This is a genomic window from Bartonella sp. MM97QHHN, from assembly GCF_042194285.1.
Lineage (GTDB): Bacteria > Pseudomonadota > Alphaproteobacteria > Rhizobiales > Rhizobiaceae > Bartonella.
Genome location: NZ_JBHIMS010000022.1, coordinates 1 through 57,671, shown reverse-complemented (window position 1 = coordinate 57,671; position 57,671 = coordinate 1). Strand labels below are relative to the sequence as shown.

The 57,671-nt window shown below is 37.9% G+C and carries 46 protein-coding genes, 2 tRNA genes and 1 pseudogene; 13 read left to right on the top strand and 36 right to left on the bottom strand.

The features are described 5' to 3' along the window. Positions 1 to 13: 13 nt before the first annotated feature. A tRNA-Arg gene (locus tag ACFIJW_RS00670) sits at positions 14 to 90 on the bottom strand. A 263-nt stretch (positions 91 to 353) separates the two neighbouring features. On the opposite strand from ACFIJW_RS00670, the gene ACFIJW_RS00665 reads away from it, so the two are divergent. Further along, positions 354 to 1,127 carry an NAD kinase gene (locus ACFIJW_RS00665; RefSeq protein WP_375632808.1) on the top strand — a complete coding sequence of 258 codons (774 nt, stop codon included), beginning with the start codon at positions 354 to 356 and terminating at the stop codon, positions 1,125 to 1,127. A 146-nt stretch (positions 1,128 to 1,273) separates the two neighbouring features. Further along, positions 1,274 to 2,677 carry a DEAD/DEAH box helicase gene (locus tag ACFIJW_RS00660; protein WP_375632806.1) on the top strand — a complete coding sequence of 468 codons (1,404 nt, stop codon included), beginning with the start codon at positions 1,274 to 1,276 and terminating at the stop codon, positions 2,675 to 2,677. 60 nt (positions 2,678 to 2,737) lie between these two features. Here the strand turns inward: ACFIJW_RS00660 and gltX (ACFIJW_RS00655) are convergent, their stop codons facing one another. The 7 genes from gltX (ACFIJW_RS00655) to ACFIJW_RS00625 all read right to left on the bottom strand — a co-directional run bounded on the left by gltX (ACFIJW_RS00655) (position 2,738) and on the right by ACFIJW_RS00625 (position 13,068). Continuing rightward, positions 2,738 to 4,111, bottom strand: coding sequence for a glutamate--tRNA ligase (gene gltX / locus ACFIJW_RS00655; protein WP_375632804.1), 1,374 nt, complete (start codon positions 4,109 to 4,111; stop codon positions 2,738 to 2,740). Between the two features lie 10 nt (positions 4,112 to 4,121). Then, positions 4,122 to 5,783 carry an NAD+ synthase gene (locus tag ACFIJW_RS00650; RefSeq protein WP_375632802.1) on the bottom strand — a complete coding sequence of 554 codons (1,662 nt, stop codon included), beginning with the start codon at positions 5,781 to 5,783 and terminating at the stop codon, positions 4,122 to 4,124. A 120-nt stretch (positions 5,784 to 5,903) separates the two neighbouring features. Continuing rightward, complete coding sequence (locus tag ACFIJW_RS00645) at positions 5,904 to 7,283, bottom strand: class II 3-deoxy-7-phosphoheptulonate synthase (RefSeq protein ID WP_375618353.1); 1,380 nt, start codon at positions 7,281 to 7,283, stop codon at positions 5,904 to 5,906. Between the two features lie 68 nt (positions 7,284 to 7,351). Then, entirely contained in the window at positions 7,352 to 8,743 is a 1,392-nt protein-coding gene (gene gor, locus ACFIJW_RS00640) for a glutathione-disulfide reductase (protein WP_375632800.1), read from the bottom strand. 204 nt (positions 8,744 to 8,947) lie between these two features. Beyond that, entirely contained in the window at positions 8,948 to 9,517 is a 570-nt protein-coding gene (locus ACFIJW_RS00635) for a DUF2059 domain-containing protein (RefSeq protein WP_375632798.1), read from the bottom strand. 78 nt (positions 9,518 to 9,595) lie between these two features. Further along, positions 9,596 to 10,327 carry a ribose-5-phosphate isomerase RpiA gene (gene rpiA, locus ACFIJW_RS00630; RefSeq protein WP_375618356.1) on the bottom strand — a complete coding sequence of 244 codons (732 nt, stop codon included), beginning with the start codon at positions 10,325 to 10,327 and terminating at the stop codon, positions 9,596 to 9,598. Between the two features lie 482 nt (positions 10,328 to 10,809). Next, complete coding sequence (locus tag ACFIJW_RS00625; RefSeq protein ID WP_375632796.1) at positions 10,810 to 13,068, bottom strand: ComEC/Rec2 family competence protein; 2,259 nt, start codon at positions 13,066 to 13,068, stop codon at positions 10,810 to 10,812. A 111-nt stretch (positions 13,069 to 13,179) separates the two neighbouring features. Here ACFIJW_RS00625 and gltX (ACFIJW_RS00620) point away from each other — a divergent pair, with 111 nt between their 5' ends. The 7 genes from gltX (ACFIJW_RS00620) to ACFIJW_RS00590 all read left to right on the top strand — a co-directional run bounded on the left by gltX (ACFIJW_RS00620) (position 13,180) and on the right by ACFIJW_RS00590 (position 21,201). Then, complete coding sequence (gltX, locus tag ACFIJW_RS00620; RefSeq protein ID WP_375632794.1) at positions 13,180 to 14,610, top strand: glutamate--tRNA ligase; 1,431 nt, start codon at positions 13,180 to 13,182, stop codon at positions 14,608 to 14,610. Between the two features lie 261 nt (positions 14,611 to 14,871). Then, on the top strand, positions 14,872 to 16,167 hold the full coding sequence (gene gltA, locus ACFIJW_RS00615) for a citrate synthase (protein ID WP_375618359.1): 1,296 nt from the start codon (positions 14,872 to 14,874) through the stop codon (positions 16,165 to 16,167). Between the two features lie 706 nt (positions 16,168 to 16,873). Next, the gene (locus tag ACFIJW_RS00610) at positions 16,874 to 17,626 is read left to right on the top strand and encodes a transporter substrate-binding domain-containing protein (RefSeq protein WP_375618360.1); all 753 of its coding nucleotides are present in this window, start codon (positions 16,874 to 16,876) and stop codon (positions 17,624 to 17,626) included. 464 nt (positions 17,627 to 18,090) lie between these two features. Then, a complete protein-coding gene (locus ACFIJW_RS00605) occupies positions 18,091 to 18,843 on the top strand; it encodes a transporter substrate-binding domain-containing protein (RefSeq protein WP_375632791.1) in 753 nt (250 codons plus the stop codon). Positions 18,844 to 18,921: 78 nt separating this feature from the next. Then, positions 18,922 to 19,644, top strand: coding sequence for an ABC transporter permease (locus ACFIJW_RS00600; RefSeq protein WP_375632790.1), 723 nt, complete (start codon positions 18,922 to 18,924; stop codon positions 19,642 to 19,644). Beyond that, the gene (locus ACFIJW_RS00595) at positions 19,641 to 20,348 is read left to right on the top strand and encodes an ABC transporter permease (protein WP_375632788.1); all 708 of its coding nucleotides are present in this window, start codon (positions 19,641 to 19,643) and stop codon (positions 20,346 to 20,348) included. The genes ACFIJW_RS00600 and ACFIJW_RS00595 overlap by 4 nt, the downstream gene beginning before the upstream one ends. A gap of 79 nt (positions 20,349 to 20,427) precedes the next feature. Further along, positions 20,428 to 21,201: an amino acid ABC transporter ATP-binding protein gene (locus tag ACFIJW_RS00590; RefSeq protein ID WP_375632786.1), complete on the top strand. Its 774-nt coding sequence runs from the start codon at positions 20,428 to 20,430 to the stop codon at positions 21,199 to 21,201. A 20-nt stretch (positions 21,202 to 21,221) separates the two neighbouring features. Here the strand turns inward: ACFIJW_RS00590 and lpxB are convergent, their stop codons facing one another. The 13 genes from lpxB to ACFIJW_RS00525 all read right to left on the bottom strand — a co-directional run bounded on the left by lpxB (position 21,222) and on the right by ACFIJW_RS00525 (position 35,313). After that, positions 21,222 to 22,418 carry a lipid-A-disaccharide synthase gene (gene lpxB, locus ACFIJW_RS00585; protein WP_375632784.1) on the bottom strand — a complete coding sequence of 399 codons (1,197 nt, stop codon included), beginning with the start codon at positions 22,416 to 22,418 and terminating at the stop codon, positions 21,222 to 21,224. Then, entirely contained in the window at positions 22,411 to 23,283 is an 873-nt protein-coding gene (locus ACFIJW_RS00580; protein WP_375632782.1) for an LpxI family protein, read from the bottom strand. The genes lpxB and ACFIJW_RS00580 overlap by 8 nt, the downstream gene beginning before the upstream one ends. A gap of 2 nt (positions 23,284 to 23,285) precedes the next feature. Further along, positions 23,286 to 24,110 (bottom strand): acyl-ACP--UDP-N-acetylglucosamine O-acyltransferase, encoded by an 825-nt coding sequence (gene lpxA / locus ACFIJW_RS00575; protein WP_375609506.1) that lies wholly within the window; start codon positions 24,108 to 24,110, stop codon positions 23,286 to 23,288. Between the two features lie 24 nt (positions 24,111 to 24,134). After that, entirely contained in the window at positions 24,135 to 24,602 is a 468-nt protein-coding gene (fabZ, locus tag ACFIJW_RS00570; RefSeq protein WP_375618367.1) for a 3-hydroxyacyl-ACP dehydratase FabZ, read from the bottom strand. Position 24,603: 1 nt separating this feature from the next. Beyond that, positions 24,604 to 25,650 carry a UDP-3-O-(3-hydroxymyristoyl)glucosamine N-acyltransferase gene (lpxD, locus tag ACFIJW_RS00565; protein ID WP_375612127.1) on the bottom strand — a complete coding sequence of 349 codons (1,047 nt, stop codon included), beginning with the start codon at positions 25,648 to 25,650 and terminating at the stop codon, positions 24,604 to 24,606. Between the two features lie 65 nt (positions 25,651 to 25,715). Next, positions 25,716 to 28,112, bottom strand: a complete 2,397-nt coding sequence (gene bamA / locus ACFIJW_RS00560; protein WP_375632780.1) for an outer membrane protein assembly factor BamA — start codon at positions 28,110 to 28,112, stop codon at positions 25,716 to 25,718. Positions 28,113 to 28,315: 203 nt separating this feature from the next. Further along, a complete protein-coding gene (locus tag ACFIJW_RS00555) occupies positions 28,316 to 29,464 on the bottom strand; it encodes an RIP metalloprotease (RefSeq protein WP_375632778.1) in 1,149 nt (382 codons plus the stop codon). Between the two features lie 15 nt (positions 29,465 to 29,479). Then, entirely contained in the window at positions 29,480 to 30,295 is an 816-nt protein-coding gene (locus ACFIJW_RS00550; protein WP_375632776.1) for a phosphatidate cytidylyltransferase, read from the bottom strand. A gap of 733 nt (positions 30,296 to 31,028) precedes the next feature. Continuing rightward, entirely contained in the window at positions 31,029 to 31,589 is a 561-nt protein-coding gene (gene frr, locus ACFIJW_RS00545; RefSeq protein WP_375632774.1) for a ribosome recycling factor, read from the bottom strand. Positions 31,590 to 31,626: 37 nt separating this feature from the next. After that, the gene (gene pyrH / locus ACFIJW_RS00540) at positions 31,627 to 32,346 is read right to left on the bottom strand and encodes a UMP kinase (protein ID WP_273790666.1); all 720 of its coding nucleotides are present in this window, start codon (positions 32,344 to 32,346) and stop codon (positions 31,627 to 31,629) included. Between the two features lie 157 nt (positions 32,347 to 32,503). Then, a complete protein-coding gene (gene tsf / locus ACFIJW_RS00535) occupies positions 32,504 to 33,427 on the bottom strand; it encodes a translation elongation factor Ts (protein WP_375632772.1) in 924 nt (307 codons plus the stop codon). A 102-nt stretch (positions 33,428 to 33,529) separates the two neighbouring features. Next, entirely contained in the window at positions 33,530 to 34,309 is a 780-nt protein-coding gene (gene rpsB, locus ACFIJW_RS00530) for a 30S ribosomal protein S2 (protein WP_273788135.1), read from the bottom strand. 167 nt (positions 34,310 to 34,476) lie between these two features. After that, positions 34,477 to 35,313: a cell envelope integrity EipB family protein gene (locus tag ACFIJW_RS00525; protein ID WP_375632770.1), complete on the bottom strand. Its 837-nt coding sequence runs from the start codon at positions 35,311 to 35,313 to the stop codon at positions 34,477 to 34,479. Positions 35,314 to 35,458: 145 nt separating this feature from the next. Here ACFIJW_RS00525 and ACFIJW_RS00520 point away from each other — a divergent pair, with 145 nt between their 5' ends. Further along, positions 35,459 to 35,920, top strand: a complete 462-nt coding sequence (locus tag ACFIJW_RS00520; RefSeq protein WP_375607219.1) for a RidA family protein — start codon at positions 35,459 to 35,461, stop codon at positions 35,918 to 35,920. A 134-nt stretch (positions 35,921 to 36,054) separates the two neighbouring features. Further along, positions 36,055 to 36,477 (top strand): HIT family protein, encoded by a 423-nt coding sequence (locus ACFIJW_RS00515; RefSeq protein ID WP_375632769.1) that lies wholly within the window; start codon positions 36,055 to 36,057, stop codon positions 36,475 to 36,477. Between the two features lie 7 nt (positions 36,478 to 36,484). Here the strand turns inward: ACFIJW_RS00515 and clpA are convergent, their stop codons facing one another. Continuing rightward, positions 36,485 to 38,836: an ATP-dependent Clp protease ATP-binding subunit ClpA gene (gene clpA, locus ACFIJW_RS00510; RefSeq protein WP_375632768.1), complete on the bottom strand. Its 2,352-nt coding sequence runs from the start codon at positions 38,834 to 38,836 to the stop codon at positions 36,485 to 36,487. 6 nt (positions 38,837 to 38,842) lie between these two features. Then, a complete protein-coding gene (gene clpS, locus ACFIJW_RS00505; protein WP_273790742.1) occupies positions 38,843 to 39,214 on the bottom strand; it encodes an ATP-dependent Clp protease adapter ClpS in 372 nt (123 codons plus the stop codon). A gap of 235 nt (positions 39,215 to 39,449) precedes the next feature. Between clpS and ACFIJW_RS00500 the strand changes: the two genes are divergently transcribed. Together ACFIJW_RS00500 and ACFIJW_RS00495 are read left to right on the top strand one after the other, a co-directional pair. Next, entirely contained in the window at positions 39,450 to 40,799 is a 1,350-nt protein-coding gene (locus ACFIJW_RS00500; RefSeq protein WP_375632766.1) for a D-alanyl-D-alanine carboxypeptidase, read from the top strand. A 32-nt stretch (positions 40,800 to 40,831) separates the two neighbouring features. Next, entirely contained in the window at positions 40,832 to 41,110 is a 279-nt protein-coding gene (locus tag ACFIJW_RS00495) for a hypothetical protein (protein WP_375618379.1), read from the top strand. A 405-nt stretch (positions 41,111 to 41,515) separates the two neighbouring features. Here the strand turns inward: ACFIJW_RS00495 and ACFIJW_RS00490 are convergent, their stop codons facing one another. The 13 genes and pseudogenes from ACFIJW_RS00490 to ACFIJW_RS00430 all read right to left on the bottom strand — a co-directional run. Further along, a complete protein-coding gene (locus tag ACFIJW_RS00490) occupies positions 41,516 to 42,907 on the bottom strand; it encodes an L-serine ammonia-lyase (RefSeq protein WP_375632764.1) in 1,392 nt (463 codons plus the stop codon). Between the two features lie 340 nt (positions 42,908 to 43,247). Next, positions 43,248 to 43,937, bottom strand: coding sequence for a nitroreductase (locus tag ACFIJW_RS00485; protein ID WP_375618388.1), 690 nt, complete (start codon positions 43,935 to 43,937; stop codon positions 43,248 to 43,250). Positions 43,938 to 44,142: 205 nt separating this feature from the next. Beyond that, entirely contained in the window at positions 44,143 to 44,346 is a 204-nt protein-coding gene (locus tag ACFIJW_RS00480; RefSeq protein ID WP_375618381.1) for a hypothetical protein, read from the bottom strand. A 716-nt stretch (positions 44,347 to 45,062) separates the two neighbouring features. After that, the gene (gene rpoC / locus ACFIJW_RS00475; protein WP_375632761.1) at positions 45,063 to 49,274 is read right to left on the bottom strand and encodes a DNA-directed RNA polymerase subunit beta'; all 4,212 of its coding nucleotides are present in this window, start codon (positions 49,272 to 49,274) and stop codon (positions 45,063 to 45,065) included. Between the two features lie 171 nt (positions 49,275 to 49,445). Continuing rightward, positions 49,446 to 53,594 carry a DNA-directed RNA polymerase subunit beta gene (rpoB, locus tag ACFIJW_RS00470; RefSeq protein WP_375632759.1) on the bottom strand — a complete coding sequence of 1,383 codons (4,149 nt, stop codon included), beginning with the start codon at positions 53,592 to 53,594 and terminating at the stop codon, positions 49,446 to 49,448. Between the two features lie 290 nt (positions 53,595 to 53,884). Next, positions 53,885 to 54,256 (bottom strand): 50S ribosomal protein L7/L12, encoded by a 372-nt coding sequence (gene rplL, locus ACFIJW_RS00465; RefSeq protein WP_273790654.1) that lies wholly within the window; start codon positions 54,254 to 54,256, stop codon positions 53,885 to 53,887. Positions 54,257 to 54,357: 101 nt separating this feature from the next. Beyond that, positions 54,358 to 54,876 (bottom strand): 50S ribosomal protein L10, encoded by a 519-nt coding sequence (gene rplJ, locus ACFIJW_RS00460; RefSeq protein WP_375632757.1) that lies wholly within the window; start codon positions 54,874 to 54,876, stop codon positions 54,358 to 54,360. 355 nt (positions 54,877 to 55,231) lie between these two features. Beyond that, a complete protein-coding gene (gene rplA, locus ACFIJW_RS00455; RefSeq protein ID WP_375613460.1) occupies positions 55,232 to 55,936 on the bottom strand; it encodes a 50S ribosomal protein L1 in 705 nt (234 codons plus the stop codon). 4 nt (positions 55,937 to 55,940) lie between these two features. Further along, positions 55,941 to 56,369: a 50S ribosomal protein L11 gene (gene rplK / locus ACFIJW_RS00450; RefSeq protein ID WP_273723157.1), complete on the bottom strand. Its 429-nt coding sequence runs from the start codon at positions 56,367 to 56,369 to the stop codon at positions 55,941 to 55,943. A 150-nt stretch (positions 56,370 to 56,519) separates the two neighbouring features. Beyond that, positions 56,520 to 57,050 carry a transcription termination/antitermination protein NusG gene (gene nusG, locus ACFIJW_RS00445; RefSeq protein WP_375632755.1) on the bottom strand — a complete coding sequence of 177 codons (531 nt, stop codon included), beginning with the start codon at positions 57,048 to 57,050 and terminating at the stop codon, positions 56,520 to 56,522. Between the two features lie 20 nt (positions 57,051 to 57,070). Then, a complete protein-coding gene (gene secE, locus ACFIJW_RS00440) occupies positions 57,071 to 57,283 on the bottom strand; it encodes a preprotein translocase subunit SecE (protein ID WP_375632753.1) in 213 nt (70 codons plus the stop codon). A 196-nt stretch (positions 57,284 to 57,479) separates the two neighbouring features. After that, a tRNA-Trp gene (locus tag ACFIJW_RS00435) sits at positions 57,480 to 57,555 on the bottom strand. A gap of 47 nt (positions 57,556 to 57,602) precedes the next feature. Next, a pseudogene (locus ACFIJW_RS00430) lies at positions 57,603 to 57,671 on the bottom strand (elongation factor Tu); the annotation flags it as partial.

The window sequence follows — 57,671 nt, the reverse complement described above, 5'->3', positions numbered from 1 at the left end:
AAGTTGAAGAATTTGGTGCACCCGACAGAATTCGAATCTGTGACCTCTGCCTTCGGAGGGCAGCGCTCTATCCAGCTGAGCTACGGGTGCTCCACACTAATTATTAAAATCAGTTATGGTCTTTTAACTAATCATACTCTTAACTTCAATGCTAAATTATCATTCTAATAAAAAAATTACTTGTTTGTGATTTATCTAACGACGCATTCCTTTTACTTTTTAATGATACTTTACCTTGAAATAACTTCTCTTTATTCAATGCTCTTTTTATTATAAAAAGAGCATTTATTACAACTTCAAAACTCTCATAAATAAGTTACAACATAAATTATAAGTATCAGGATAATTTTTAAATGGCTACATTACCAAGTCGCTTTCATTTTATTTCCGCAGAAACTGAGGAGGCTATCAAAGCTACCCATAAATTAATTTCCGTTTATGGTCATTCTTCTCTGGAAGAAACTGATATTGTTGTTGCAATCGGTGGTGATGGGACAATGTTACAAACCGTACGAGATGTCATGAACACAGGCAAACCTATTTATGGCATGAATCAAGGTTCTGTAGGATTTCTTATGAATGAATTTCATGAAAAAAAATTGCCCAATCGTATTGCTGTCGCACATAAAAAAGAAATCCATCCCCTGCGCATGATTGCAAAATCTGAATGTCAAGATTCTATCGAGGCGCTTGCAATTAATGAAGTATCCCTCTTTCGGCAATCTTATCAAGCGGCAAAAATTCGCATCACCATTGATAACAACGTACGAATGGAACAATTAAGTTGTGATGGTGTCCTCGTCGCTACACCAGCTGGATCAACCGCCTATAATTTATCAGCACAAGGACCTATCTTACCTCTTATGGCTCCCCTTATGGCCCTCACTCCCGTTAGCCCTTTTCGCCCTCGGCGTTGGCATGGAGCTTTGCTTCCCAATACAGTAACAGTGCGCTTTGATATGCTTGAACCTGACAAACGCCCTGTAAACGCTGCTGCAGATAATATTGAAGTTAAATCTGTCCATTCAGTTACTATTTCAATGGCAACAGAAGTAACAGCTTCAATCCTTTTTGACTCAAATCATTCATGGGATGAGCGCATTTTATCAGAACAATTTCGCTATTAATGATTGTATTATGCGTTTTATATGTATATGATTGTTATAGTTAGTTTTTTTGTGAAAACATCTTAACACTTTTAAAGAGTGTAGAATATTGGTTATAATCATCATTTAGATAGCGCAGTTAAAATCACAGAGCAGTTGATAAAAAAATGATACCATCTTTAAACAGTTTTGATGATTTAGGTCTTTCCGCAAAGGTTATTAATGCGGTGAAATCAGCGGGGTATACATCTCCGACACCTATTCAAAGTGAAACAATTCCGCATGTCCTTCAAAGAAAAGACGTTTTAGGAATCGCCCAAACGGGAACAGGTAAAACCGCCTCTTTCGTATTGCCTATGCTCACTCTCCTTGAAAAAGGTCGTGCAAGAGCACGCATGCCCCGTACGCTTATCTTAGAACCAACAAGAGAAATTGCAGCTCAAGTTGAAGAAAATTTCGATAAATACGGCATAAATCATCGTTTAAATGTTGCTCTTTTGATTGGTGGCGTTTCTTTTGAACTCCAAGATCGCAAACTTGAACGGGGAGCTGATGTTCTTATAGCAACACCAGGGCGCCTTCTTGATCATTGCGAGCGCGGTAAACTGCTCCTGATGGGCGTTGAAATCCTTGTGATTGATGAAGCTGATCGCATGTTGGATATGGGCTTTATTCCTGATATTGAACGCATCTGTAAACTAACCCCTTTTACGCGTCAAACTTTGTTCTTTTCTGCAACAATGGCGCCAGAAATTACAAAGCTAACGAAACAATTTTTACATTCTCCTGTATCTGTTGAAGTTACAAAAGCTTCCTCAACAGCTACCACAATTACACAACGGCTTGTCAAATCTGGAAATAAATCATGGGATAAAAGAGCGGTTTTACGAGAGCTGATCCAAAATGAAGGTGCAGAGCTTCAAAATGCAATCATTTTCTGTAATCGAAAGAGAGATATCTCTGAACTTTTTAGATCGCTCATCAAACATAACTTTAATGTAGGGGCACTTCATGGAGATATGGACCAATATTCGCGCATGAACACCCTAGCTGATTTTAAAAATAATAAACTTACACTTCTTGTTGCTTCTGATGTTGCTGCCCGCGGTCTCGATATTCCAGCTGTAAGTCATGTATTTAACTATGATGTTCCTACACATGCTGAAGACTATATCCATCGAATTGGTCGTACAGGGCGTGCAAATCGCAGCGGAAAAGCCTTTACAATCGTTACAAAAGCTGATCAAAAATATATCAATGCCATCGAGGAAATGAGTAATGAAAAAATTGAATGGCTCAATGGAGATCTTTCAACTTTAATAGCCGATGCTCAAACAGAAGATATTGTTGTAAAGAAAAAATCTTCAAAATCATCAAAGAAAACTGCTCCAAAAGAGCCTGTTGCTCACACTAAAAAATCTGTAGAAGAGAATAAAACAGAATATATCAAAAATGCAAATAATAAGGAGAAGCCATCTGAGCAACAACGCTCACGAAAAAATAAGAATTACACGCCCCTTGGATTTGGTGATGATATTCCTGCATTCATGCTCATAAAGACGCGTAGATAGACTCGTCCTTTACTCTCTGTAAGCATAAAGTAAATAAAAGATGCCTTTTAAAAGTTTCTCTTATTTCTTAGAGAGTCTTTCTATTACCTTTTCACGCCCTAAAAGCTGCAAAAGCTTTCCCATTTCAGGTCCATGATCCATGCCCGTAAGTGCTTGACGTAATGGCATAAATAAGAACTTTCCTTTCCGACCTGTTTTTTCTTTTAATGCTGTTGTCCAAATTTTCCAACTTTCCTCATTCAAAGCACCTTCAGGTAAGAAATCGAGTGATTGACGCACAAATACACGATCCTCTAGTGCCACTGTATCAAAATTCTGTTCATCATGAATGATTTTCCACCACAAAACAGCATCATTGACTTTATCAATATTGCGTCTTATCGCGTTCCAGAAATATTCCGCCTTATCTCCCTCAATAGAAAGTTTTTTAAGGCGCATTTTAACGTCCTCATAACTTAGTTCATGGACAAGATGACTATTCAAAGAAAGAAGATCAGCAATATCAAATTTTGCAACCGATTTTGATGTATCTTGTAAATTAAAATGCTCTAAAAGCGCTGCTTGATGGGGATAGGGATGTACATTTTGTGATGTCCCAATCAAAACGGCAAGGCATTGAACAGCTATAGATTCAAATCCTTTTTCCCGTAGAGAACGAATAGAAAGATCATTATTACGTTTTGAAAATCCTTTTCCTAAAACTGTCGCCAATAAATTGGTATGAGCAAAAACCGGTAATTCTGCATTAAGAGCTTTAAAAAGAGCAATTTGAGCGCCTGTATTTGTAATATGATCATCCCCACGAATAATATGCGTAATAGCCATATCTACATCATCAACAATAGACGGCAATGTATAAAGATAGCTTCCATCTTCACGAATAAGAACAGGATCTGAAAGAGAAGCCAAATCAATCGTCTGCTTTCCCTTTATTGCATCATTCCAGCAAACTTCTGTTCGCTTTGTTTGTAAAGGATCACTTTCAAAATTAGGAAGAAGAAAACGCCAATGGGGTTTACGACCTTGAGATTCAAAGTTTTTTTTCTCTTCTGCTGTCAATTTTAATGCTGCACGGTTATAAATAGGAGGCAATTTGCGTGAAAGCTGGATTTTACGACGCCGCTCTAATTCTTCTGCAGTCTCATAACAGGGATAAAGAAGCCCGCGTTGTTTGAGAATTTCTGCAACTTCATCATATCGATTAAATCGCTTAGATTGGTAATAAATTGAATCTGGTTGAATACCAAACCATTCAAGATCAACAGCAATAGCATCAATATATTCTTGTTTAGAACGTTCAACATCTGTATCATCATAGCGCAAAATAAATTCTCCTTTATGCGCTTGCGCATAAAGCCAATTGAAAAGTGCAATACGGATATTGCCAATATGAATATAACCTGTTGGAGAGGGAGCAAAACGAACTTTAACCATAACATAATACTCAATTTTTATCGCGAAAATGATTGACTATAGGATAGCGACGATCGCGTCCGAAATTCTTGTAACTGATTTTTACACCGGGTGCAGATTGTCGCCTTTTATATTCAGCACTATAAAGAAGCTGTTCAATTTTCTCAACAATTTCCCGTGAATACCCACGTTGAACAATATCACCAATACTCATGTCATTTTCTACAAGAGATTGCAAAATATCATCTAGAATAGGATAAGGTGGAAGTGAATCTTCATCTTTTTGATTTTCCCGCAGCTCTGCAGAAGGCGCTTTTTCTATAATATTGGATGGAATGACAATTCCTTCTGGTCCTCTCAAATTGTGCAAGTGATTTTTATTGCGCCACTCAGCTAATGCATAAACCTGCATTTTATAAATATCTTTAAGAGGATTAAACCCGCCATTCATATCCCCATACAATGTTGCATATCCCACAGCCATTTCTGACTTATTGCCTGTCGTTACCACCATTGAGCCGAATTTATTTGAAAGCGCCATTAAAAGTGTACCGCGTATACGACTTTGAAGATTTTCTTCTGTGACGTCAGAGGATAACCCTGAAAAAACAGGTGCCATTGTCTTTAAAAAAGCCTCAACAGGTTGTGCAATCGGTATGATTTCATAACAACATCCCAAAAGATCAGCACATTCTTTGGCATCTTTTAATGATTCTTGCGAAGTATAATGATAGGGCATCATAATGGTGCGAACCCTCTCAGCACCAAGAGCATCCACCGCCATTGCTGTACACAGGGCTGAATCAATTCCTCCTGAAAGACCAAGAATAACATCCTTAAAGCCGTTTTTATTAACGTAATCTTTCAACCCTAAAACACAAGCTTGATAATCGGCCGCTAATCCATTGAGAAGACTTTCTTTAGGACCTGAAATACAGTGCCATCCCGTCGTTGTTTTTTGCCAATGGCTTAAAGCAATATGGCTATCAAAGTGTTTCATTTGAAATATCTTTTTGCCTTGTCCATTCAAGGCAAAAGACCCGCCATCAAAAACGAGCTCATCTTGACCACCAACTTGATTAGCATAAATAATTGGCACCCCAGATCGTAGGGCTTGCGTATGAACAACATCTATACGTTTTAAGGTTTTATTACGATAGTAGGGAGATCCGTTAAGGACAAGAATAATTTCCGCTCCTTTATTACCAAGCTCCGCACAAAGTGAAGAATCATTCCAAATATCTTCACAAATCACTATTCCTAGTCCTACCCCACGATAGATAAGAGGCTTAGGTCGTGGTCCTGAAGAAAATAAACGCTTTTCATCAAATTCAGCATAATTAGGTAAATCAAACTTCAAACTTTCGGCAATGACTCGCCCTTCATCAAGAAGCATGACACCGTTGTAAATATTGCCATTGCGTCTTAATGGAAGTCCAATGACAATTCCTGGTCCGCCTACGGTTATCTTTGCTAATTTCTCAACAGTCTCTTCACATGTTTTTGTAAAAGCAGGTTTTAGAACAAGATCTTCCGGCGAATAAGCGCTTATAAAAAGTTCCGTGAATAAAACAAGATCTGCCCCCTCTTCTTTGGCCTTTTGATGCGCCATGACAGCTAAAGAAAAATTCCCCTCAATATCACCGACAATAGGATTTAATTGAGCAATTGATACCCGAAAATCATTTTTCATAAGCCTTTGTATCATTTCATCAGTTTAGTAACCACAACTTTATTCTTCATCATCGGAAATATCATTTTTAAAAATTCTCTTCTGCCATAATGACCTAAAAAAATATTAGGCAAATTTTTGCTACCCCCCAGCAGCAATTGCTAACGAGTCAGTCACGCGATTTTTTTTAAGGAGTTCAGCAACAAGAAAAGCCAATTCTAACGCTTGATCTGCATTTAACCGTGGATCACATTGCGTATGATAACGATCAGATAAATCGTCCACAGAAATGGCATGTGCCCCTCCTGTACATTCAGTAACATCACGACCTGTCATCTCAATATGAATGCCTCCTGGATAAGTTCCCTCTCCACGATGCACTGCAAAAAAATTCTCTACTTCTTTTAAAACATAATCAAAGGGACGCGTCTTATAACCATTGGCAGTAATTGTATTGCCATGCATTGGATCACATGACCATATAACCGCACGCTTCTCGCGTTCAACGGCACGGATGAGTTTAGGCAGATAACTTTCAACTTTATCATAACCAAAGCGCGTAATGAGAGTAAGCCGCCCCAGCTCGTTTTCAGGATTTAAAATATCAATTAATTTTAAAAGCTCATCAGACTCAATGGAAGGACCACATTTTAATCCTATAGGATTCTTAATGCCGCGACAATATTCAACGTGAGCATGGTCAATCTGACGCGTACGGTCACCAATCCATAACATATGACCAGATGTTGCATACCAATTTCCTGAAGTTGAATCAATCCGAGTCAAAGCCTCTTCATAACCAAGCAACAGTGCTTCATGACTGGTATAAAAAGATGTTTCACGCAATGAAGAATGTGTTTTGGATGTAATCCCTATAGAACGCATAAAATCAATTGCTTCAGAAATACGCTCTGCCAATAATTCATAACGTTCTCCCTGCGGACTGTTAGAAACAAAACTCAACATCCATGTGTGAACATTTTCTAAATTAGCATAGCCACCTTGTGAAAAAGCACGCAATAGATTAAGTGTTGCCGCAGATTGGCGATAAGCCATAGACATCCGTTGCGGATCTGGAATACGAGAACCTGCTTCAAATTCAATGCCATTAATAATATCCCCACGATAAGCAGGAAATTCAACTCCCTCTTTTCTTTCAATATCAGAAGAGCGAGGCTTTGCAAATTGACCAGCAATACGACCAATTTTAACAACCGGTTTAGAACTACCAAAGGTCAAAACAATCGCCATTTGCAAAAATACACGAAAAAAATCACGGATATTATCAGCTTCATGTTCTGCAAAGCTTTCGGCACAATCACCACCTTGCAATAAAAAAGCTTGTCCTTTTGCAACAGCTGCTAATTCATTTTTTAAATCACGTGCTTCACCGGCAAAAACTAAAGGAGGGTAACTTCTCAGTTTTCGTTCAACATCTTCTAACATAGACTTATCCGGATAAGTCGGAACTTGTTTAATTGGCCTTGTTCTCCAAGAGTCAGGTGCCCATTCTTTTATCATTACACTCTCTCTAAAGATTAATCTTACAGATTGGCATATCAAAAGCTTTTTACCGCAATATATGCTGTTTAACTTTCTATTTTCTTCCCATTTTCATATATATAACTTGGTTTATACATCGTTACCAATTCTTCTGCCATCGTTGGATGCACTGCCATCGTTTCATCAAAGATATCCTTCGTCAGCTTTCCTTTGAGAGCTATCCCAATAAGCTGTGCCATCTCACCAGCGTTTTCCCCTAAAATATGAGCGCCCACAACAATACGGCTTTCACCATCAACAATGAGTTTCATAAGCATTTTCTCTGAACTACCAGAAAGAACATTACGCATAGGACGAAAAACTGTACGATAAATTTCAAGACGCTTATAACGCTTTACCGCCTCCTCTTCTGAAAGACCAACCGTTCCAATCTCTGGCTGTGAAAAAACTGCTGTTGTAATTAAATCATAATCAGGTGTTGTTGGAATATTCTCAAATGCTGTCTTAACAAAACACATTGCATCATGAATCGCAACAGGTGTTAATTGAATATGACCTGTTACATCACCAACAGCCCAAATATGGGGGATATTTGTTGTCATTTTCTCATCAACAACAACTGCACCAAATTCATTCACCTTAACACCTGCCCGCTCAAGTCTTAAACCCATTGTATTTGGTACACGCCCCGTAGCCAACATAATCTGATCGGCTCTGATTATTTTCCCATTTGATAAAATAACTTCATAACAATTTTCTGCAGCCTGCACTTTAGAAATTGTTACACCATAGAGAATAGAAATCCCTTTTTCAGTCATTTCATCGCTGAGCAATTGCCGCAAATCATGATCAAAACCACGAAGGATTAAATCACCACGATGGAGCAGCGTTGTTTTTACACCTAATTCATGAAAAATATTAGCAAATTCAACACCAATATACCCTCCACCAACAATGACTATTGATTTTGGGAGTTGATCAAGGTCAAAAATCTCATTAGAAGTGAGGCAAAATCCACCGCCTTCTATGGAAGTATTTGGTGCAACTTTTGCCCCTGTTGCAATCAAAATTTTTTCTGCACTGACCCGCTCACCCGTGGCAGAAAGCTCTAATGTGTGATCATCTACAAAAGTAGCACGACTTTCATAAATATGCACATTGTTATTCTCTAATCCCTTACGATACAGCCCTTCTAACCTTGATATTTCTTTATTTTTAGCTGCAACCAACTTTTCCCAACTAAAAATTGGATCCGCATATTTCCACCCAAAACCAACACTTTTCTTAAATTCTTTTACATATTGTGATGCATAAACATAAAGTTTTTTGGGAACACAGCCACGAATAACACAAGTGCCCCCTATACGATATTCCTCTGCTATAGCGACCCGCTTGCCAAGACCTCCAGCAAGCCGTGCTGCACGCACTCCACCAGAACCACTTCCAATAACAAATAAATCAAAGTCAAAAGAGCCCACGAATTATTCCTTCTTATACATCTGCAAGAGTAGGCTAAGATCTTTTATTATCAAATGAAAGTCTTTTTTTCTTTTGAAGAAGCCTTTTTTATAAAGCAGCATTCTAAAAGGACTTATTCTCATTAAAATATTTAAAACGGCGGGAAAACCGCCGCTATTTTAAAAATCAGAAATTGCCCATTGGTTGTCATGATATCAATCAAGCTATTTTTTATTTCCTGAAGATTCTGATTTTATAGGCACATTTGTAGGCATCGTAGAATTATTCAAATTAAGTGTTTCAGACATCTCTTTTCTCACATTTTCTACAAGATCCTGCATAAAAGCAGTACGCCATATATCAAATGCTGAGTAAGAATCACGTGCGATATTGGGAACTTCTGTCAAAAACTTTTTACCGGTATCAGAATTATAAAATGTTGTTATTGCATCAAGCTCTTTTTGAGTAAAATATTTTGCATATACATGAGCAATCTCTTTTTCTAGATCAGAGCGCCTTTTAATTAAAGCAAGCGCCTGCTTATCAACAATATCAGAAATATCCGCTGCCAAGTTTGGATCATCCCTCATCAGTACAGTTTTAAGATCTTCTACCGCATTTGGTAAAAAACTATCAAACTGATCCGTTGCGTGAATGGCACTTATAGCTTTTCTAGCTGAATCTAAATGTTGATCGCTCACACCTTGTGCATAAGCCATTCCAATATTCACAACAAAAACGACAACTACACCCAAATATACGACAAAACGCTGAAAAGAAAATATTATTTTCATTTAATGATTACCCCGATCGCTAATTATAATTTTAATTCGTTATTCTACCTAAAATCTTTAAGACCCTTTTTTACTGTGCTAACATATCGTCATGAAACTGTCTTCTCTAAAATCAAAAGATTCTAAAATTTTTGTTTGACCATCAGCCATAGCGACAATTGCACGTGAAGCCAACCCCAAAAAAAGTCCATGCTCAACAACACCAGGAATAGCAAGAAGTGCATCCGATAATGGTTTTGGTTGCAAAATGCAGCCCCAAAATGCATCAAGAATAAAATGGCCACCATCTGTTTCAAAAGGATTTTTTCCATTCATTCGCAATGCAATTTTTCCAGAAAGCCCTAAATCATCAGCAACTTTTTCAATGGCTCTGCATGTTGTGTGGATACCAAATGGATTAACTTCAATTGGTAGTGCAAAAGCACCAAGTCTTTTTACCACCTTTGTTTCATCCGCAATGACAAGCATTGCACGAGATGCCGACGCTACAATTTTTTCATACAACAATGCTCCCCCTCCCCCTTTAATGAGCATCATCTCAGGACCAATTTCATCTGCTCCGTCAATATCAAGATCCAGCTCAGGTATTTGTTCTAAAGTGCTAACAGGCACTCCAAACTTATGACAGAGTTGTTCAGAATATTTTGAAGTAGCAACACCAGTCACCCGCAAACCATCCGCAACACGCTCACCTAGAAGACGAATAAATTCATTGACTGTCGAACCAGATCCGATTCCAAGCCGCATACCATCTTCCACAAACTCAAGCGCTTTAATAGCTGCCATTTTTTTTAACTGCTGAACATTCATGAATGACTTTGCCTTCTATCCGTATAAGCAGCATTAATCACCCCTATTACCACCGATAATAATGATAATAAAAGATAACCTCTTGACGCAATCTATTTAAATTGACCATCATCTTTTGCTTGAAGAGATGTTACTCGTTATAGAAATATTTGATAAGAATAAAATAGAATAATCAACAATTATCTTTTTTATTTCTTTGAGAATATTTGTTAGCATTTTTCTCATTCAATAAGAATTTTTGATTTATTTTGTGCTATCAATAGGATGCACAAAAATGCACATATCAATTTTTTTGAAAAAATTAAAATGATCAGATATAAAAAATCATCTATTTCTAGAAAACTGTAGATTATTATCTCATTTCAATGACGTTGATAAACTTACCAATTTAAATACCGTAAAATATTATGAGAAAAGTCTTCTGTTATTTTTTGTTTTGTCATTATCCAAATGTGAAGCAAAATATGACTGATTATATGTTTTTATGAACGCTGTCTGTGCATATTCCATGGTCTATGAAACCCTAGCGAAGACCAAATAATATCTCCACCTTTGGTCATCATAACGCTTCCTCGTGATAACAATTGTTGAGGTATAAATATTGTTTTTGCCTTCTTGTAACAAGTTGGATTATGCATCACAAATGTCTGAATGAGAATATCTGCCTCTACACATTGACCTGTTTCTCTCTGTAAAACGATCACTTTTAATCCATTATCCAATAAAGATGTACATACATGATAATCACAAATAAATTGTCCGTGCAACGAAGGACCATATTTTGTTGGTTTAATCGTTTCCTTCACACGAAATGACTTTTTCCATATGGATGTCGTGAACTTAGAAATATGGTAACGATCAATATATAACTTTTTATCATGGATAACGCCCACGAGACGCATATTATCTGCTATAATCAGTTGTACAGGTGAATGCATTACACAAATAGAAATACCTGCCAAAATAAACAAACTAAAAAAGAGCCGGATGGGTGTTTTGCAAAAAGTCAGTCCAACCAAGCCTATACTCAATAAAACTAACGCTGATAACGGCATAAAACCAGGATTCAAATCAGGAGAAATAGCCTTGATAGCATGTGCAATCTTTATTACAAGATCAACTCCAAAACCCATAATTTGAAGAGGAAGCCATTCGAATCCTCCTAACATTGCAAGAACTGCGATTAATCCAAAGGGAATGACAAAAATTGAGATGACAGGCAAAGCAAAAGCATTACTGATAATGCTCAACGATGCCATATTAGAAAAATGATAAGCAGCATAAATTCCACTTGCACTCCCTGCAACAAAGGAAGAAGCACATGTTGAAAGCATCGATAAGAAAACAAAATTTATCACTCCTCCTCCAACATAAGAGGGAGTTGTTTTTCTTTTACGAAAAAATGACCTTCCACTCCACCAATCAAAAAAAGCGATCAAAGCAGCAGTCGCAGAAAAGGACATTTGAAAGCTAGGACCTAATATTTCATGGGGTGTCATCGCTAGAGTTATCAACCCTGCAATGGAAAAATTACGCATTGTTATAGCAGAGCGATTACACAATATAGCAACCAACATAACAGCAATCATCACAAAACTTCTTTGCGCTGATATTGCTAAGCCCGACAATAACAAATAAAAAGCTGTTATCATAAAAGCAACGATAGCAGCAAATTTTTTACTGGAATAATAGGAAGAAAAAACTGGAAAAAATGCTAAAAAACTACGGATACTCAAAAGAACTATGCAGCTTAACAACGCCATATGTAAACCTGATATTGATAAAATATGAGCTAATCCAGCTGTACGTAATGCTTCATTTGTCTCATTTGAAATACCAGCACGCTGCCCTGTTATGAGGGCAGCTGCAACACTCCCCTTTTCTCCTTCAAGGGCTATACGGATTCTTTGTGTCATCTTCGTGCGTAAATTTTCAATTTTCTGTAGAATGATAGCGAATATTCCATCAGGCTGCGAAACGGATATTTTTCTTGGTTTTCCTAAATAAACGCCTTGTGCTCCAATTCTTTTAAAATAATTATGAAAACTAAAATCGTAGCCTCCTGGACGCACCGGCCCAGAGAATGCACGAATCTTAACTTTTCCATGCAATCCATCACCAATCGCTAAGCCAGATGGCAAATATCTTGCCGATAAACGAACACGATGAAGACTATGGCGTAATACGGGATTTTCTGTATTCAAAATATCCAAAACTAAACGAAATCCTCCTTTGGCACCTGACTCAATAGAAACAATTCTTCCCGTCAATGTAGTGACAATGTCACTGCTTAGCATGGGTGTTGCAATACGCCACGTTTCTATTTTTGCCGCTAAAACACCCAATATAATACAAAACAGAAACCCCACGGGAATCCATATTTTTCGATAAAAACGTGCAACATAGAATATTCCCAGAAAAATACTGACCAACGCCCCCAATTGTCCCCAACTTGGTTCCCACTCTAAATGAAAATAGAAAATGATTCCTAGGGCAAAAAAGACTAAAATCAGCGAAAAAAGGATACCAAAAGAAACTTCTTTATTAATACAATCTTCTAACCATTTGCGAAAAAAAATGATTACTTCTTTTAAGAGTGTCAATAAAAAAAGTTTTTGTTGATTATAGCTACCGTTCTTTGCATCATCATACCTAGAAAAAACACTCTGCCCTATCTGACATGGCTTTTTTCTTTCTGTAACAGATTTTTCGGATAAACCCTCTTTACTTTTATAAAACATCAGTCCCCCACTTTAACTCGCAATACGGCTATTGCACGCCCCATCACTTATGCTAACATGACTTTTCTATAAAATTCCATAAGTAATATCTTAGTTTAAAGGAAAATATTCGTGTCTGTTATTACTCGTTTTGCCCCTTCACCCACTGGCTTCCTTCACATTGGTGGTGCTCGTACTGCTCTTTTTAATTGGCTTTATGCAAAACATACCGGTGGAAAAATGCTTTTACGAATTGAAGATACAGACCGAGAGCGTTCAACAGAAGCAGCTGTAAAAGCCATTATAGATGGCTTGCACTGGATGGGTCTTAGTTATGATGGCGCCCCTATTTCGCAATTCGAACGTGCAGAACGTCACCGCCAAATCGCTGAACAGTTGGTCAAGAATGGCAAAGCATATTATTGTTATGCTTCACCTGAGGAGTTAGCTGAAATGCGTGAAAAAGCCCGTACAGAAAGGCGCCCACCCCGTTATGATGGACGTTGGCGGGACCGTGATAGTTCTGAAGCTCCTAAAGGTGTTAAGCCTGTTATTCGCATCAAAGCCCCTCAAGATGGAGAAACGATCATACATGACCGTGTTCAAGGTGATGTCCGTTTTCCTAATAAAGATCTCGATGACTTTATTATTTTACGTTCTGATGGTTCGCCTACCTATATGCATGCTGTTGTCGTTGATGATCATGATATGGGCATCACACATATTATACGTGGTGACGATCATCTTACCAACGCAGCCCGACAAACGATTATCTTTAAAGCAATGGGATGGGACATTCCTGTTATGGCCCATATTCCTCTTATCCATGGTGAAAACGGTGCAAAATTATCAAAGCGACATGGTGCGCTCGGTGTTGATGCCTACCGAACAATGGGATATCTTCCTGCTGCTTTGCGCAATTACCTTGTCCGTTTAGGTTGGAGTCATGGTGATGACGAACTGATGTCACTTAAAGATATGATTTCTTGGTTTGATATTGAGGATATTAACAAAGGTGCTGCTCGTTTTGATCTCAAAAAACTCGATTCCATCAACGGACACTATATGCGTATGAGTAATGATCAAGAACTTTTTGATGCCGCTCTTAATATTCTACCAGAAACCGATAGGGGAGCACAAATTATTGAAAGACTTGATGAAAAACGCCGTGTTCAATTTTTAAAAGCAATCCCGCATTTGAAAGAACGTTCAAAAACACTGTGCGAACTGATTGACAATGCCTCCTTCATTTTTACGCAACGACCTTTACAACTTAATGAAAAAGCTCAAATACTCTTAGATAAAAATGGACGAACCATTTTAAACGATCTTTATCTTGCTCTGAAAGCTTGCCCCTCTTGGGATACAAAAACTCTAGATGAAACACTTCGCTCTTGTGTACAAACACAGAATCTCAAATTTGGATCTATCGCCCAACCACTTCGCGCAGCTCTTACAGGATGTGCAACATCACCAGGTGTTTTGGATGTTCTTATTTTATTAGGACGCGATGAATCCCTTCATCGCATCAAGGACCAACTTATCACAACAATATGCCCATGATGGACACTGAGTATATTTCCTCAAATAAGGATCTATACAGATATCTCAACGTGCCCTAAAAGAGTTTTTTATGTTATATCATTGAAATACATTTCTTATTGAGTAATAATGATCAATAAGGAAATATTTTTAGATTGCATGTACTCACTTTTAGAGGCAATCTACCCTTAAATAAGTAAGAAAAGCTTCAGTTATACATCCCCCACTCTGATGAAGCAGAGTCTTAATTTTTAGAAGTGAAGGATCTGAAAGGAATACCGAATGTCTGAGAATAACGCATATATTATTGTGAATGATAAAAAAGTAGAGCTTCCCTTGCGTAAAGGCACGAGTGGACCTGAAGTCATTGAAATTGCTTCTCTCTATAAAAAAACCGATATTTTTACTTATGATCCTGGTTTTACTTCAACAGCTTCTTGTGAATCAAAAATTACTTATATCGATGGTGATAAAGGCATATTGCTTTATCGTGGTTATCCTATTGATCAATTGGCTGAAAAAGGAGACTTTCTCGAAAGTTGTTATCTTTTACTTTATGGTGAACTCCCAACACAGCAAGAAAAAAATGAATTTGATCGATGTATTATGCAGCATACCATGGTCCACGAACAATTTGCACGCTTCTTCCATGGCTTCCGTCGTGATTCTCATCCTATGGCCGTCATGGTTGCCTGCCTTGGCGCTATGTCTGCGTTCTATCACGACTCTATTGATATTACAGATCCTCACCAGAGAATGATTGCTTCTGTTCGTCTTATCTCAAAAGTTCCAACGCTTGCTGCTATGGCCTATAAATACAGTATTGGACAAGCATTTGTTTATCCACGTAATGATCTTAGTTATGCTGCAAATTTCCTCCATATGTGCTTTGCTGTTCCTTGTGAAGAATATAAAACAAACCCTGTGCTTGCTCGGGCGATGGATCAAATCTTTACCCTTCATGCAGATCATGAACAAAATGCTTCTACATCTACGGTACGTCTTGCTGGATCCTCAGGTGCTAATCCGTTTGCCTGTATTGCAGCAGGTGTTGCATGCCTTTGGGGACCAGCACATGGTGGTGCCAATGAAGCATGCCTAAAAATGCTACAAGAAATAGGTTCTATTAAAAGAATTCCTGAATTTATTGCACGTGCAAAAGATAAAAATGATCCTTTCCGCCTTATGGGCTTTGGGCACCGTGTCTATAAAAATTATGATCCACGTGCAAAAATCATGCAAAAAACCTGTCATGAAGTTTTAAAAGAACTCAACATTCAAGATGACCCTCTTCTTGATATTGCAATAGAGCTTGAAAAAATTGCCTTAAGTGATGAATATTTTATTGAGAAAAAGCTTTATCCCAATGTTGATTTCTATTCCGGCATTACATTAAAAGCTCTAGGTTTTCCAACTGAAATGTTTACTGTCCTTTTTGCATTGGCGCGCAGTGTCGGGTGGGTGGCACAATGGAAAGAAATGATTGAAGACCCTGCACAAAAAATTGGTCGTCCTCGACAACTCTACACAGGCTATGCTATGCGTGACTATGTTCCTATAGATGAACGTGCAAATTAAAAAAAGAAATCAATAAAGCTTCAATTTACTGAAGCTTTATTGAGAGTAATCAAAAAACATCCTTTAAGAATTTTTATAAAACGTGATTTTAAAACTCTTTCTACAGAGATAACATCATCATAAAAATTTACTAAAAAATTCTAAGTTTTAGCTCTGTAAAGAAATTGAGAATACTCTTCTGCGAATTAGCCAAACATTTAGCAAAAAGAAATTGAAAATTTTACCTTATAATCCTTATTATCTTTAATGGAAATGTATTCCCTATTATTCCCCCATGTTTAAAAGCCTTATTACATATTAAAATCTAGCAATGTCAGAATTTTTCTTTCTATCTTCTTCAGATAAAATTGCAAAAAGCTTACATTAAGTGCTTCTCTAGTTAGAATAAAAACACTTTACATTTTGTCCTGTTAAAAGCTGAAATTTTCTTTGTATTTAAGTTAATAGTTTTTCTTTTAAAGATAAATTATTGATTTTTAAATAAAATTATTAAAAATCACCCTATAATCAATAAGAGGTGACCTTCTTTCCTGTGTTTTTTATTCCCATACTTGATAAAAAGAAATTATTTTTTTTATAATGATATTCAGCATAATGATAGCAAAATGAACACAGATAAATTTTTTACATTGCTCCAAAAGAGCTTACAGATTATAAAAATTCATGATGGTTTCATATTTGCCAGCTTATCTAATAGGAGAACATAATGAAATTATTAGCAGGAGCTCTTATAATAAGCGCGACACTGTTTACCCTATCGGCCAATTCTCAAACGCTGAAAATTGCAAGCGATGCTTCTTATCCGCCATTTAGTTATATTGACTCAAATAACAAACTGCAAGGGTTTGATATTGATATATCTTATGCGCTTTGTAAAAAAATGAATGTTGAATGTACTATTGTCACACAAGACTTTGAAGGGATGATTCCCGGTCTTCTTGCCAAAAAATATGATGCTATCGTTTCTTCCCTTTCTCCTACAAAAGAGCGCTTACAAAAAATTGATTTTACAGATCCTTACTACAACACAGCACTCGCTGTTATCGTTACCAAAAATTCGGAAATTAAAGAAATCTCAACACAAGCCTTTAGAGGTAAAAACCTTGGTGTACAATCAAATACAACACAAGCTGCATATGCGGAAGATCATTATGCCTCTGAAGGAGTTAATATCAAACTTTATCCTACAGCAACAGAAGTTAATCGTGATCTTTTAAGCCATCGGCTTGATATCATCATCTTTGATAAATTAAAAGCATTAAATTGGCTTGAAAATGAAGGAAAAGACTGCTGTCTCCTCTTGGGAACTCTAAAAGAAACAAATTTTCCTATTGCAATTGCACTCCGTCAAAATAATAATGATCTTAAAAACAGTTTTAATAAAGCAATAGAAGAAATCCGCGCCGATGGAACCTATGAGAAAATTATGAGAAAATATTTTACTTTCGATATCAATTAGATAGTACTATGAATTAAAACTCAATCTGTATATTTAAGGAGTATTTTTTAAATCTTTATTGGACATGCAGGTATAATTAGAAATTCGGCATTTTTATAAGAAAATTTACATTTATCAAAATAACTTTAATTGCTCCTTGAGAGCTAAACATTTTGTAGAATCTAATGACAACAATAAGGTTGTATTTTTATCGTATTAAAATCTAATTTTTTTATGTTCAAATTTAATAGCCTTATTTTCAAGAAAAATCCTCAGTTTTTACTCATGAAATGATTCAAATCAAAAATTTCGTGAAAATTAAGCTATCATACAAGCAATAAGATATTTATTCTTTTTTTATCAATAATGCCCAACATAATGATCTAAAATAAACATCAATAAATTTTTGAATTGCTCCCAAAAAGCTTACGGATTATAAAAACATAATGATTTCATATTGCCCGCTTATCCAATAGGAGAACATCATGAAACTATTAGCAGGAGCTCTTATAATAAGCGCCGCACTATTCACCCAATTGGCTGATGCGAAAACATTAAAAATTGCGAGTGAAGGCACCTATCCTCCCTTCAGTTATATTGACTCAAATAATAAATTGCAGGGACTTGATATTGATATATCTTATGCACTCTGTAAAAAAATGAATGTTGATTGTACTATTGTTACACAAGACTTCGAGGGAATGATCCCTGGACTTATTGCAAAAAAATATGATGCTATCATCGCTTCCCTCTCTCTCACACAAGAGCGTTTACAAAAAATTGACTTTACAGATCCTTACTACGATACAGCACTGGCTGTTATTGTTACCAAAGCTTCGGGAATTAAAGAAATCTCGACAAAAGACTTTAGAGGTAAAAATCTTGGTGTGCAATCAAATACAACACAAGCTTTCTATGCAGAAGATCATTTTGCCTCTGAAGAGGTGAAAATAAAACTCTATCCTTCCACAATAGAAGTGAATCGTGATCTTTTAAATCATCGACTTGATGTGATTATTGTTGATAAATTACAAGCATTAAATTGGCTTAAAAATGAAGGAAAAGATTGTTGTCTCCTCTTGGGAACTCTAGAAGAAACAAGATTTCCTGTTGCAATTGCAGTCCGTCAAAATAATAATGATCTTAAAAATAAGTTCAATGAAGCAATAAAAGAAATCCGTTTGGATGGAACTTATGAAAAAATTATGAGAAAATATTTTACAAGTGATGTTTATTAAATATCAATATGATATTTAATAAAACCCGTTGGTTATTGCTAAAAAATATTATCTAACTCTTTCATGAGGAATACAAGAATGATTGAAAATTTAGCATTGCTATCATTTAGCAATGGTGGATGGGGAGCAGTTATACTTTCCAGTGCAGGAATGACTTTGTCATTGGCATTATGTTGTGGACTTCTAGGATTTCCTCTAGGACTTCTCAATGCAGTGATGATTCGATCCAATATTAAGATGGCCAAAGCTATGGCACGCCTCTTTTCAACGATATTTCGTGGGCTACCAGAGCTTTTAACTTTGTTTTTAGTTTACTACGGATTACAAAGCCTTATTCAAAATTTATTTGACTATTTTAGTTTTGAAATCATGTTCAGTATCAATGCTTTTGTTGCTGGTGTTCTTGCCCTTAGTATGGTTCTTGCAGCTTTTTCTTGTGAAGTTTGGCTTGGAGCATTTAATATTTTTGATAAAGGTCAATATGAAGCAGCTAAAGCTTTAGGGCTTTCACGGTCAACCACATTTTTTCGTATTGTCTTCCCTCAGCTCATCCGAAATGCCTTGCCAGGACTTTCTAATAATTGGCTTACTTTACTGAAAGATACATCCCTTGTTTCTACCATCGCGCTTGTTGACCTCATGCGACAAACGAATCTAGCTGTCGCTGCTACCAATAAACCCATGCTATTTTATTTTGTAGCATGCTTACTCTATTTGTTATTTTCAGCGGTTTTTACTGCAATCTTACGCTATTTGGAAACATACACTCAAATAGGCTATAAAAAGGTGCTAGGTCAATGATTCCTGAGTGGCTTTATTTTCTTTTTAATCCTGATCTTTTAAGTCATTATGGACCAAAATTTATTAATGGCTTTATTGTTACTGTTGAACTTGTTTCTATTTCTTGTTCTCTAGGACTTTTTCTTGGTATGCTTATCGCTTTTGCACGTCTATCAGAGAATACATTTTTACAATATTTTGCAAATGCTTATGTCTATTTTTTCCGTGGCTCTCCTTTATTAGCTCAACTCTTTCTTTTTTATTATGGGCTTGGTTCAATGAACAGTTTTTGGCAACAAGTGGGGCTATGGTGGTTTTTTCAAAACGCGTGGTATTGTTGTCTTTTTATTTTTACACTCAATTCTGCTGCCTATCAATCTGAGATCTTTAAAGGAAGTTTTCTATCCGTAACAACTGGACAACGCGAAGCATCAAAAGCTTTAGGTTTAAGCAACTCTGTCACATTTTTTAGAGTTATTCTTCCACAAGCAATGATTGTAGCATTACGCCCCCTAGGAAATGAGTTGATTTTAATGATTAAATCCAGTGCTGTTGCCTCACTTATTACTGTTTATGATTTAATGGGGGTTGCTAAACTCGCTTATTCACGGACTTTCGATTTTCAAGTTTACGTTTGGGCTGCTCTTATCTATCTCTTTATCGTTGAACTCATTCATCGTTTTATTGTTTTTATCGAGCAGCGCCTCACTCGATATTTACGGTAAATAAAATGATCATAAAAAACTTTACCAAACCAAAATGTTGAATTAATCAAGTTCTTCATCAATGAAAGAATAAAATAAGATGAATTTGAAAAATAATAAATCGATCTCTCCCAGTAAAAAACCAGTGATCTCTATTCGAAATCTAAATAAATGGTATGGAAACTTTCAGGTCCTACATGATATCAACTTTAATGTTCAAGCTGGTGAACATATCGTTATTTGTGGACCATCCGGATCAGGAAAATCAACGTTAATTCGTTGTATTAATCAATTAGAACAAGCACAAAAAGGTTCAATCTGTATCCATAACGTTGATATCCATACTGCACCTATACAACAGCAAAAAAATGTTCTTCGTAAGATAGGAATGGTCTTTCAGAACTTTAATTTATTTCCCCACATGAGCGTTATACAAAATTGTATTTTAGCACCTATGACAGTTCAGGGACTTTCCAAACAACAAGCAAAAGAACGGGCAATTCGTTACTTAACACATGTTGGTATTGAAAAACACTGTGAAAAATATCCTTTACAACTTTCTGGTGGGCAACAACAACGTGTTGCGATTGCCCGTGCACTTTGTATGGAACCTGAAGTCATGCTTTTTGATGAACCAACCTCTGCTCTTGATCCAGAAAGTGTGAGAGAAGTTTTGGAAGTGATGGCTCGATTGGCCGATACAGGGATCACAATGCTTTGTGTTACCCATGAAATGGGCTTCGCACGTAAAGTCTCAGAAAGAATACTCTTTCTAGAAAATGGAAAAATTGTTGAAGATGCAGCCTCTGAAGAATTTTTTACCAATCCTAAAAGCCAACGTGCTTGTAATTTTCTTGCTAAAATTAAATATTAATCATTAAAATATTGCTTTATTTATACAATTTTATTCCTGCTTTTTAAAATAGTGATAATTGTTTGTGCGCCAACAACCCCCGATGGTACTTCAGTTTTCATTTTCTGTTCTACCATCTCAAAGGAATCAAGTTGTGCCTGTCGCAATAAAGGATTAGCCAAAAGTTGTTCTACCTGTCTTGCTAACATGCCAGGACGGATTAATTCATTCAAATATTCCGAAACAATAGGCTTATCAGCAATAATATTTGGAAGAGCAGCACTCCATAACATCATTTTAGGAAAAATAAATAATTTAGAAAAGAAATCAAGTTTATAGCAAAGAACCATAGGAACTTTTGCTAAGGCTAATTCAAGTGAAACAGTTCCATGTGCAGCAAGAGCAACATCTGCTTGTGCAAAAGCACGCCATTTTTCATCTTCACCAACTACAATTTCTATCTTGCTTTTCCAGCCCTGCACAAAGTCCCGGATTCTATCTACCAAATGAGGTAAGGTTGGTAAAATAATACGTAAATGAGGAATATGTTGTACAAGAATCTCTACTGTTTCTCGAAAAATAGGCATTAAGGAACGAATTTCTGAATTGCGTGATCCTGGCAAAATAACTAATGTAGGCGATAATGTTTGTGTATCGATCAAATTTCTTTGTTCTAATTGGCTTTTTTTTTCTGACTGAATTCTCAAAAGGGGAGGATATGTCAAAAGACGATGTCCAACATAAGTCGTGGCAGGGCCTCCCAAATCTTGCATAATCTTTTCTTCAAAAGGAAAAACCGCTAAAACATGATCAACAAATCCACACATAGCTTTTGCACGCTCTGGCCTCCATGCCCAAACGGTTGGTGCAATATATTTAATGATAGGAATAGAAGGCGCTAAAGCACGTACCTTTTTTGCAATACGATGCGTGAAATCAGGACTATCAATAATAATTAAACAATCAGGTTGTTCTTGTGCAATAAATTTGGATAAATTGCGAATATGTAGCAACAACAATGGTAGTTTTTTCAACACCTCCTTTAAACCTATTAAAGCAATATCATGGGAATCAAAAAAGCTTTTTAAGCCTAATGCCTTTAAATGGCTCCCCCCAACACCAATCAAATGAATATTGCATCCTATCTGTTGTAATAAACAAGAAATTAGATCGGCCCCAAGTAAATCACCAGATTCCTCACCTGAAACCACTGCAATCTTTAAGAAACAATTATTCATGACCAAACTTTTCAAATGTCTCTATAAATAAAGAATATTTGTTGGCTTTTTCTATTGTTGTTTTCACCGATAATATTAGACTTCTATTTGCCTCCACCGCAACACCAGATAAACCACTCTTTGCAATATTCATTATTGTCGCGGGCCCAATTGATGGCAAATCAACGCGATTATCCTGTTGTGGTTTTGCGCATTTTACAAGAATGCCACCTTTAAGGGGAATTTGCCCTCTTTCTCGCATTTCACAAATACGCCACAACATATTATCAGTTCCCTCAGCGCCCTCTAGAGCAACCACCCTTCCTTGAACAACGACAACGGCTTGCCCGATATCTAATTGACCTAAAAGCTTTGCTGCTTCTACTGCTAAAAAAATATCTTTTTTCTCTTTTGGAGTAGCGCGCCGTACTGTTAAATTAAATTCTATGGGAGCTAAAAGATCTGGGACTATTTCGTGAGCACCGATAACACAAAAACCGTGTGCTTCAATAACCCGTATAAAAGCTTTTAATAACGCATCGTCTCCCCTCTTCAAAGCTCCGATTAAATTAGGAAGAGCTAAAAATGTTGTCCAGTCCAGTCGCAATTGTTTAAGAAGTGGACGCTTTTTCACACCACCTGCCAAAACAACATTATATACACCAGCCTCTTTTAAAATTTTAACGAGTCGTGCTAACTCTACAATTGATAGCTCGCAATGCTCATAGCGATAAAGAACAGAATCTGCCTCACCATGCAAAAGCACAAGAAAAGGATTTTCTCCATTCTTCTCAAGAGTCTGCGCAACAGTAATCGGTAGAACACCATTTCCTGCTATAATAGCAGTACGGCCGGAAAGAAAACTTCTGGCTCCCCAAATAGGCATTTTTAATCCTTATGTTCTTTTATTCTAACACCTTCAAATTTTGGTGTACAATAAAAACGCTTTCCTTCTTCTTTAATAAAATTAACAACTTCAGAAACAGACTGAGAAGAAGAATAGAAAGAAGCAACATCACTGACACGCTCTTTAAATGGTTTGCTATGATCAAAAAGCATAGCAACCGCATGACGGAGTGCATGAATATCTTGACGCTCAAGTCCTGCACGCTTCATACCAATAATATTGAGTCCAGCAAGTTTTGCCTGCACACCAACAGCTGTTCCATAAGGTATCAGATCACCAACCAGTGCAGATACGCCGCCGATAAATGCATGATGTCCAACACGAACAAATTGATGAACAGCAGCACCACCACCAATAATCACATAATCACCAATAGTAACATGACCAGCAATCATTGCGTTATTGGCAAATGTTACATGATTGCCTACATAACAATCGTGAGCGATATGCGCATAACAAAAAAATTGGCAATTATCACCAACAACTGTCATTCCTACACTCGAATCGGAGCCCCTATGCATTGTTACACCTTCACGAATCGTACAATTCTTACCAATAAAAAGAGTTGTAGCCCCTCCTTTATGTTTATTATTTTGCGGATCTGCCCCCAAAACGGCATGAGAAAATACTTTACTCTTGGCTCCTAACGTTGTCTTTCCCATTATTACAACATGACTTGTCAAACTACATTCATCACCAATAACAGCCTCTGAACTAATATGGCAAAATGGTCCAACGCGTACATTCTCACCAAGCTGCGCTCCCTTCTCCACAAGAGCAGTTGGATGGATTTTCGTACCGGACATTTTTAAATTCCCATCAAATATCGTTTATTCTTCTTCGACAATCATCGCAGCAATTTCTGCTTCAGCGACACGGACATCTTCTACTTTTGCAACACATGAAAAACGTCTCATACCAGATCTTTTTTTCAAAAGCTGAACATGAATCTTGAGCTGATCACCAGGCATAACCGGCTTACGAAATTTCGCATTATCAACCGTCATAAGGTAAACTAAATTTGTTTGCTTATTGCCTAAATTTAAAAGCGCTATTGCTCCTGCCGTTTGTGCCATAGCTTCTAAAATCAAAACTCCAGGCATAACAGGCTTTGAGGGAAAATGTCCCATAAAATGTGGCTCGTTAATCGTTATATTTTTAATACCAATCGCTTCTTGTTCACCATCAATATCAATTATACGATCAATTAATAAAAATGGATAACGGTGCGGTAATATTGATAATAGTTTTTCAATATCGACAGTCTCTAAGTTTTTAGTTTTTTCACTGCTGATCATATCAGCGTTTCTCCTTTTTAACTTTTCCCATACTGCGCAAGGCCGCTACTTCACGAAACCATTGTTTAAATGGTCGCGCTGGACTACCTCCCCATTTTTCGCCATCCGGAATGTCATTCATAACACCACTACGAGCAGCAATCTGAACAGATTTACCTATTATGATGTGATCAGCTACTCCCACACTTCCGCCAAGCTGAGACATATCCCCTATAGATGTACTTCCCGCAATGCCACATTGAGCGGCAATAAGACAATAGCGGCCAATTTTTACATTGTGGGCAATTTGTACAAGATTATCAATCTTGCTTCCTTCACCAATAACAGTATCTTGAAATGTCCCACGATCAATTGTCGTGTTCGCACCAACTTCTACACCATCCTCAATAATAACGCGACCAAGCTGTGGAATTTTCTCGATTCCAGAAACGCCCCCAACATAACCAAAACCATCTTGCCCAATGCAAACACCAGGATAAAGCTGAACCTTATCACCTATTATAGAACACTGAACTGTTACCTTAGGAGCAATATAGCAGTCACATCCAATACGGCAATTTTCACCGATAACAGCTGTGGATGAAATAAGAGTTCCTGCTCCAATCTCAACATTTTTACCAATAACAGCTCCCGCTTCAATACACACATCATGTGCCAACTTAGCCGTTGGATGAATATGCGCATGCGATGAAATCCCCTTCTGCCCCAACCAAGGCATTGGCTTGACAGAATCTGGAAACAAAATACGACCAATCTGAGCAAAGTCACGCTGTGGTGTGGATGTCACCAAAATTGCCATAGTCTCGGGAACTTTAAAAACAATCTCATTCGTACACAAAACAGCAACAGCAGAACTGTCCAGTAAAGCATCAGAAAACTTCCGATGCTCTACAAAAACAAGCGAACCTTCCACAGCACTCTCAAGTGAAGAAAGAGTATTGATAACTTTATGAGAAAACTCTGGATTAAGAAGCTTTGCACCCGTCAACTCAGCAGCATTTGCAACTGTCAATCGTCGGGACGGCGTAAAAAAAAATGTATCCGCCATCAAAACACTTTCTCTCCCAGCTTAAGCTATTCTCTTCAAGTTTTTCCTTCTTAAAATCGCTCAAATCAGAACTTCGTAGAAATACCAAAGTTCAATTGTTGCAAACGATCACCTTCCTGCTTCGTTATTGGCCAAGCATAATCAAAACGCAAAGGACCAAACGGAGAATCCCACATCAAACTCACACCTGCAGATGAACGCCAAGCACTTTTTGTATTGGTAACAGACGGTTCACCCTTAAAAACGGCTTTATAATTATTGCCATAAAGCGTGGCAATATCCGCAAATAAAGCACCGCGCAACCCAAATCCTTCAGGCACGACAGGGATAGGGAACTGTACTTCAGCAGTCGCATTCATATATGTCGTTCCCCCCAAGAAATAAACCTCACCCTTACTGGAAACCTGACGCGGACCTATTCCATTATATTTGAACCCTCGAATCATATCAGAATTTACTTTAAACATATCGAAAATACGAACACCATCTCGGCCCATTCCGTGGATATAACCACCCCCAAAGGAAAGCAAACCAACGATATCCTTCTGGTCAGAAAGAGTCTTGTACATCATCGCCTTACCCGTGGTCTTCAAGAACTTTGCACTCCCACCAAGCCCTGCATATTCCTGAAGCAGATGCACGTACCACCCATCATGAGGGGATCTCACATCATCAATCGTATTATAGGTGAAACCATAACTAATTGATGAACGTTTCCAAGGGCTGTGTTTTGCAGCTTGAACAATCGCACCAGAATATTTCCCATATAATTCTATTATGTCACTCTCTTTGTCAAAATCATACTCTCCGCCAAAATCATATTCTTCCTGCACATAAGAATAAGCTACATTAGCAGATAATTGATTATTAATAGGTAACGAAAACCGCAGCGACCCACCTGTCTGCCGTACATCATAGGCTTTATCAGCACGATAAGTACTACGAAAAACATCAACGCCAGCAGATAAACGATACCCTAAGAAATAAGGATCAACAAATGATAAATTATAATTACGAGATTTTTCTTGCCCCGCACCTAATCCTAAACGAACATATTGACCACGTCCCCCAAGATTACGTTCAGTAACAGAAACTTCAAGTGACATACCAGGACTTGTTCCCCCTGTTGTATACCCTCCAGAAAGAGAGAGATCTCCTGTTGAAGCTTCAACGACATCTATTACCAAAACAACTTGGTCAGATTGATCTGTAGGAACCATTGAAATATTAACGGCTTTGAAGAAACCTAAACTTTCTAGACGACGTTTTGCCCGCTGTAATAAAGTTTGATTGTAAGCATCTCCTTCGTTTAAATCAATCTCACGGCGAATGACGTAATCACGCGTTTTCTCATTGCCACGTATATCAATACGTTGAATATAAGCACGTGTACCCTGTTCAATATTATATAAAATTGAAATTGTATGATTTGCTAAATTACGATTTCCCCGCGGTTCAACTTTAGCAAAAGCATATCCCGAATCAGCAACTTTGTTATTAATAGTTGCAACAGACTGTTCAATATCTTCTGCACTATAAACATTACCTGGCTGGGTTTTAAGTATCCTTTTCACAGATTGAACGTCAATTCCATCAACATCACTTTCAACCTGAATATCGCTAATTTTATAGAGTGCACCCTCATCAAGAACGAAAGAAATTTTATACGTATTGCTTGCTGCATCAAAAGTTGCTTTAGAAGAGACTACACGAAAATCTGCATAACCACGGTTATAATAAAAGCGACGTAAAGCTTCTTCATCAACAGCGAGGCGCTCTTCACTGTAAACATCACCTCCCAACAACTTCGAAAAAATTCCTGAAGTTTTTGTTGAAATCACATCACGCAAACGGCGACTTCCAAAGACACTATTGCCCTTAAAAGTGATATCACCAATCTTTGTTTTTTTCCCTTCAACGACATTAAATACCACATTAACCCGCCCTTTTCCAAGGTTAATCGTTTGAACGTTAACAGTGATATTATTACGACCAAGAGTTTTATAAGCCTCACGAATTGTATTTATATCAGCAGAAAGCTTCGCAGAATTAAAAGGCTCATTCGGTTTTAAAGAAATAAACCGCTTAAGATCTGGGTCTTTAAAAGATTTATTTCCTTGAAACAATATTTGATTGACAACCTCATATTCTTTTACGAATACAACCAATTTATCACCCACCGGATTTATTTTAACATCATAAAATAAACCCAATTCGAAAAGGTTCTTCACAGCACTATCAACATCACCACTGGAAACACCTTGCCCAACCTTAATCCCCATATTGTCTCGAATCGCCTGAGAACTTACAAACTTATTCCCACGAACCTCAATAGAGCGGACTACAGACGCTTGTATTTCTCCGACCGCAGCAATTGACATAAAAACCGTTGCTGGGGCAATCATCCCCATCTTTAACACCAATACAGATGCTGCATTTAAAAACTTTGAATTCGTAGTCATTGGCTTTTTTACCTTACTCTCGTTCCTTAGACATGATGCCTTAAAAAGCTAACTGCCATAACAACCTTTTTACAGCGAGACTTTTCATTCCTTAATTACTCATTATAATGTACAATGCCACAACATTTTGTAGACATGGTAAACAACCTTCAATTTGTTTTTGCTATTATTACTTAATTTATAAAGCGTTTTCCATAATTTAATTAGCTAAACCAACAAAAATAATCATTAAAAAAGACAAAGATCATAAAAAGGAAAAGAATGGAAAAACCTAAACGAAAAACGATTCCCTGAATTTTAGCAGATATTTTCCTCCCAGTAATGACCTCAATGACATGCAATAAAAGATGCCCACCGTCAAGCGGTAGAATCGGAAAAAGGTTAATAAGCCCAACACTTATTGAAAGAAAAGCTGCTAAATTCAATAAAGAGATAAAACCTGTCTCGCTCACTTTCCAAGCAATTTTAACGGTTTTAGAAGGTCCACTTAGCCGACAACGATCCTCTTTGCCTCCTATTAAACGACTCATAAAAAGAACGGTTTGAGTGGCGATAAACACAGTACGGTCTGACGCTTTTCTTACAGCTGTTACAAAACCATAGCGAATATGTTTTATATAAGTTGGATCTAAACGTGCAGGATTATTTAAATCAACAGGAACACCTACACCTATCATAGCACTTCGTGTTCGATTACCAAATCCATCATCTCGCTCAACGACTTTCGGGGTAATCATCGTTGTAAAGAATCGCCCCATGCGTTCTATTTTAAACTCTATGGGTTCTCTTCCGTGAAAAGCTACATAATTCATCAAATCTTCAAAGCTTTCAACCCGTCGCCCATCCATTTCAACAAAACGATCACCTAATTCCAAACCGGATTGAAGAGCAGGGCTATCTTTTACCAAAGAACCAACAACGGGCTCAATGGCTACACGACCATAGATAAAGAAAAAAAATGTTAGAATAACAACAGTAAAAAGGGCATTGAAGAAAGGACCGGCAAAAACAGTTGCTGCTTTTTTCCAAGCATGCGCACTAGCAAATGAACCATCAACAATCAGAGATGATTGGGATGATTCCGTATCGATTTTTTCCTCATCCCCAACAAATTTTACATAACCTCCTAAGGGGATAAGTGCTAAACGCCACTTCGTGCCATGCTTATCTGTATAACTCGCTATTTCTGGTCCAAATCCAAGCGAAAAAATTAACGCCTTAATACCACACCACCGACCAATGAGATAGTGCCCAAATTCGTGCACAAAAATGATAATCATAATGATGAAAAGAATACTCAAACTTCTTAAAAGAAAATCACCCATAGTGACGATATGATTTAAAAGTTCCAAACTATCTTCTCCCAATTAGATCATACTAAAAAGATTAAAAGGCGCATCCATATCAGACATAAATGAACCAATTAAATAAAGAAGAAAAGCTGCCCCTACCAATCCATCTATACGATCCATAAAACCACCATGTCCAGGCAATAAAGAACTAGAATCTTTAACAGAAAACCGTCTTTTGAGCCATGATTGCCCTAAATCACTCAATTGTGAAACAATTGACAAAACAAGTGTAAGGAGTGGCACAAAAAAACTGGCTAAATTTATATCAAAAAATCCAAAAGCAACCCATATACCACCGAAAACTCCGATAAATGTACCACCAAGTGCTCCTGACCATGTTTTATTAGGAGAAAATTGTGGTGCTAATTTAGGGCCCCCTAATGCACGTCCGATAAAATAACCACCAATATCTGTTCCCCACACTATCGTAAATAAGAAAATAACAACTTGGAACCCCAACATTTCATGATCCCGTAGAAAGCATAAAGCAACAACAGGAAAAGATGCATATAAAAAACCACAAAAAACCCAACCACTCTTTTTTATAGATATAATAGCTAATACTGTAGCTAAAACGATTAAAACACAAAAAATCAATGAAGCAGATACACTCAACACTAAAAAAAAGCCAAAGATTAAATAAAAGATACTTGCTAATATTTTTTGTAAAATACACCATTTCTCTTTAGTAATACTCATCCACTCATAAAGAACAAAACCGCCAATACACCATACAAATAAAAAAAAGAAGTTTCCTCCCAACCATGTTAGATACAACGCAATAATGCCAAAAACAAAAGCTGTCAGAATACGATAAACCAAATTAGACAAAACAACATCCAAACAATAAAAATAGAAAATACAAGCTCTAAAATTAACGCAAGAAAAACTCCCCTACGCAGTATTTTTATCTCATACCTGTATAATTTCTCTTATAATTTATCATAAATAATTCAGTCTACTAAGATAGCGCTTATGAAACTAATAATCAATGAAAACAGCTTCAAAAATCTCCGTCAAAATTATAAAATATTTTTTTTAATATTTTCTCAAATATAAAATGAAAAAGCAGTTACCTCTGCCCCATACAAATTAACTAATATAGGTTTCGTATAAAAACACTTTTCTATCAACTATTCGTCATTAAAAAACGAATTACGCCACATAACATCTGCTTGATCAATTATACTCACATGTTTTATAATGAGAAATAAGAGAAAGGTTAGGCTTGTTTTTTGCATTATATTCTTTCCCCAACCTTCATCTTAGAATATTTGAATAATTTCTAATAATGCTTTCATTATGCATTTTAACAAAGACGTGCTCAACTAAAAAACGGCACCATGCTGTTAAATAGTGTCTCCCAGCAAAGGGCATGATTTATCACGCAGACTAAAAAATAAAAACATCTGCCCTTTCAAATCAGTCTCTCCCATATCAAAATGATAGAATACCTTCCTGCATCACACCTTGCTACCACAGAGCACACCACGCCCTACAATTATCCCTAGAAACAATTTACAGGCTGGGAGTATAACATCCTTTTTCTAGCGACAAAATCGTCTTAAACGTGCATAATCTCAGATTCTTTTACGACTAAAATTTTATCAATATCAGCAATAGTTTCATCTGTGAGTTTTTGAACTTTTTCAGACAAACTATGGGCTTCATCTTGTCCAATTTCACCATCTTTTTCTAACTTTTTCAAATTGTCCAGACCATCCCGACGAACATGACGTGTAGCAACACGCGCTTGCTCTGCATAGTGATGCGCAATTTTTACAAGTTCTTTACGGCGCTCTTCATTCAACTCAGGCAAAGGAATACGTAAATTCGTACCATCAGTTATGGGATTTAAACCAAGACCAGAATCGCGAATAGCGCGCTCTACAGCTCCGACCATCGTTTTATCCCATACAGAAACAGAAAGCATGCGAGGTTCAGGAACAGAAATATTAGCAACCTGATTTATATGAACAACAGAACCATAAGATTCAACGGTCAACGGTTCTAATAAACTGGCCGATGCACGTCCAGTCCGCAAACCACCTAACTCATGTTTAAAAGCCGTAATGGCACCATCCATGCGACGTTTCAGATCATCCATAATTGATGTAACATTCATATTTCTGTCTCCTTCAATTGTCCTTTGAAGCTTACCCTTATTCCGATACTATTGTAAAGCGTCCTGTTCCATTCAAGACCTTAGCCAAACCGCCTTTTTCATGAATGGAGTACACAATAATCGGTACATTGTTCTCACGTGCTAAAGTGACCGCCGTTGAATCCATAACAGATAATCCCCATTGCAAAACTTCAACATGTGTTAATTGGTCAAAACGCTTAGCCGTAGGGTCTATTTTTGGATCTGCTGAATAAATACCATCAACTTGTGTTCCTTTAAGAAGGACATCCGCACCAATTTCTGCTGCACGTAAAGTAGCAGCAGAATCAGTGGTAAAAAATGGATTTCCTGTACCACCTGCAAAAATAACAACTTTTCCCTGATTCATATAAGCTATTGCTTTACGTTGCGAGAAACTTTCACAAATTTGTGGCATAGCAATCGCAGAGAGTACAACAGTTTCAACCCCTAATTTTGTCAAAGATGTTCGCAATGCTAAAGAGTTAATAGCAGTTGCAAGCATTCCCATATGATCACCTGTCACTCGGTCCCCACCATGCGAAGCAACAGCAACGCCACGAAAAATATTTCCCCCACCGATAACAACCGCAACTTCTATCCCCATTGTGCGCACTTCTGCAATATCAGCGGCAATACGGTCTACAACAGAAACATCAATGCCAAAATTCTGCCCTCCCATAAGAGCTTCACCAGAAGCCTTTAAAAGAATACGTTTATACGGAAGTGCTAATGCCATTAATAATCTCCCCAAAAGCCCATTTACTTTTTGCTTTTGACATCACGAAGGGCACCACTTTTTTCACGTGACGCCCTCTCAACAATTACATTTTTCCCCTCAGAGATTCTACAACCAATGATATGACTTTAAATCTCTGATCAAGAGTTTGCAATAACTAGCCTTTTACAGCAGCAGCAACCTCTGCTGCAAAATCAGACTCCTCTTTTTCCACACCTTCACCTAATGCAAAACGAATAAAGCCTATAATTTTTGCTGGAGCACCTATTGATTTCTCAGCATCCTTTAAAGCAGCCTCAACAGTTATATCAGGATTCATAACAAAAGCTTGAGAAAGCAAAACAACCTCTTCAAAAAACTTACGCATACGCCCTTCTACCATTTTTTCAATGATATTTTCAGGTTTTCCAGACTGACGCGCTTGATCTGAAAAAATTGCTTTTTCTCGCTCAACAGCAGCAGCATCAACATCTTGTGCTGTAAGTGCTAATGGATTGGTTGCCGCAATATGCATCGCGACCTGCCGACCAAAAGCAAGAGCAGCCTCTTTATTTCCTGTTGTTTCAATCGCAACCAAAACACCAAGTTTTCCAAGCCCATCAGCCACACTATTGTGTATATAAGTCGCAACAACACCATTCTCAACGGACAATTTAGCGGAACGACGAAATGTTATATTTTCGCCAATTGTACCAATTGCATCTTTAATTGTAAGCTCTACAGTCTTCTCAGAACCTGGATAAAGAGAAACAGAAACAGATTCAACATCCCCTGACGTATCTAAGGCAGCAGTTGCTACTTTACGCACGATGTCTTGGAATCCATCATTGCGTGCAACAAAATCTGTTTCAGAATTAATCTCAACCAAAACTGCATGTGAATCTTTTGATACGACTCCGATTAATCCCTCAGCTGCTGTACGACCAGCCTTTTTATCTGCTTTAGCTATTCCTTTTTTACGAAGCCAATCAACAGCAGCTTCCATATCACCATTGGTCTCTGCTAGGGCGGCTTTACAGTCCATCATACCAGCGCCAGATAGTTCTCGAAGTTCTTTTACTTGTGCAGCAGTAATGCTCATATTTGCCTCTTTATTTTGTAACAGTGAAAGCGTGCAAAATCCCTCTGCACGCCTATAACTTCTTCTTTAGACAATAAAAGTACCTTAATTAGGCATTTTATATTATTCAGAAACTTCTGAAACTGCATTTTCTTCCAAAATAGGCTCCACAGGTGCATCAACTTGAGCTCCTAAATCGATACCCATTGCTCCTTGCTGGCGTGCAATACCATCAAGAGCAGCACGGGCAAAAAGATCGCAATAAAGAGAAATTGCACGTGAAGCATCGTCATTACCTGGTATTGGATGTGTTACGTCATCGGGATCACAATTGGTATCAATAATAGCAATCACTGGAATACCTAAACGTTTTGCTTCTTGGAGTGCAATATTTTCTTTATTCGTATCGATAACAAAGATAAGATCTGGAACAGAACCCATATCTTTAATACCACCAAGCGCACGATTAAGCTTTTCACGATCACGTTCAAGATTTAAACGTTCCTTTTTAGTAAAGCCTTGCGCTTCAGCAGCAAGAATTTTATCAAGCTTCCGCAAACGATGGATCGAATTGGAAATCGTTTTCCAGTTTGTGAGCATGCCGCCAAGCCAACGTGCATTAACGTAATACTGAGCGGAACGATTCGCCGCATCTGCGATAATGTCAGATGCTTGCCGTTTCGTACCAACAAAGAGAATACGACCACCACGCGCTACAGTATCTGAAACAAGTTTAAGTGCTTGGTGTAAAAGTGGAACGGTCTGAGCAAGGTCAATAATATGGATATTATTACGCTGACCATAAATATAGGGAGTCATTTTGGGATTCCAGCGATGAGTCTGGTGACCAAAATGCACACCAGCTTCTAAAAGCTGGTGCATAGTAAAATCGGGTAGTGCCATAAATCTTATCCTTTCCGGTTCAACCTCCGCGGAAAAAGCAGGAAGACCTGCTACCGGCGGATGCTTGCTAGAAGTTTCTCACAGATCATTTGCAAACACCCAGACTCCGCGTGTGGAATAGCGCAAACATACTAATATTTGATTCTTTTTCAAGTTATTTTCTTTAATCATTTAATATTTGCATTTTCACATTGATTAAGATCTTTTCCAAGTTCCAAGAATTCGAGACTGTTCAATTTTGCACGCACTGAAAAAGTTCCATAATCTATATGAAGATCACGCATGACACCATTCTCATGTAAGAGAAAACTGCTACGATAAACCGGCAAACCATCTTTATTTTCTCCATCATCAAAATAAGAAATTGTAACAGGCCAATATTCTTCTTCATCCAATTTTCTTACTTTTTCCGTTTCGCTATCAGATAAAAGCGTCTTCTTTTCCCCTATGACGATACTTTCTTTTATAACTTTATCTGCTTTATTTGTCCCATCAAATACAGTAACATTGTAAAAATGATCTCCTGCTTTTGCATGGCGGATAATATTTTTTAGTTGCATCATTGGAAATTCAGCCATTGCAAGCTTATACTCTTTTTCCTTTGGCTTTTTTAAGGTAACTGTAATACCATCTTGCGTACGCTCCGCAACTCCCTCGGCACGATGCACAACCTCTTCTCCCTCTTGATCTGTAATATTAAAACGAAATGTACGGCTGTCTCCTGTTTCATAACTCGTCGTCTGTTGATCCGTCAAACGTACTGGCATATCTTCAATGTAAACACGGCTAATGAAACGAAAACGTGTGCTATAGCCTTGGCATGCCGAACCAGCAAGCTCGTAAACCATTCGTCCTGACATCGCAGAAATTGTCATTTCATGAGAAACACTATCGAGATGAAAATCATAAATTGCTCGATGAGGCACAATAAAAATGGGCTCTTCAGCTCTCGCAGTACATAAAAAAACAATATATAAAACTATTATAAATAATGATCTAATCATTCCCAACTTCCGAACTTTATCCCCGTTGCATAACATCATACAATAAGGCAAAAAAGGCTAATTTCTCAATTAACCACACATTTTCTTAAATCAAAAAATAGATTATGCAATGAATATATTATAAAGCAGCTATGGAGTTAAAATTATGACCAATATGATTGAAAAAAACTTAGAAAAATTCGGGATCACTCTTCCTGAAGTAATCTCCCCCCTTGCCAATTACATCACCACTTCACAAAGTGGCAATCAACTCTTTATTTCTGGGCAACTTCCTCTTATTAATGGAAAACCAATAGCCATCGGTAAAGTTGGTGCAACTGTGAATACCGAACAAGCCCAAAAAGCATCTGAAGCTTGCGCTCTCAATATTCTCGCGCAACTCAAGGCAACTCTGGGTGACTTAAATAAAATAAAACGTGTGGTCAAAATTACTGTTTTTGTGGCTGTAGATTCTCATTTTACCGATATTCCTTTTGTTGCCAATGGAGCTTCTAATTTATTCGTCAATATCCTTGGTGAAATTGGAAAACACGCCCGTTCTGCTATTGGTGTTGCCTCTCTTCCTATGGATGTTCCTGTAGAAGTTGAAGCCATCATAGAAATCTAAACCTTCATTAAGACAGTGCATTATCCTAAATATAACTGAAGTCAAAATACTTCTTTGTCTTACACTCTGATAAACCTTGCATTTTTTCGTTTTTAAATTAGAATCTTAAACTTACGATAAAAGGAAATATTTGTATGAAACAAGCTTATGACAATAACAATATTTTTGCTAAATTGATTCGCAATGAAATCCCTTCTGTTCGTGTCTACGAAGATGATGATGTTATTGGATTTATGGATATCATGCCACAGGCACAAGGTCATACGCTGGTCATTCCTAAAAAAGGCTCTAGAAACTTACTTGATGCAGATCCTGAAACATTATTTCCTGTTATTAAAGCTGTTCAAAAAATTGCAAATGCTGTCAAAAAAGCCTTTCAAGCAGATGGCATAACTGTCATGCAATTTAATGAAGCAGCTAGTCAACAAACCGTCTATCACCTTCATTTTCATATTATACCACGTATGGAGGGAATAGAGCTTACCCCTCATAATGATATGGTAACGCCTCCAGAAATACTTGAAGAGAATGCAAAAAAAATCCGTGCAGCTTTATAACACACTCTTAAGTTGTTGTGCTTTTTTTCCTACACGTTTTTTTTGTAAAGTTTTCCATTTTACTTTTCTTTGAACTTACAGATATATCGGAAGATGAAATTTCTAACTGTAAGCTTTCTTTTTTACCATTTGATTTTTGTGTCAATACGCGAACGGTACCGCCATTGCGTAACTTTCCAAATAAAATTTCATCAGCTAATGGCTTTTTAATATATTCTTGTATAACACGCCCTAATGGGCGTGCTCCCATCTGAGAATCATATCCTTTATTAGAAAGCCATAAAGTTGCAGAAGGGCTTAATTCAAAACAAATTCCCCGATCAGCTAATTGTGCTTCAAGCTGAAAAATAAATTTTTGCACTATCTGATTGATGATTAAATGAGATAAAGGTGCAAACGGAATAATTGCATCTAACCGATTACGAAATTCTGGTGTAAATAACCGATTGATTGCTTCTATATCCTCACCATCACGATGTACTTTCCCAAATCCAATAGCTGATTTTGCCATATCTGAAGCACCAGCATTGGTTGTCATAATCAAAATAACATTGCGGAAATCAATTTTCTTACCATTATGGTCTGTTAATCTACCATAATCCATTACCTGCAATAAAATATTAAATAACTCTGGGTGCGCTTTCTCAATCTCATCTAGCAATAGAACTGCGTGAGGTTTCTGATCAACGGCATCTGTAAGGAGACCTCCTTGATCAAACCCTATATAACCTGGAGGTGCTCCGATTAAACGTGCTATCGTATGCCGTTCCATATATTCTGACATATCAAAACGCAATAATTCAATGCCTAAAGATGATGCAAGCTGTTTTGCAACTTCAGTTTTTCCTACACCTGTTGGTCCTGAAAATAAATAACTTCCTATTGGTTTATCCGGTTCGCGTAAACCTGCTCGCGCCAATTTTATGGATGAAACTAAGACGGAAATTGCCTGATCTTGACCATAAACAACATGTTTGAGTTCTCTTTCAAGCTTACTCAGTATCTTCTGATCATTCCGGGAAACTGTTTTTGGTGGAATTCTTGCAATTGTAGCAACAGTCGCTTCAATTTCTTTAACACCTATACTCTTCTTGCGTTGTTTTTGTGGCAAAAGCTTTTGCGCTGCGCCACTTTCATCAATAATATCAATTGCTTTGTCAGGTAACCTACGGTCAATTATATAACGTGAAGATAATTCTACAGATGCCTTCATCGCCTGATCTGTATATTTAATCTGATGAAAATCTTCAAAGTAAGGCTTCATCCCCTGCAAAATTTTAATCGCATCTGTAACAGAAGGTTCATTAATATCAATCTTCTGAAAACGACGCTCTAAAGCACGATCTTGTTCAAAGAATTTGCGATATTCTCTGTAAGTCGTCGAACCAATACATCGCATAGTTCCAGAAGATAACACAGGTTTCAAAAGATTTGCTGCATCCATATTTCCCCCTAATGTTGCTCCTGCTCCAATTAAGGTATGGATTTCATCAATAAATAAAATAGCATCTGGATACAGCTCAAACTCTTTAATAACTTGCTTTAAGCGTTCTTCAAAATCACCGCGATAACGTGTACCTGCAACAAGTCCCCCCATATCAAGAGAAAATATTGTTGCATTTGATAAAACTTCAGGCACTTGCCCATCAACAATGCGCTTTGCCAATCCCTCAATTATAGCTGTTTTCCCTACTCCAGGATCACCAACCAAAAGCGGATTGTTTTTTGACCTTCGACATAAAATCTGAATCATGCGTGAAATTTCTATTTCACGGCCAATTAATAAATCAATTTTTCCATTACGTGCTTTACAATTGAGATCAACACAATAATTCGTTAAAGCACTTGTTCCTCTTTCACCATTATCCGAAATCTGCTGATCTAATTGCTCTTCAAGTCCTTCAAGTAACATGGATAACCCATCATCACGCGTGACACCCTGTGAAATAAAACGTACAGCATCATAGCGTGTCATTCCCATCTCTTGAAGAAAATATGCTGCATGGCTTTCACGTTCAGAAAAAATTGCAACAAGAACATTTGCCCCCGATACTTCATCTTTTCCAGCTGATTGTGCATGAATCACCGCACGTTGGATAACACGCTGGAAAAAAGCTGTAGGCTTTGTATCCTCATCAGCTCTAATCTGTTCATCTAACTCTGAGCGAAGATAATTGGTTAAGCGCTCTCGCAATTCCTCCACATCTACTTGGCAAGCCTGAATAACGGAATTTGCATCGGCATCATCTAACAGCGCAAGTAGAAGATGCTCTAGTGTTGCATATTCATGCCGTGCTTGAGTAGCAATTGTTAATGCACGATGCAAAACCTCTTCAAGACTAGGTGTAAAAGATGGCATAGCTCCTCACTTCCATTCCATTACACATTGTAACGGATGTTCATTTTGACGCGCACATTCCCTCACTTGTAATATTTTCATTTCAGCGACTTCATAAGTATAAGTCCCACATTCTCCTATCCCATTGTGATGAACATTTAACATTATCCGCGTTGCCTCTTCGAAACTTTTTTTAAAAAAGTTCTTCAAAACGAAAACAACAAAATCCATAGGTGTGTAATCATCATTAAGCAAAAAAACTCGACATAATTTAGGTTTTTCGAGTTTTTCTCTAGCCTTAGGCATTATAACCGCACCATGCCTACCTTCATCCCAATTCTTGCCCTTTTCATTATGCATAATATGAGCTATAGAGTTTATTATGAGCGTCTGTCCCATTATCGTTTTCCATGCAACACATTTTTTATTAATTTTAAATTCTTTCATAACTATTGCAATACCTGTTTGTATTAGAAAAAAATCTCCCTCTATGGTTAGACTTCAATCACTCACTCATAAAATAACTTCTGTAAACAAATTAGTAATACCATTCGCCTAAACTGCATCAACAAATTACAGAAAAGGAAGCTTTATAGAAGTTTTTCAGGATAAATGGAGAAATAGGATACTGCAAGTGTATATTAATTATCAAAAAATTATGCGCTACTGTAAAACAATAGCAATTTCTTTTGTTATGTTAGCTTTTTCTTACTGTTGGGCATCAGCCACACCTCAAGGCGCCTATCCTGATAAGTATGCGGCTATTGTTATAGATGCTACTACGGGAAAAACTCTATTTCAAGCCAATGCAACACTGAAACGTTATCCTGCTTCTTTAACAAAAATGATGACATTGTACTTACTCTTTGAAGCTATGCAGATGCGTCGTGTGACACCAAATACACCAATTCCTGTTTCTCATTATGCAGCAATGCGTCCACCAACAAAAATTGGATTTAAAGCAGGCCAAACAATTTCTGCAGAATCAGCAGCTAAAGCACTCATTACAAGATCCGCAAATGATGTTGCTGCTGCCATTGCAGAATATCTTGGAGGTAGTGAAAAAAAATTCGCTCAAATGATGACAATAAAAGCTCGTAAACTTGGCATGAAACATACACATTTTGCAAATGCTTCAGGACTTCCGGATGTGCACAATTATTCTACAGCACGAGATATAGCGACTTTGTCATTAGCTTTACGTAAACATTTTCCCAAACAATATAAATTGTTCAAAACAAAAAGTTTTAATTTCCGTGGACATAAAATTAACAGCCACAATAAACTTGTTAAAATAATGAAAGGTGTCGATGGAATTAAAACAGGCTACACACAAATGTCAGGTTCTAATTTAGCAACTTCGATGCGTCTTGAGGGGCGCTCTGTTGTCGCTGTTGTTATGGGAGGTAAATCATCTACTGCGCGTGACGAGCATATGGCTAGCCTATTGAAACAATATTTGCCCAAAGCAAGCCAAATGAAAAGTGGTGAACGTTTAATGGCTTCTGTACGCTATCACTTACCGACTGGCGCCAATACTCCTATACCGACCATTAAAGCTGATTCAAGTAATTTTGACGATGAAATTTCGACTATGTTGACAGCATTTGCAGAACAACCTAAAAACTCCAATATCGCAATAACGGCTGTAAATAAGGTAATTATACCAATACCGAATCCTCAAAAAACTATACCGGCTGAGACTCATAAAATTGTAACAGTCTCTTTGTCCGAAAATGCCGGATGGGCTATCCAAATTGGTTCTCTTCCTAGTGAAGAACAAGCAAAAACTCTACTTTTAAAAGCAAAAAATATAGCTTTTTCTATTTTAAAACACGCATCTTCACACATGCAACTGTTTGAAAAAAATGGGCGGCGTTATTACCGAGCGCGCTTTACAGGGTTTCAATCAAAAAAAGCTGCATTTGATGCTTGCTCTACATTAAAGAAAGCAAATTTTAACTGCTATACTGTAGCCTACTAAAAATTTTTGAATTCTGCGTTAAGGATAGTATTATGACAGATAATGCTTTTGCTTCATTCCATAAAAAAGAAATTTTATTGAAGCAATCATCCCTCCTTTCATTGCGTTCTCTTCACGATGCTGCCGCAAAACTTACTGGTTTAAAATATAATTCGACTGCATTAGATACACAATCTCTTGTTCACCTTCTCATTTGCCAAACAATACGCAACCGTCGTCTCATAATGCCTCCTGTACGCATTCATTTACGCGTTGCGAGCCAAACTGGTAATGTGCCTATTAAAATCCGTTTAGGAGCAACAAATATTTAATTTCTCTAAAAAATTATTTTATTATTAACCATTATCTACAGCCTTAGAAAACCCTTTGATAAACATACTTTTTTCTTAAATTGTTGAATTTTTCTGACAGCTTTTCCAACTATCCAATATCTCCAAGCTTTCAATAAAAACATTGTTAAGGACATAAAAATACCCAATATTTTTCCACTTTTGGATTTAATATAAAAATTATCCTTGATATCTTTCTGGAAAAAATGAATAGCTTCATTAGATGAAAGCTTATCATTTGATGGGATTATTGTAAAAGTTCAATAAAGAAAGTCCCTCTTAATAACGCTCCCCATACAACATAAACGCTGAAAAAACATAAGCTTTATCAGAAAATACGATCTCTCTCCCAAAAGTCCAGTTATGGATTGAAAAATGTTCCAGCTCTTAACAAGATATCACATTGACTGCAAGACCACCTTTACTTGTCTCTTTATAGCGTTCACTCATATCATGACCAGTCTGGCGCATTGTTTCTATACAAGCATCAAGAGAAACAAAATGATCTCCATTACCATATAATGCAAGAGAAGAAGCCGTTACCGCCTTAACAGCTCCCATTGCATTACGCTCAATACAAGGAACTTGTACAAGACCTGCAACAGGATCACATGTCATTCCCAAGTGATGTTCAAGCGCAATTTCTGCCGCATTTTCAATTTGAGCTGGTGTTCCACCTAACGCTGCGGTCAACCCTGCTGCGGCCATTGAAGATGCCGTTCCAACTTCACCTTGACACCCAACTTCTGCACCAGAAATAGAGGCATTATGTTTGATAACACCGCCTATAGCTGCTGCCGTTAATAGAAAATTATGTATTCCCTCTCGATCTGAATCATCATTAAATTGAAGATAATAACGCAAAACGGCTGGGACGACACCGGCTGCTCCATTTGTTGGTGCTGTAACAACACGACCACCTGCTGCATTTTCCTCATTGACGGCTATAGCATATACCGAAAGCCAATCATTTGCCCAAAGTGGATAATTGTAATTTTTCTTTTGTTTTTCCAAAAGCGTTTCATGCAGCTTTTTAGCGCGCCTTAGAACACGCAATCCACCAGGCAACTCACCTTCTTGTGAAAGACCTCTATCAATGCAATTTGTCATCGCTGAAAAAATTTCATCAAGCCCTACATCAAGAGAAGAACGCTCTATCTTTGTTTCTTCATTTAAGCGCTTCATTTCAGCAATTGAAAGTCCTGATTTTTCTGCCATTGATAACATTGTACAAGCAGAATCGAATGGATATGGTACCTCAAATGCTTCTGGTTGTATATTATCATTCATATGGCTTAATTCATCCTCAGTCACAACAAAGCCACCACCGATAGAATAATAAATCTGCCGCAACAGAACATTCCCATCAGTATCAAGTCCTTCAAAGGCTAGTCCATTTGTATGTCCAGGGAGGATTTGCTTTCGTTCAAAAATAAGATCACGTTGCACATCAAACTGATAAGCGGGATGACCTACTGGTTGCACTTTTTTTTCACGTATAACTTTTTCTAACAGAAACCCCATGCTATCAGGATCAACAGTAGAAGCTTTTTCTCCTAAAAGTCCTAATATGATAGCTCTATCTGTTGCATGACCAATACCCGTGAAAGCTAAAGAACCATAAAGATAAACACGTATACGAGAAACTTGAACATCAGACGACTGAGAAAAATCTCCTATCTTTTGCAAAAACATATTAGCAGCTGTCATTGGTCCCATCGTATGTGAGCTAGAAGGACCAATCCCAATTTTAAAAAGTTCAAAAACAGATAGAAACACGTATCACCTTAAACTATAGTACAGCTTGAGCATATATGCTTTTTCATAACGTTTCTTCCGTTTAAAATCAAATTGCGAGATAAACTAAAAAAATGACAACAATAAACACGAATGTCGCTCGTCTTGCTACCACCCAACACTTTCTTTCTATAGTGTTTTCCATTAGCCAACCTTTAAAACGGACAATGCCCCTAGAGTCACAACTCCTAATGTTTGAAGCGTAGTAAAATAAGTGTTAATATGCAATATTAAAATTCAATAAGGATGAGAAATCTTATCGGAAATATTTTTCATAATGCACTAAGTTCTTCAAAACGTATGCTTAATTTTATAAAATATTTTATGGATATGTTTCAATGAAACGTACAAATTTTTCTAACGATTCTCGTTCTGTCTCAAAATTGTTTTCTGGAGCACTCATATCGCGATAACCAAGTGCCATACCACAGATAATATGGCGATCAGAAGGAATAGATAAAAGCGTACGAATCTGTTTATGATAATCAGCAAAAGCAGCTTGAGGACAGGTATCTAATCCAAATCCACGTGCAGCTAACATAATGGTCTGCATAAACATACCCAAATCAAGCCAACTCCCCATTTCCATGTCGTGATCCATTGTAAATAAGAGTCCTACAGGTGCATCAAAAAATAAAAAATTTCGCGCCTTTTGATGAAGTACTTTTTCTTCATCATCTTTTTGAATTCCAAGACTCTGATAAAGATCCAAACCAACTTTTCGACGCCTTGAAATATAAGGCTCACGCCACTGACGTGGATAATAACTATATTCACGCTCTCCTTTTACACCTGAAAGCACAAGTTGTGAAAGCTCTTGCCCTACTTTCTGTAATACACTTCCTGTAAGCACAATTACTTGCCATGGCTGAATATTTGTTCCAGATGGTGCACGTGCTGCAAGTTTTAAGATTTCTTTGATTGTTTCCAAACTAACTGGCTGATCAGTAAAAGCGCGAATTGACTTTCGTGACAAAATAGATTGAAAAACACTCATAGGAGAAACTGTCATTGTTTTTACTTTCTTTATGAAAAATAGTTTTTTCTTATCAAGGATAATATACTGCGAAAATACCTTTGCAGCTTTTTCAAACACTCTATTTCTTTAAATGACTTACACATTTCACGCAGTGGTAAATATTCCCCTTAGAGATAGTATAATCTATCTCTTTTAAGAGAAAGAAATTTGTCTAAAAGAAGACAAAATAAATTTATAATCAATGACTAACCCCCAACTCCGCTAAGCTCTCAAAAAAACTCTCTTCAATTCGTTCTAAATCCTGTAGAAGATCATCAACATCATGCTGCATCTGCTTTAAATCAGTTCGTTTTTTATGAATTCCTGCAATTAATTTCTTAAGCTTTTTCTCATCATCAGGTGGTTTTCCAACCATTGTCAACATATCAGATATTTCAGACAACGAAAATTTTACTCTGTTAGCATACAGGATTTGTTTTAACTTATGACGATCCGTTTATGTATAAAGCCGTGTACTTCCACACCGAAAAGGGATAAGAAGTCCCTCTTCTTCATAGCAAAGTTCGAGCTATTATTGAAAACTCACGTGTTAATTTTCCAATTGAATAATATTCGTACATTTTATTATTCTGTCTGCATAGATCACATTGTTATAAGAAATATGTCTATTTTTTATAAAACTTAGTGAGCACCTTAATCTCTACTTTTCTGCATTTTAATTTAGAAGAAAATACATTCATAAACATTGTATAGTAGAAAATCAATTATTTTTAGATTACAGAAAGACTATTGATCTTTCATTATAAATCCTTTTAAATCTCTATAGAAGATATCAATTAAAAATTTTCCTAAAGTTTAAAATCAATCATTATTTGATTTGTAGATAATCAACTCTTTTCCTTGAATATGATTTTTGAGTTTCACATATTTGGGAAAAAACTTTCTATACTGCCTGCAGAAATTAAGAAACTTTAAAATGAAACAACAAGAAAGATAAGCATCATTACAAAACAATAAGCTACTAAAGATGTTTAAAATAACTATCGCCTTATAATTTTTGATATTTTTCAAGAAAATATACAACTTCTGCATTTCGAAATAAAAAACGTCTGAACTTTCTATTCAGACGTTTTTATATTATGTGGTGTTGTATTTAAATTATTCAGCAACGGCCCCGGTTGTCATATTTGTCAACATAGCCTTAGCCACTTCGTTATTACTAGACTTACGCTGCTCATCTACAATCAAATCATCACGAACTGCAGCAATACGACGGATTTGAGAAATTGTACCACCCGTACCTGCTGGAATAAGACGACCGACAATAACGTTCTCTTTAAGTCCTTGCAAAGTATCAATTTTACCAGAAACTGCTGCTTCAGTAAGAACACGTGTTGTTTCCTGAAACGATGCCGCCGAAATGAAAGAAGGCGTTTGAAGAGAAGCTTTTGTAATTCCAAGAAGAATGGGATTACCAGATGCAGGTTTCTTCCCTTCTGCAATCAAATTATCATTGATTTCATCAAGTTCAATACGATCAACATTATCACCTGGAATATAACCAGAATCTCCAGATTCTGTAATTTCAACTTTTTGCAACATTTGACGAACAATCACTTCAATGTGCTTATCATTAATAAGAACTCCCTGCAAACGATAAACCTCCTGAATCTCATTAACAAGATAAGATGCCAAAGCTTCAACCCCCTTAATCGCCAAGATGTCATGAGGTGCTGGATTACCATCAAGGATATAATCTCCCTTTTCAATTTGATCGCCTTCTTGGAAATGGAACAACTTACCTTTTGGAATCAAGTATTCTACTGCCTCAAGAGTTTCATCATTTGGTTCAATAATGATACGACGTTTATTCTTATAACCACGGCCGAATCGAATCGTGCCACTAACTTCAGCAATAATCGCATGATCCTTTGGACGACGCGCTTCAAAAAGCTCAGCCACACGAGGAAGACCACCCGTAATATCTTTCGTCTTGGCACTTTCCATTGGCAAACGAGCAATAACATCACCAGCCTTAACATGAGCACCAAGCTCAACAGAAAGAATAGTTTCCACTGACATCATATAACGGGCTTCACCTCCCTTATACAATTTAGCAATGGATTCACCTTCTTTATCCGTGTGAATAATAATAGCTGGTTTAAGATCCGCACCACGTGGATTAGCGCGCCAATCAATCACCAAACGCTTCGTAATACCCGTAGATTCATCAGCTGTTTCAGTGACAGATAAACCATCAATCATATCTTCAAAACCCACATAGCCTTCAACTTCCGTTAAAATTGGACGTGTATAAGGATCCCATTCTGCTATACGTTGGCCACGTTTAACCACATCACCATCATCAACAAAAATATGAGCACCATAGCTAACACGATGTACAACGCGCTCTTTTCCTAACTCATCCTTGATAAGGATAGCCATATTACGCCCCATAACAACCAAATGGCCTTCAGAGTTACGAACCACATTACGATTACGAATCTCCACCTTACCTTCATAAGATGCCTCTAAATACGATGAATCAACAACCTGCGCAGTTCCTCCTAAGTGGAAAGTACGCATAGTAAGCTGTGTTCCCGGCTCACCAATGGATTGAGCAGCAATAACACCAACGGCTTCTCCCTGATTAACAGGTGTTCCACGCGCCAAATCACGACCATAGCATTTTGCACAAACACCAAGACGTGTTTCACATGTTAATGCAGAACGAATTTGAACAGATTGAATTCCAGCTGCTTCAATCTTCGCGACATCAGCTTCCTCAATCATTGCTCCACCTTCAAGGATAACCTCTCCAGAGACAGGATGTAGAATATCAACAAGCGCTGTACGACCAAGAATTCTTTGCCCAAGGGAGGCAACAATTTGTCCTGCATCAACAATCGGCTGCATGGTAAGCCCTTTTGCGGTACCACAATCAACTGCTGAAATAATAGCATCCTGTGCAACATCAACAAGACGCCGTGTTAAATAACCAGAGTTCGCCGTCTTTAACGCAGTATCAGCAAGTCCTTTACGTGCACCATGCGTGGAATTGAAGTATTCATTAACAGTTAGACCTTCTTTAAAATTGGAAATAATGGGTGTTTCAATAATTTCACCCGATGGTTTTGCCATTAATCCACGCATACCGGCCAATTGTCTCATCTGGTTAGCAGAACCACGAGCACCAGAGTGCGACATCATATAGATAGAGTTCATCGGCCGTTGACGACCTGTTTTAGGATCAAAATCGACGGCTTGAATACGTTTCATCATTTCATCTGCAACGCGATCTGTACATTTACCCCAAGCATCTACAACCTTATTGTATTTTTCACCTTGTGTAATCAAACCATCATTATATTGCTGTTCGTACTCCTTAGCCAAAGCTTCTGTTTCTGCGACTAAACGCGACTTACTATCAGGAATAACCATATCGTCCTTACCGAATGAAATTCCTGCACGACAAGCATAAGAAAAGCCAAGCTGCATAATACGGTCACAAAAAATAACCGTCTCTTTTTGTCCACAGTGCCGATAAACATGATCAATCATTTTAGAAATGTTCTTTTTCGTCATCTCTTGATTGACAATATCAAATGAGATATCCGCACTTCTTGGCAAAAGCTCACCGATAATCAAACGACCAGGTGTCGTATCATAAAGTTTAGAGACTTCTTTTCCATCCTTCCCCATATTCTTAACACGGCCTTTAATCTTCGTATGAAGCGTTATAACCTTATTTTCCAAGGCATAATGAAGCTCACCTATATCAGAAAAGGCCATTCCTTCACCTGGTTCTTTTTCAGAAACAATTGAAAGATAATAAAGACCAAGAACCATATCCTGTGAGGGAACAATAATGGGAGCACCATTGGCCGGATGAAGAATATTATTGGTGGACATCATCAAAACACGGGCTTCAAGCTGTGCTTCAAGAGAAAGCGGCACGTGAACCGCCATCTGATCACCATCAAAATCTGCATTAAAAGCAGTACACACCAGTGGATGAAGTTGAATAGCTTTGCCTTCAATTAAGATAGGTTCAAAAGCCTGAATCCCCAAACGGTGCAATGTTGGCGCACGGTTGAGTAAAACAGGGTGTTCACGAATAACCTCATCCAAGATATCCCAAACTTCTGGATGTTCTTTTTCAACAAGCTTCTTTGCCTGCTTTACCGTTGATGAATAGCCTTTTGCATCAAGCCGCGCATAAATAAAAGGCTTAAATAATTCAAGAGCCATTTTTTTGGGAAGACCACATTGATGCAATTTTAATTCAGGACCCGTCACGATAACAGAACGCCCCGAGTAATCAACACGCTTCCCAAGTAAGTTCTGACGAAAACGTCCTTGCTTGCCCTTCAACATATCTGATAAAGACTTAAGAGGACGTTTATTGGCTCCAGTAATCACACGCCCACGCCGTCCATTATCAAACAATGCATCAACAGCTTCTTGTACCATACGCTTTTCATTGCGTACGATAATTCCAGGAGCACGCAATTCAATCAGCCGTTTCAAGCGGTTATTACGATTAATAACACGCCGATAAAGATCATTCAGATCTGATGTCGCAAAACGCCCACCATCAAGCGGAACCAATGGACGCAAATCCGGTGGAATAACCGGAATTGTTTTCATAATCATCCACTCTGGCTTATTTCCAGATTCAAGAAAATTTTCAACGATTTTAAGTCGTTTAATCAATTTTTTCTGCTTTAACTCTGAAGTTGTTTCAGCTAATTCAAGACGCAAATCATTAGCGATTTTATCTAACTCCATACTAGCTAAAAGCTCGTAAATAGCTTCAGCGCCAATCATAGCTGTAAACTGATCTTCTCCAAATTCATCAATAGCAAGCATATATTCTTCTTCAGAAAGAAGCTGATGGAGCTTAAGAGACGTCAATCCTGGTTCGGTTACAATATAATTCTCAAAATAAAGAACCCGTTCAATATCTTTTAAAGTTAAATCTAAAAGTGTAGAAATACGACCTGGTAATGATTTAAGAAACCATATATGCGCAACGGGTGCCGCAAGTTCAATATGCCCCATACGCTCACGACGTACGCGGGAAAGAGTAACCTCTACACCACATTTTTCACAAATAATGCCCTTATACTTCATGCGTTTATATTTGCCACATAGACATTCATAGTCCTTAATAGGGCCAAATATACGTGCACAAAAAAGACCATCACGCTCTGGTTTAAAAGTCCGATAATTAATCGTCTCAGGCTTCTTAATCTCACCATACGACCAGGACAAAATTTTCTCAGGACTCGCAATAGAAATACGAATAGAGTCAAATGTCTGCGCTGGCGCTTGAGGATTGAAAAGATTCATGACCTCGTGGTTCATGCTGTTCTCCTTCAAAGATTCTTAGAACCTGTTGTAATATCTCATCTATTTTATAACAGATCTTCTTTAAAAGACATTTACTTTTAAAAATGACCTGTATAGCCTTAATAAGGTTATTGAGCCTCTTAAAGTAATAAGAGCGCACCTTTTTCTAGTGCGCTCCTTGAATTATTATTCTGCCGTATCAGACAATGCCCGCTGTGCAATAAGTTCACGCGCATCATCAAGCTCCACATTAAGAGCAAGTGAGCGCATTTCTTTTACCAACACATTAAAGCTTTCGGGTATACCTGCCTCAAATGTATCATCACCACGCACAATTGCCTCATAGACTTTTGTTCGACCAGCCACATCATCTGATTTTACTGTTAGCATCTCCTGCAAAGTGTATGCAGCACCATAAGCTTCAAGTGCCCAAACCTCCATTTCACCAAAACGCTGACCACCAAATTGTGCCTTACCTCCTAATGGCTGCTGCGTAACAAGTGAATAGGGACCAATAGAACGTGCATGAATCTTATCATCAACAAGGTGATGCAATTTCAACATGTAAATATATCCCACCGTTACTGGACGATCAAAAGGCTCCCCAGTACGACCATCATAAAGCGTAACCTGCCCTGAACTATCTAAGCCTGCGTCTTCCAGCATCATGTTAATATCAGACTCATGTGCTCCATCAAAAACAGGCGTTGCAATTGAAACCCCTTTCTTCATCTGCAATGCCAATTTGTAAAGGCTTTCATTATCATACTGACGAACTGGTTCATTATGATTATCATCAGGCATAAGATTTTCAATACGCTGACGCAACGGCAATATATCCCCAGTCTCTTGATATAACTCTAACAAAGCACCAATCTTCTTGCCCATCCCCGCACATGCCCAACCAAGATGCGTTTCAAGAATTTGTCCAACATTCATACGACTAGGCACACCAAGCGGATTCAAGACGATATCAGCATGGGTCCCATCTTCAAGAAATGGCATATCTTCTACGGGAAGAATACGTGAAACAACACCCTTATTCCCGTGACGTCCCGCCATCTTGTCACCTGGTTGGATTTTGCGCTTCACAGCCACAAAAACCTTCACCATTTTCATGACACCAGGAGGCATTTCATCACCTCTTTGGACCTTTTCAACCTTATCCATAAAGCGACGTTGTAATGCTTCTTTTGATTCATCATATTGCTTGCGCAAAGCTTCAATTTCATTTTGAAGCTTTTCATCCTCAACAGCAAATTGCCACCACTGGGATCGTGGATAATGCCCCATTACTGTACTATCAAGCTTTTTGCTGCCCGAAAAGCCTTTCGGACCTTCTACAGCAACTTTACCTGTCAACATATCGGTGAGGCGCGCATAAACATTGCGATCAAGAATAGACTGTTCATCATCACGGTCTTTTGCTAAACGCTCAATTTCTTCACGCTCAATTGCCATCGCACGTTCATCTTTTTCCACGCCATGGCGATTAAAAACGCGAACTTCAACAACAGTACCAAAAGTCCCAGGAGGCATACGCATAGAAGTATCACGAACATCGGATGCCTTTTCCCCAAAAATTGCACGCAGAAGCTTTTCTTCCGGCGTCATGGGACTTTCACCTTTCGGGGTAATCTTTCCAACTAAAATATCACCTGGTTGAACTTCAGCACCAATATAAATAATGCCAGCTTCATCAAGATTTCTTAACGCTTCTTCCGCAACATTAGGAATGTCGCGCGTAATTTCCTCAGGTCCAAGTTTTGTATCGCGTGCCGCAACTTCAAATTCCTCAATATGAATTGAAGTAAACACATCATCAGCAACAATGCGCTCGGATAACAAAATAGAATCTTCATAATTGTATCCATTCCAAGGCATAAAGGCTACGAGAACATTCCGCCCAAGAGCCAAATCACCAAGATCCGTGGATGGACCATCTGCAATGATATCACCTTTCTCTACCCTATCACCGACATGTACAAGAGGACGCTGATTAATACAAGTGGACTGATTAGAACGCTGAAATTTCTGTAAGCGGTAAATATCAACGCCTGATTTTGAAGGATCTAAATCTTCTGTTGCACGGATAACAATACGGGTAGCATCGACTTGATCAACAACACCACTACGTTTTGCACTTACAGCAGCTCCTGAATCGCGCGCAACAATAGATTCCATTCCCGTCCCAACAAATGGCGCTTCAGCGCGTACAAGAGGAACTGCTTGACGCTGCATGTTCGATCCCATAAGCGCACGATTCGCATCATCATTTTCCAAAAAAGGAATAAGCGCTGCTGCAACTGAAACCAACTGTTTTGGTGAAACATCCATCAAATCAACATGATCACGCGGCGCCATTAAAACTTCACCAGCATGACGGCAAACAACAAACTCTTCTATAAAACGACCTTCGTTATCTAATGAAGAATTAGCCTGAGCGACATAATGCTTTGCTTCTTCCATCGCTGAAAGATAAATAACTTCTTTTGTGACTTTCCCATCAATAATTTTTCGATATGGGCTTTCAATAAAGCCATATTTGTTAACTCGCGCAAATGTTGCTAAGGAGTTAATCAGACCAATATTGGGGCCTTCTGGTGTTTCAATCGGACAAATACGACCATAATGCGTAGGATGTACGTCACGGACTTCAAAACCCGCACGTTCACGAGTCAAACCACCTGGACCAAGAGCAGAAAGACGGCGCTTATGGGTAATTTCTGACAATGGATTGGTTTGATCCATAAACTGCGACAATTGTGAAGACCCAAAAAATTCACGGACCGCTGCTGCCGCAGGCTTTGCATTGATTAAATCCTGTGGCATAACTGTATCAATTTCAACCGATGACATACGCTCTTTTATCGCACGCTCCATACGAAGAAGACCAATGCGATATTGATTTTCCATCAACTCCCCAACGGAACGAACGCGACGGTTGCCAAGATTATCAATATCATCAATTTCACCACGTCCATCACGCAATTCAACCAACATCTTAACAACAGCAAGAATATCCTCTTGGCGTAAAATACGAACTGTGTCTGGACAATCAAGATCCATACGTAAATTCATCTTAACACGCCCGACAGCTGAAAGATCATAACGCTCTGGATCAAAAAACAATGAATGGAACATTGCTTCTGCTGTATCGATTGTTGGAGGTTCACCTGGACGCATCACCCGGTAAATATCAAATAACGCATCCTGCCGACTTTCATTTTTATCCACCTTCAAAGTATTGCGGATGTAAGCGCCAATATTCATGTGATCAATATCAAGAATATTGACTTGATCAGCACTAACATCGAGCAGAATTTTTAATACTTTTTCGTCAATTTCATCACCAGCTTCAAGGTAGATTTCACCTGTTTCGTAATTGACGATATCTTCGGCTAGATAACAACCTAATAAATCATCTTCACTAACTTTAACCGCTTTAAGTCCTTTTTCTACCAAAGACTTCGCAGTACGAACTGTTAATTTTTTACCAGCCTCCGCAACGACTTCACCACTATCTGCATCTATAAGGTCAGAAATGAGCTTCATTCCTTTAAAGCGATCCACAGAATAAGGAACTCGCCATCCTTCTCCATCACGCTCATAAGTCACTTTATCATAAAACGTCGATAAAATATCCGACGCATCCATACCTAATGCCATCAAAAGACTAGTAACAGGAATCTTGCGCCGTCGATCAATACGCGCATAAATGATGTCCTTAGCATCAAACTCAATATCAAGCCAAGAACCTCGATACGGAATAACACGAGCAGCAAAAAGAAGCTTTCCTGATGAATGGGACTTTCCTTTATCATGGTCAAAAAAGACACCAGGAGAACGATGCATCTGAGAAACAATAACACGCTCCGTACCATTAACAATAAAGGTACCATTCGTCGTCATTAAAGGCATATCACCCATATAAACGCCTTGCTCTTTAATGTCTTTGATATCTTTGGAGCCAGTATCCTCATCAACATCAAAAACAATCAAACGCAATATGACCTTTAATGGGGCAGCATAAGTTAAATCACGTTGACGGCACTCTTCAACATCAAATTTTGGTAAATCAAATTCATAACCTACAAACTCAAGCATAGCTGTACCGGAAAAATCTGAAATAGGAAAAACCGATTTAAAAACAGCTTGCAAACCTTCATCTGGTCGTCCACCTTTCGGTTCCTCAACCATGAGAAATTGATCGTATGAGGCTTTTTGAACCTCAATAAGATTTGGCATTTCTGCTACTTCAGGAATCTTACCAAAAAATTTCCGTACGCGCTTACGACCATTGAATTGAGACATCATTGCGTGAGTCTGAGCCATCGTCGCTCCTTGATCTTTACTCTTCAAGGTAGACCAACCTTGAAAGCCTTATACCATTAACCTGCATATGCAGACCAGTTCACTTGACACTCAATAATGAGCATCATTAACTTTCCCCACCAACATAAGCCATTTATCTCTTTGACTCTATGATGAAGGGGTAAGTAATCCAAACCTATCCCATTCCTGTTACGAAACCATTGGGAAAAGGTTTTTTACTCATTATTTTCCCTCTTTGTATTAAGAGAAAGAAAATCGGCGAACATAAATGCCCGCCGATAAAATTAAATTTACTTAAGTTCCACCTTAGCACCGGCAGCTTCAAGTTGAGATTTAATTTTTTCTGCTTCTTCTTTAGAAGCAGCCTCTTTAATAGGCTTAGGTGCACCTTCAACCAGATCTTTAGCTTCTTTAAGACCAAGTCCAGTAAGAGCACGAACTTCCTTAATAACATTAATTTTTTGTGCGCCACCTTCAACAAGAATAACATCAAATTCTGTTTTTTCTTCAGCAGCTGGAGCAGCAGCACCAGCAACAGCAGCGACAGCTACAGGAGCAGCAGCCGAAACTCCCCACTTTTCTTCAAGTAACTTAGAAAGCTCAGCGGCTTCCAAAAGGGTTAGATTAGAAAGGTCTTCTACGATCTTCTCTAGATCAGCCATTTTTAAATTCCTTCAATTAAAAGATTTTAACCATTATTAAATCTTATTCAAAAAAACAGAAAAGCATTAAAGCTCTTCCATAAACGTGAATACAAACAGCCTTAAGCCGCCTTATCCTCCTGAGCATATGCTCCAATGACACGTGCAACCTGACCAGCAGGGGCATTAACAACCTGTGCAATACGGGTCGCAGGGGTAGAAATCATACCCACAAGTTTTGCACGCAACTCGTTTAATGAAGGCAATGAAGCCAATGACTTCACAGCATCTACAGTTAAACTTGTTGCACCCATTGAACCGCCAAGTATGACAAATTTGTCATTGCTTTTCGCAAAATCAACAGCAACTTTCGGTGCTGTGATTGGATCTTCTGAATAAGCAATAAGTGTTTGTCCAGTAAACAAATCCACTATCGATTCAGATTCCGTGCCCTGAAGAGCGATTTTAGCAAGACGGTTTTTGGCGACCTTAACGGCACCGCCAGCTTCACCCATTTTCGAACGCAAATCATTCATCTGTGAAACTGTCAGACCGGAATAATGTGCAACAACAACAGAACCAGACTTCCGAAAAGCCTCGTTAAGCCATGTAACAAATTCGCGTTTTTCCGCTCTATTCACTGTCTCTCTCCATTTAACAGATTTGCTTAAAACAAACCTGTTGGTTACCTTTGATAACATAAAACACTTCATGTCACCGATGAGGATCCTGTCCCCTTTTTCACGCACAGCGCTCAAAGGCAACCTTGGCTCAAACCCTTTAAGTCTTTTAACTCTCAGTTTTTACCCCAGTCTCATGCAGGTTTTTTTTGATTAAGATACTTAAAAGCATCACCTACAATCTCGGACAGGATATTCCGGAATTTCTCCCGGTACAACCTAAGCCCTATAAAGCTTAGATAGCGAGCTGATCAAAATCAGCATTTTAAATACAATTTTGATATTCCCATACCCCAAAACAAAATTATAAATCAGCTTATACTAGCTCTGAACGAACCGTTGCTGGATCAACTTTAACACCAATTCCCATAGTCGACGAAACAGCAACGCGCTTAATATACTCACCTTTTGCACCTTGTGGTTTGGCTTTAATAACTGCACTTGCAAAGGCTTTTATATTTTCTACGATTTTTTCAACACCAAAAGAAGCCTTACCAATACCAGCATGCACAATACCAGCTTTTTCCACACGAAACTCAACAGCACCACCTTTAGAAGCTTTGACAGCACCGGCGACATCAAGTGTTACAGTACCAACTTTCGGATTCGGCATCAAACTCCGTGGACCAAGAATCTTACCAAGACGACCAACAAGAGGCATCATGTCTGGCGTTGCAATACAACGATCAAAATCTATAGTCCCTCTATTAACGCTTTCAAATAAATCTTCGGCACCCACAATATCAGCTCCTGCCGCCTTAGCTTCCTCAGCCTTATCCCCACGAGCAAAAACGGCAACACGAATATTTCTCCCTGTTCCATTAGGCAAATGAGCAACGCCTCGAACCATTTGATCAGCATGACGAGGATCAACACCCAAGTTCATTGAAATTTCGATTGTTTCATCAAACTTAGCAACAGCACGCTCCTTAACCATTGAAACGGCATCTTTTAAAGCGTAAAGTTCATTAAAATCAATATCTTTTCGGATATTTTTTATTCTTTTTGCTACTTTTGCCATAATATTAGCCCACCACTTCCAAGCCCATCGAGCGAGCAGAACCTTCAACCATACGCATTGCTGCCTCAATGTCATTCGCATTAAGATCTTTCATCTTTGATTCCGCAATCGAACGAATTTTATCGCGAGAAATGCTTCCTACAGACACTTTACCAGGCTCTTTTGAGCCAGATTTCAGGTTTGCTTCCTTCTTTAAAAAGAATGATACAGGAGGCGTCTTGAGAGAAAATGTGAAAGATTTATCTTGGTAATACGTAATAACAACTGGAATCGGTGCCCCCTTTTCCATTTCTTGTGTCGCTGCATTAAACGCCTTACAAAATTCCATGATATTAATACCACGCTGCCCAAGAGCTGGACCAATCGGTGGAGATGGAGTAGCAGCTCCTGCAGGGACCTGCAACTTAAGCTGACCTATACTTTTTTTTGCCATAACAATCTGCCTTTAATTTTACTGGTATACTGACAATTCATCTTGCCCGTTACCCGCTTGCAGTCACGTGGTTCGGATCATTAAGCCGACAAAAGCTATAAATCACCTCCCACTCCTTCCTTAAAGTAATTAAAACTACTCTAAGTTTAATCAGAGTTTTTCAACCTGACTAAATTCCAAATCAACAGGCGTAGGACGCCCAAAAATAAGCACTTCAACCTTAAGACGAGAGCGCTCTTCTTCAACCTCTTGAACAATTCCATTAAACGAAACAAAAGGACCATCAGCAACGCGAACTTGCTCTCCAACCTCAAACAATACAGAAGACTTTGGAGACTCAACCCTTTCCTGAACTTGTTTGAGAATTTGCTCAACCTCTCGATCAGAAATGGGAACAGGACGCGCATCTGATCCTAAAAAACCTGTCACTTTAGGCGTATTCTTAATAAGATGATAAACTTCATCTGTTAACTCAGCACGAACAAGAACATAACCAGGAAAAAATTTTCGCTCAGTATCAACTTTGCGTCCACGACGAACCTCTACAACACGCTCTGTTGGAACAAAAATCTTTTCAAAAAGATGATCAAGTCCCTTTTGCTTTGCCTCCTTATCAATAGCTTCCGCTACTTTCTTTTCAAAGTTTGAATATGCCTGAACAATATACCAACGAGCTGCCACAGTCACACTTCCTTACATTCTCAACTAAAAAGATATTTCAGAAGATCAATAACCCGCCAAACACCAAAATGCATAACCTGATCCACAATAAAAAAGAAAGTTGAAGCCAATGCAGTTACCAACAAAACCATAATAGTAGAAATAACCGTCTCACGACGTGTAGGCCATTTCACTTTAATTGTTTCTGCATAAACCTGCTTCAAAAAGGTAATCGGATTGGTTTTAGATGCCATCGTCACACTATACTCTCTCTAGTCCTATTGTGTTTTATAGAATAAAATAAACAGGAAAAAAATGCAAAAGCCAACTTTCAGACTTATGCAATTTCCTTACTTTCTATTCAATACCGTTTCACACACAAAAAAACAAGCCCCATATCAAAAAAAGCGAAAAAGGCAGCAAAATCCACTCCCTTATATGTACCCCCTTTGGCAGGGGCAGCAGGACTTGAACCCGCGACCTGCGGTTTTGGAGACCGCCGCTCTACCAACTGAGCTATACCCCTAACTCTCAAAACTAAAACACTTTTAACACCCCTTTAACAAGCATTATTTATTCAATGATCTTAGAGACGATACCGGCACCAACAGTACGACCACCTTCACGAATAGCAAAACGAAG

Bases quoted from the DNA above. Each gene is read 5' to 3' on its own strand.
- ACFIJW_RS00660 (WP_375632806.1), top strand. From the start codon at position 1,274: ATGATACCATCTTTAAACAGTTTTGATGATTTAGGTCTTTCCGCAAAG.
- rpiA (WP_375618356.1), bottom strand. From the start codon at position 10,327: ATGAATGTTCAGCAGTTAAAAAAAATGGCAGCTATTAAAGCGCTTGAG.
- rplL (WP_273790654.1), bottom strand. From the start codon at position 54,256: ATGGCTGATCTAGAGAAGATCGTAGAAGACCTTTCTAATCTAACCCTT.
- ACFIJW_RS00610 (WP_375618360.1), top strand. From the start codon at position 16,874: ATGAAATTATTAGCAGGAGCTCTTATAATAAGCGCGACACTGTTTACC.
- ACFIJW_RS00485 (WP_375618388.1), bottom strand. From the start codon at position 43,937: ATGACAGTTTCTCCTATGAGTGTTTTTCAATCTATTTTGTCACGAAAG.
- ACFIJW_RS00625 (WP_375632796.1), bottom strand. From the start codon at position 13,068: ATGTTTTATAAAAGTAAAGAGGGTTTATCCGAAAAATCTGTTACAGAA.
- lpxB (WP_375632784.1), bottom strand. From the start codon at position 22,418: ATGAATAATTGTTTCTTAAAGATTGCAGTGGTTTCAGGTGAGGAATCT.
- tsf (WP_375632772.1), bottom strand. From the start codon at position 33,427: ATGAGCATTACTGCTGCACAAGTAAAAGAACTTCGAGAACTATCTGGC.
- rplK (WP_273723157.1), bottom strand. From the start codon at position 56,369: ATGGCAAAAAAAAGTATAGGTCAGCTTAAGTTGCAGGTCCCTGCAGGA.
- pyrH (WP_273790666.1), bottom strand. From the start codon at position 32,346: ATGGCATTAGCACTTCCGTATAAACGTATTCTTTTAAAGGCTTCTGGT.
- secE (WP_375632753.1), bottom strand. From the start codon at position 57,283: ATGGCATCTAAAACCAATCCGATTACCTTTTTGAAGCAGGTTTATGCA.
- ACFIJW_RS00495 (WP_375618379.1), top strand. From the start codon at position 40,832: ATGACAGATAATGCTTTTGCTTCATTCCATAAAAAAGAAATTTTATTG.
- ACFIJW_RS00645 (WP_375618353.1), bottom strand. From the start codon at position 7,283: ATGATAAAAGAATGGGCACCTGACTCTTGGAGAACAAGGCCAATTAAA.
- ACFIJW_RS00650 (WP_375632802.1), bottom strand. From the start codon at position 5,783: ATGAAAAATGATTTTCGGGTATCAATTGCTCAATTAAATCCTATTGTC.
- rpsB (WP_273788135.1), bottom strand. From the start codon at position 34,309: ATGGCACTACCCGATTTTACTATGCACCAGCTTTTAGAAGCTGGTGTG.
- ACFIJW_RS00520 (WP_375607219.1), top strand. From the start codon at position 35,459: ATGACCAATATGATTGAAAAAAACTTAGAAAAATTCGGGATCACTCTT.
- ACFIJW_RS00525 (WP_375632770.1), bottom strand. From the start codon at position 35,313: ATGATTAGATCATTATTTATAATAGTTTTATATATTGTTTTTTTATGT.
- rpoB (WP_375632759.1), bottom strand. From the start codon at position 53,594: ATGGCTCAGACTCACGCAATGATGTCTCAATTCAATGGTCGTAAGCGC.
- ACFIJW_RS00605 (WP_375632791.1), top strand. From the start codon at position 18,091: ATGAAACTATTAGCAGGAGCTCTTATAATAAGCGCCGCACTATTCACC.
- rpoC (WP_375632761.1), bottom strand. From the start codon at position 49,274: ATGAACCACGAGGTCATGAATCTTTTCAATCCTCAAGCGCCAGCGCAG.
- rplA (WP_375613460.1), bottom strand. From the start codon at position 55,936: ATGGCAAAAGTAGCAAAAAGAATAAAAAATATCCGAAAAGATATTGAT.
- clpA (WP_375632768.1), bottom strand. From the start codon at position 38,836: ATGCCATCTTTTACACCTAGTCTTGAAGAGGTTTTGCATCGTGCATTA.
- gltA (WP_375618359.1), top strand. From the start codon at position 14,872: ATGTCTGAGAATAACGCATATATTATTGTGAATGATAAAAAAGTAGAG.
- frr (WP_375632774.1), bottom strand. From the start codon at position 31,589: ATGAATGTTACATCAATTATGGATGATCTGAAACGTCGCATGGATGGT.
- ACFIJW_RS00595 (WP_375632788.1), top strand. From the start codon at position 19,641: ATGATTCCTGAGTGGCTTTATTTTCTTTTTAATCCTGATCTTTTAAGT.
- ACFIJW_RS00580 (WP_375632782.1), bottom strand. From the start codon at position 23,283: ATGCCTATTTGGGGAGCCAGAAGTTTTCTTTCCGGCCGTACTGCTATT.
- fabZ (WP_375618367.1), bottom strand. From the start codon at position 24,602: ATGATCAGCAGTGAAAAAACTAAAAACTTAGAGACTGTCGATATTGAA.
- bamA (WP_375632780.1), bottom strand. From the start codon at position 28,112: ATGACTACGAATTCAAAGTTTTTAAATGCAGCATCTGTATTGGTGTTA.
- gltX (WP_375632804.1), bottom strand. From the start codon at position 4,111: ATGGTTAAAGTTCGTTTTGCTCCCTCTCCAACAGGTTATATTCATATT.
- lpxA (WP_375609506.1), bottom strand. From the start codon at position 24,110: ATGTCCGGTACGAAAATCCATCCAACTGCTCTTGTGGAGAAGGGAGCG.
- ACFIJW_RS00635 (WP_375632798.1), bottom strand. From the start codon at position 9,517: ATGAAAATAATATTTTCTTTTCAGCGTTTTGTCGTATATTTGGGTGTA.
- ACFIJW_RS00665 (WP_375632808.1), top strand. From the start codon at position 354: ATGGCTACATTACCAAGTCGCTTTCATTTTATTTCCGCAGAAACTGAG.
- ACFIJW_RS00600 (WP_375632790.1), top strand. From the start codon at position 18,922: ATGATTGAAAATTTAGCATTGCTATCATTTAGCAATGGTGGATGGGGA.
- ACFIJW_RS00515 (WP_375632769.1), top strand. From the start codon at position 36,055: ATGAAACAAGCTTATGACAATAACAATATTTTTGCTAAATTGATTCGC.
- clpS (WP_273790742.1), bottom strand. From the start codon at position 39,214: ATGGGACAGACGCTCATAATAAACTCTATAGCTCATATTATGCATAAT.
- ACFIJW_RS00590 (WP_375632786.1), top strand. From the start codon at position 20,428: ATGAATTTGAAAAATAATAAATCGATCTCTCCCAGTAAAAAACCAGTG.
- lpxD (WP_375612127.1), bottom strand. From the start codon at position 25,650: ATGGCGGATACATTTTTTTTTACGCCGTCCCGACGATTGACAGTTGCA.